Origin of the sequence: Breoghania sp. (assembly GCF_030066895.1) — a bacterium.
Classification (GTDB): Bacteria; Pseudomonadota; Alphaproteobacteria; order Rhizobiales; family Stappiaceae; genus Breoghania.
This window is the reverse complement of the sequence record NZ_JASJAV010000032.1, coordinates 1-54,646: the sequence shown is the minus strand read 5'-3', so window position 1 is coordinate 54,646 and position 54,646 is coordinate 1. Positions and strand designations below refer to the sequence as shown.

Here is a 54,646-nt window from a genome sequence, read left to right as displayed (position 1 = left end):
TGCAGGCTCCACCTATCTCGTGGATCTTTCCTCCTCGGAGTTCCTCGACAGCACGGGGGCTGCGACCATTGACGCGGACACGGCGCTGGAAGTCGTGGCCGGGGATGCGATCGCGCAAGACTTGGATACGCCGTTTGCCGTGCTGACCCACCGCCACCAGTGTCAGCAACGAGTTCGGCACGGTGGAGGAGGATTTCGCCTTCCTCGGCGTGGAGCAAACCTCGGATGCCAACACCATCTACGTGACGCTGACCCAGGACGCCGCTTTCGCCGATGTCGCAGCAACTCCGAACCAGAAGACGGTGGCGGGGACTGTGGAGAGCCTGGAAGCAGGTAACGCGCTCTTCGACGCGGTGCTCACTCTGAACGAGGGCGATGCCTGCACCGCCTTCGAACAGCTCTCCGGCGAAAGCCAGGCCTCCTTCCAGAGCACGCTGGTGGGAACGAGTTCGTTCGCGCGCAACGTGGTCGGAACCCGGATCTCAAACGCCTTTGACGGTATCGCCACCAACAACATGGCGATGATCGCGCTGAACGGTGAGGCCGAGCCCGGCATGCCGACGGGGCTTCTCGCTTGGGCGCAGGCCTACGGCTCGATCGACCGGGTCGACGGTGACGGCAACTCCGCCGATCAGGACAACGCCTCGGGCGGGCTCTTCGTCGGACTTGGAGACCGAGGCCCCCGCGGGCTGGAAGGCGGGTCTTCTGGCCGGCTTCGGCCATACCCACGCCTCGGTCGATGCGCTCAACTCCGATACTGATGCCGACAGCTTCACCATCGGTGCCTATGGCGCGCGGGCTTTCGGCCAGTTCCGCCTGCAGGTGGGCGCGACCTACACCTACCATGCGGTCGATACCGAGCGCCGCGTGGTCTTCCCGGGCTTCACCGAGACCCTCGATGCGAACTATGACGCCTCTCAACCTACCAGGCCTTCACGGAAGTCGGCTTACGCCTTCGACACACGCTCCGTGCTGATCGAGCCGTTTGCCGGCCTTGCCGTGGTGCATCAAGAAAACGGCGGCTTCACCGAGACGGGCGGCACGGCCACGCTGACGGTTGGCGACGGTTCTCAGACGCTGGGCGTCACCACACTGGGCGTGCGCGCGGCGAAGGAAGTCGCCTTCGACAGCGGTTCGATCGTGACCTTCTCCGGCACGCTCGGCTGGCGCCACACCTTCGGCGATGTCACGCCGGAAGTGACCTCACGCTTTGCAGACGGTGGTTCGGCCTTCACGGTTTCCGGCACGCCGATCGATACGGATACCGCGCTGGCGAAAGCGGGCACCGGCTTCCGGCTCGATGACGCCGCCAATCTGGCTCTCACCTATCGCGGCGAATTCGGTGAGGATGCAATCGACCAGAGCCTCAACTCACGGCTAACGACCCGGTTCTAGGCGTGCGGTAGCAATTGCGAAAAGGGCGAGGCGTGCAATCGCGCGCTTCGCTCGTAATCGCAGGGATCGACGTGGAGACGTTGGTGTTGGCGTGAGTCGCCGAATGCGGCATGAGCGCAACGATGTTCCGTCAGGGGGAGGGGGAGCAGCCCAATGGGGTTCCGATGTTTGTCGAACGTGGTGAACGAGAGCTCCCGTTCTATGAGGAGCTGAATGTTCCTCGTCGTTAGCTGATCTTGGCGACCACGCTCTTGACCTTGCAGTAACTTTTCAGGCCTTCCAAACCCTTTTCCCGACCAACGCCGGAGAGCTTGTTGCCGCCGAAGGGAACTTCGACGCCACCTGCGAAATACCCGTTGATGAAGATCTGTCCGACGTCGATATCGCGGGCCATGGAAAGCGCCTTGTCGACGTCCTTGGTGAACACGCCGGCGACGAGGCCGTATTGGCAGTCGTTGGCGAGCGTCAGGGTGTTTTCGGCGTCCTCGGCGATCTGCACGGTAAGGACTGGGACGAAGATCTCTTTCTGTACCAGTTCGTTGTTGCAGGGGGCAGTTGGCGACGATGGTCGGTTCATAGAACCAACCCTTGCCGGTTTCCGGATCGGTGGTGATTGCACCGCCGGTCAGGATCTCCGCACCGCGCGCCCGGGCCCGGTCGATGAAACCGGCGATCTTGCTCAGCTGCTCGGGGGAATTCACAGGCCCGAAATTCGGATCCATGAGACCGTGCTCGAGGCTGAGTTTCCCGGTGCATCTGATCAGTTCCGCCACGAAGCGATCGTGCAGAGCGCGTTCGATGACGAGGCGCGATCCGGCGGAGCAGATCTGTCCGGCATGCTCGAAAATGGCGCCCAGAACGCTGTTCATTGTCTGCTCGAAGTCGCAGTCCGCGAGTACAACTGCCGGGGACTTGCCGCCAAGTTCAAGAACAACCCGGGTCACATTGTCGGCCGCCGATCGCATGACCTTCTGGCCCGTGGCGACAGAGCCGGTGAATGTGATCTGATCCACGTCCTTGTTAATCATGAGGGGTGCTCCGACGGCTGCACCCGTGCCGGTGATGACATTGCAGACCCCGTCCGGCAGGCCCGCTTCCGAGAGAAGTTCTGCCAGAAGGAGCGCGGTGAAGGGCGTCTGTTCCGCTGGTTTGGCGACGACCGTGCATCCGGCGGCCAAAGCGGGCGCGAAACTGCGAGCCGTGGTCGAGATCGGGAAATTCCAGGGAACGATATGGGCCGTGCCCCCGACCGGTTCGTAGATGCTGTAGCCCAGATATCCCCGTGGCAGGGGGAAGGTGTCGCCCTGAAGCTTGTCGCAGGAACCGGCATAATATTCGAAAGCCCGCGCGGCCCCGCCCACATCGCCGCGGGCTTCGCTTAGCGGCTTGCCGCTGTCGAGGCTCTCGACGATTGCCAGGCGTTCTGAATTTTCGCGAATAAGCTGAGCGGTCTTCTGGAGGATACGGCCGCGTTCGGCAGGTGGTGTCTCGCGCCAGACATTCCGGAAGGCCAGTACAGCAGCCTCCGCGGCGGCGTCCACGTCCTCCGCGGTGCCATTGGTGAACTGCGCAAAAACCTCGCCTCGGCCGGGGTCGAAGCTTTCCATCATCGACGCGCCTTTGCCCTCGGTGAACCGTCCGGAAATATAGTGGCCGGTGGTCAATCCGGTGACGGGTTTGCCGGCGAGGATGTCGTGGATCATCATTTCAGGAATTCCGTGTGCTGATTTGATAGGCGGGCTTTGCAAGTCACTCCGGGTTGATCTCGATGCCCCAGCCGGGAGCGTCGGTGACCGTGGCCTTGCCATCCACGATTTCATACGGATCGTTCAGGAAAAGCTGGTCCTGCCACGGGTAGTAGTCGAGCCCCTCGATTGAAAACTCCAGATACTTCCCGGCATTGGGAATGGCGCGCAGGAGATGCATCGTGAAGATTGTGACCATGGAGAGGTTGGCCGCATGCGGAGTTATGGGCATGCCAGCGGCCTCGGCCATTTTCGCCACGCGCAGCGTGCGGGCAATGCCGCCGAGATAGCAGACGTCGGGCTGGAGGGCATCGACAATCCGGCCGTCGATCATGCCCTTCCAGTTGGCCAGCATGCAGTCCTGTTCGCCGCCTGTCACGTCGATATCGAGGGCTTCGGTAACCTGTTTGGTCTGTTTGAATTCCCAGTAGGGGCAGGGCTCCTCATAGCGGGAAACGCCGTTGTCGATCAGAATCTTACCGACCTCGATGGCCTTGTCCGGCGAATAGCAGGAATTCGCATCGACCAGCAGCTCGACATCGTCGCCGAGCGTCTTGCGGATCAGGGGAATGATTTCCTCCGTGCGACCCGGCCATTCGTCTTGGTTGCGGCCGACTTCCGCTCCGATGCGGAACTTGAAGGCATCGAAACCCTTCTCGTCGCGCAGCCGCACGAAGCGTCGGGCTTCATCATCCGGGGTGATGTCGCGCTTCATGGAAGATGCATAGGCGCGGAATGTACCGGGAGTACCCCCGATCAATTCGTAAACCGGCTTTCCCTCGACCTTGCCGATCATTTCCCAGAGCGCGGTATCGACCCCGCCCATGGCGCGGCGAAGATAGGCGCCGGGAAACTTGTGTTCCTTGTCGCGCACGATATCGAGAATTTCGTCGATATCCCGGCAGTCCCAACCCAGAACGTAAGGGGCGACTTGTCCCCAACCGGTCGATCCGTCATCAACGGTAACCCGTACGAAGCAAATGAATTCATTAGTGAAAGTTTCAATCGTCTGGATCTTCATCGGAAGCGCACCGGATTTTCATCTTGCAAAGAACGCTTTCAGACTGTGCTATTAATGGTCTGCACAACATGTCCATTGCGGCAAATTCCATAGACCAATTCAGAGGCGGAGATGAAACAGGCAGCCGGGATCCTCTTTTCCGCCATCGCGCTTGATCGCAATTCGACAAAGAGCGTCAGCGTTCAGCTTTATCAGAAGCTTCGCGAAATCATCCTGTCCGGGCGGTTGTCTGCGGGCCAGAGATTACCGGCGACGCGCACGCTTGCGCAGGATATCGGCGTCTCCCGGATAACCGTGATCGACGCCATAGATCGGCTCGTTGCGGAAGGCATGCTGGTCTCAAAGGTCGGCTCTGACACCTTCGTTAGTGACATTCTGGAACGCCAGCGGCCGCACGCGGTCACGATGCCCGCCGGTGCGGGGAAAAGCGCGAAGGCCCGGTTTTCCTACACCATCAGTCATGCGGAAAAGGATTATGCCGCCCACTCCTGGTTGCCCCATGAGGCGCGGGCTTTCGTTACCGCGTTGCCCGCGCTCGATGCCTTCCCGATGGCGCACTGGTTGCGGATCGCAGAGCACCATTTCCGGGGCGAGCGCAGCATGGTGATGGGCTACGGTCAGCCAAAAGGAAACCAGCCCCTGAGACGGGCGGTTGCATCCCACCTGAGTGCCTTGAAGGGGGGGTCGATGCGATCCCGATCAGATCTTCATAACGTCGGGAGCACAACATGCCTTTTCGCTGATCGGACGCTTGCTCCTGAATCCCCGGGACCGGGTTTGGATGGAAAATCCGGGAGCTTCCGGTGCGCGTAACGCTCTTCTGTCGGAAGGCGCGGAACTGGTTCCGATCTTCGTCGACGGGGAGGGGCTGGTCGTGCGCGACGGTCTTGAAAAAGCCCCACATTTCCGGCTGGCTTTCGTCACCCCGTCGCATCAGCAACCTCTCGGGCATGTCATGTCCCTGAGCCGCCGTTTTTAACTGCTGAAGGCCGCGGAGGAGGCGCAAGCCTTTGTCGTGGAGGATGACTATGACGGCGAGTTCTATTTCGAAAACGCCCCTCAACCGGCCCTCCTGAGCATCGATGCCGGGCAGCGGGTCTTCTACGTCGGCACCTTCTCGAAATCTCTCTTCCCGTCACTCCGCCTGGGCTTCATGGTGGTTCCGGACCATCTGGTCGACGCTTTCGACCGGTATTTCATGTCCTGGGTGAGCGGACCGCCGATGATCACCCAGGCCATCGTGGCTGATTTCATGGATGAAGCACATTTCTCCACCCACATCCGCGTCATGCGCCGCATGTACAAGGCCCGCTATTAGGCCTTGATGGAGCGGTAGACCTTCTGCGAGGGGCCATGGATGTTCAGGAAACATCCGGCGGCTTTCACACGCCGGCCTTTCTGTCCAACGGTATCGATGAAAGCGCAGTCGTGGAGCAGGCGCGGGAGAAGAACGTCCGCCTGGCTTCGCTCAGCCGCTATTGTCTGGAGCCGATCAGGCAGAAGGGCCTCGTCCTCGGTTTCGGCTGCGCCTCTCCCGACGATATTCGAAACGGAATCGAAGTTATCCGGCAGCTTCCGGCACTCTGCCCCCAATTGGTCTGATCGTTTTATTGCATTGGATATAAAGCCCAGTCCAATGCTCCTCTAGCCTTCAATGTGACAAGCGTAATCGGTCTCGGCCTTGGGCGGAGTTCGGCGAGGGATTGAGGCTGGGGGTGGGCTTTTTCTTCGGGCGGAACAGAATGAATTGGCCTGGATGACTTGCCCTAAACCGCAGCGGCCTCGGTCCAAAATCAAGTCGGTCAGCCCATTCGGCCGGGCAACAAGAAATCCGTTGAGGGGATAAGCAATGCAAGTGATTGATCGTGTTGAGTTGTACCACGTGAATGCGCCTCTCCCGGCCCCATTCTCCCCCTCGTGGATACCCGGCCTGACGCGGACGATCGTCTCATTCTATCTGGTTCGCTTCATCACTAATGACGGTATCGAAGGCTGGAGTGGCTTTACGAGATCGGGCAGGGAGCGTGTCGGCATCGGTCATACGGTGGCGGATCTGTTTTCCTGGGGGCAGGATCCCGAGGACATCGAAAAGCTCTCCGAACGCATTCACATCATGGCGGTTGGCGGCAACTTCAACTGGTGGCTGGAACCGGCGTTCTGGGACATCAATGCCAAGAATGCCGGATTGCCGCTCTACAAGCTTCTGGGCGGAAGCGACAATCGCCTGCGCCTCTATGCGTCGTCCGGTGAGTTGAGGGATACAGGCGCACGCCTGGAAGAGGCGGAAGCGCGCTTCGCGGACGGCTTCGACACGATGAAGATCCGCGTTCACGATTGGAACGAGAAGGTCGACATCGAGCACATCTCCGATGTGGCGACCCACATGCAGGGCCGGATGAAAATCGCGGTCGACTGCAATCAGGCGTTTCGTCTGACGGCGCTCAGCGATGCGCCCCTCTGGTCCCTCGATCGTGCCAAGCGGTTTGCGGATGCAGCGGCCGATGTGGGGCTGGCTTGGGTGGAAGAACCCCTGTTCGGCGACTGGCATGAGGAAATGGCGAAATTGACCGCCTATTCGCGTGTTCCCATCGCCGGCGGCGGGTTGCACGTCCTCGGGTATCCGGAACTCAAGCGCTTGACCAAGATGCGTTGCTACAACATATATCAGCTGGACGCGATGTTCGCCGGTGGGGTCAAGCAGTGCCTGGATGTCGCCAGGCTGTGCAAGAAAGAAGGCGTCGACTTCTCATCCCACACATGGATCAACGGCTTCGGCTTCATCATCAATGCGCATGTCTTTGCGGCCAGCGGTTTGCGAAGGACATGGTGTTCGAATATCCGCTGAATGAACCCGGAGGGGCGCGACGCGATCATCAAGGAGCCCTTCATGCACGATAAGGGCTGGTTCCACATGCCGCAAGCCTCGGGGCTCGGTTTTGAAATCGACCACCGGCAGCTTGAGAAATACGGAAAATGCTTCTTCAAGGCGAGCTAGCGTGAGGTCCATTGGATGCCCAAGGCTCTTGCCAGTCTATCTTGATGGCGGTGCGGAAGTTCTTCTGGTGTCGCAAAGTATTTTTTCTATATGAAATAATAAAATGCGACGATCCCGCCGGGAGCAAATTGATCTAGAACATTTGTCAAATTGGATATGACCTCTAGTCCAATGCTCCTTTAGCTTGATACTCGCGGTGCTCGGTGCGTCCGTTTTTGTTGGCGCATTTTGTGGGGAGCTGAATGGCGGTCATGAACTTCAACGAAATTAGTCGTGTTCCCCTGTGGCACGACCACCTGGCGGACGCACCCGAGTTGCCGGAAGATCTGCCGCGCCAGGCCGATGTCGTCATCATCGGCGCCAGATACACCGGCCTAAGTGCCGGAATTACTCTGGCACGCGGTGGGCGATCCACCGTGATCATCGATGCCGAAGATCCGGGCTACAGTTGCAGCAGCCGTAACGGTGGCCAGGTCAGTACCAGCGTCAAGCCCACCCTTGAAAAACTTGCCAAGAAATTCGGTCTGGAAAAGGCGCGTGCGATCCGGGGCGAAGGCGTGTCCGCGCTGAATTGGCTTGCCGATTTCGTCGCGCGTGAGGAAATCGACTGCGACTTCCATCAATGCGGTCGCTTCCATGCCGCACATACGCCCGAGCACTATGAGACCCTGGTGCGGGACGCGGAGCTCATGAAGCTCCGGGAAGGGATCGAGAGCTTTGCCGTTCCCCGCGAAGACCAACGGACAGAGCTCGGGTCGGGCTCCTATTTCGGCGGTGTGATCTTCACCAGGCATTCATCCGTTCATCCGGCAAAGATGCTGCGTGAATTTCTCCACATAGCGCTGTCTGCAGGTGCGACGGTGATCGGGAAATGCCCGGCAACGCGCATTGAAAAGCTTGGAAAGGGTTTCCGCGTTCACACCCACAAGGGGATCGTGGAGGCCGAAAACGTCATCGTCGCGACCAACGGCTACACGACCAATGTCAATCCGCGGCTTCGCAAACGCGTCATCCCGATCGGCAGCTATGTCATCGCGACTGAAGAGCTTCCCGCGGAGGTCGTTGACGAGTTGTTCCCGACCGACCGTATCGCGAGCGATACCTGCAAGGTGCTCTACTACTACCGGGCGACGCCGGATCGGAAGCGCATTGTCTTTGGCGGCCGGGTGCTGGCGGCCGAATGCGACCCGGTCGAGGCCGCGCCGCATCTCTATAAGCACATGTGCCGGATCTTTCCGCAGCTTGAAGGCTACGGTCTCTCCCATGCCTGGAGCGGCACGGTGGCCTACAGCTTCGATGAATTGGCGCATACCGGCGTGCATGACGGCATCCATTATTCCCTCGGTTATTGCGGATCCGGGGCGTCCATGGCGTCCTATCTCGGCGTGCGGACGGGGCAGAAGGTGCTCGGACTGCCCGAGGGCGCGACGGCCTTCGACGGCATCCCTCATCCAACACAGCTCTTTTACACCGGCAAGCCGTGGTTCCTGCCGGCCGCGGTTTCCTACTACCGCTGGGCTGACACGCGCTAATGGAAGAGCGCGGCAGCCCGGGCGAGATACTGAATAACCGCCGGGCGTGGTCGATCCAGTGAGAACAGCACCTTGACCGTATGTCGCATTCCAGGCGGCGAACACCTGACAGGAGGACTATTACATGAAATTCGAGAAGACATTCACGATAGTGGCGGCATTCTTTGCCACGACTGCGATTGCCCAGACGGATAAGGTAACCGTCGCGTCCTGGGGCGGTCCCTTTCAGGAAGCGCAGAGCAAGGCCCTGTTCGAGCTCGCCGAAAAGGCGATGGGCATCACGGTCAAGCAGGAAACCTACGGCGGCATGTCCGACGTCAAGCTGCAGGTCTCCACGGGCCAGGTCACGCTCGATATCGTGGCCAGCGGTTCCGGTTCGGTGGCGCACGCAGGTGCGGAAGGTCTGCTGGAGGAACTCGACTACGACGTGATCGATGTCTCGACCTTCTACCCCAATCTCTATTCGAAATATTGTGTCGGCGGGGATGTCTTCTCGACGGTCTATGCCTGGAACACCGATACATACGGCGAGAATGGACCGAAGAGCTGGGCCGATTTCTGGGATGTGGAGAAGTTTCCCGGCAAGCACGCCTACCGCAACAAGATCGCCGGTGCTCTTGAACCAGCCCTCATGGCGGACGGCGTGGCTCCGGAAGACGTTTACAAGGTCCTGAGCTCGGAAAAAGGCATCGAGCGCGCCTTGAACAAGATCCGCGAATTGCGTCCGCACATCGATGTGTTCTGGACCTCCGGCGCGCAGCAGGCTTAGCTCATGAAAAACGGCGAAGTCGACATGACCACCGGTTGGAACGGCCGTTTCGACAACGCCAAGAAGGATGGCGCGAAAGTGGCCTATTCCTTCAATCAAGCGCTGCTCGACTATGACTGCTTCGCCATTCCGAAAGGGGCTCCGAACAAGGACCTCGCGATGAAGTTCCTGGGCGAGATTTCAAAGCCCGAGTATCAGGACGATCTGCCGAAGTACATTACCTACGGCCCGACCAACAAGACGGCCTATGAGACCGGTGAGATCTCGCAAGACGTCGCCACCGGACTTCCGTCTTCTCCTGACAACGCCGCCGTGCAGCTGCCCATTTCTCTGGAGTGGTACGCCAAGTGGGAGATCATCACCTCTGAAATGTATCAGGAAATGCTGACCGAATAATCCGTCTCCTGATGCCAACCTGGCGGGCGCGGACGGGTGCCCGCCAGTTCTTTGTACGTTTTCTCAGGAGTAGCACTGTGCGGTCGCACGAAAGAGATGCATTACCGATTTCGATCAAGGGTGTCGCGAAGACTTATGGCGCAGTTCATGCGCTTGATGACGTTTCGCTGGAAGTCAAAAGCGGCGAATTTATAACCCTTCTGGAGCCGTCCGGATCCGGCAAGACCACGTTGCTGATGGTGATCGCGGGCTTCACCCGACCCGACTGCGGCAGTCTGAAATTCGGTGATCGCGAAGTCATCCGCACGCCTCCCCATTTGCGCGATCTTGGAATGACCTTCCAGAGCTACGCACTCTTTCCCCATATGACTTGTTGCTGAAAACGTCGCTTATCCGCTGAAGCTTAGAAAACTCGCCAAGCGCGAAATCGCCGAACGTGTCGAACAGGCGCTGGGAACCGTGCAGCTGGGCGGGTACGGCGACCGGCGCATCAGCCGGTTGTCCGGCGGTCAAAAGCAGCGCATGGCGCTCGCCCGTTCCATCGTTTTCGAGCCGCGCATTCTGTTGATGGACGAACCACTTTCGGCCCTCGACAAGAAACTGCGCGACCAGATGCAGATCGAATTGCGTCACCTGCATGAAAAGCTCGGCATGACAACGGTCTACGTGACCCATAATCAGCGCGAGGCGCTGACCATGTCCGACCGGATCGCCGTCGTGAACAAGGGCCGCATCATGCAGCTCGCCACGCCGCGCGAGCTTTATGAGCGCCCGGCAAATCGCTTCGTTGCGGACTTCATCGGGGAATCGACCTTCCTGACCGTTTCCCGGAACAGAAATGACGTTTCCTATGACGGGATGGCTCTGAAATTCACGGAGACCCTGCCGGATACGCCGCAGCTGAGTCTCATGGTGCGGCCGGAGCGGATCGTTCTGTCTCCCGATGGTCCGAGATAGGGCGCCAACAACTTCACGGCCATGGCGGTCGAGGTCGTCTATCAGGGCGACAGCTACCTGCTGCACGCGCGCCTCAAGGACGGAACATTGATCGCGCTTCGCGGTGGGGTTCGCGGCGCGAGCCTCTCCGCCCTGCCGAATGTGGGCGATACGGTCACCCTGACCCTGGCTCCGGAGGACACCGTCCTCATCGACGGAAGCGAGGCCTGAGATGGCGGCAGTTCACGATTATTCGGACAGGACGAACGTGTCCGACCTGCGGCTCGACGAGAAACTGGAACGCATAAAGCTCTTCGGCCTGAGTTCGCCGGCAGTTCTCACGGTTCTCGTCATTCTGGTCGTTCCTGTCGGCTGGCTTTTCTACGTTTTGTTCCTCGGCAGTGACGGCCAGTTCTCTCTTGAGAACTACCAACGCATGATAAAGCGCAGCTCCTACATTCGGATCTTCCGCACGACGTTCGAGGTGAGCGTCCTGACCACGGGGCTCTGCATCCTGATCGGCTATCCGCTGGCCTATTTCCTGTCGCAACTGCCCTCTCGGCTCGCCAATCTGTGCATGATCACGGTGCTACTACCGTTCTGGACATCGCTTCTGGTGCGAACCTATGCGTGGCTCGTGCTGCTGCAAAAGCAGGGGCTCATCAACAACTGGGCGATCTCGCTGGGTCTGTGGGATGAACCGATCAAGATGGTTCATAACATGACCGGCACGCTGATCGGCATGGTGCACATCATGCCGCCCTTCCTGATCCTGCCGTTATACGGATCCATGAAGGCCATCGAAAAGGACTACGTAAAGGCTGCGGCCAACCTCGGCGCCAATCCGCGGCGCGCCTTCTGGGATGTCTTCTTCCCGCTGACGCTGCCGGGCCTCTTTGCCAGGACGCTGATGGTCTTCATTCTGTGCCTGGGATTCTTCGTCACCCCGGCTGTTCTCGGCGGCGGCAAGGTCATCATGGTCTCGATGAAGATCGTGTCCAACATCGAGCTCTTCGTCAGTTGGGGCGCGGCAAGCGCCATGGGCGTGGTGCTTCTGGCCATGACCTTCCTGATCCTGTGGGTGGCATCCCGCTTACTGAAGCTTGATCAGATCGTGGGAGGAGGCACTGATGCTCGATTGGCTCAAGAAACCTACCACCGAAACCCAGATCACACACGGTCAGCGCCTCTGGCTCTATGTCGTCGCCGTGATCATCATGACGCTTCTGGTGATCCCGACGTTGGTCGTCGTGCCCATGTCCTTTTCCGACAACCAGTACCTGGAAGTTTCCGCCCGAAACCTGGTCTCTGCGCTGGTATGAGAACTATTTCACCTCAACCGAATGGATGAACGCACCCGGACGTCGCTGAAGACGGCTTTTCTGACGATGATCGTGGCAACGCCGCTCGGGGTACTTGCGGCTTACGGGCTGCATGCGTCGAAGATCCGTCTCGTTCGAATTACTTTCCTGCTGCTCATCACGCCGATGATGGTGCCCTTGGTTCCCGTGGCGATCGGCGTGTTCTATGTCTATGCGCAGATCGGTATCCTCTACACGGTCGGCGGGCTGGTCATGGCCCATACGATCCTGGCGCTGCCTCTGGTGGTGATCGTGATCGGCTCCGCGCTGAAGAGCTAGGACATGAGCCAGGAGAATGCGGCCCGCAGCCTGGGCGCGCCGCGCTGGAAGACCTTCCTGACGATCACCCTGCCGCAGATCCGCTTTGCAGTGGTTACCGCCTCACTCCTGTCGTTCCTGACCTCGTTCGATGAGGTGGTCGTGGCCATGTTCGTCTCGAGCGGGGACAACCCGATCCTCACGCGCAACATGTTCAATGCGTTGCGCGATCAGATCGATCCGACGATCGCCTCCATCTCGACCATCATGATCTGCGTCACCACCACCATGATGGTCCTGGCTCAGGTCTTCGGTCAGCAGAAGGCGCCAAAGGGTTGAGCCGTTTAGCCCCCAATTCCCCGGAGCCTCCATGATCAGTCTGTTGACCTTTGTCGACCTCGCCACCCAGAAGTTTGGCGAGTTTGGTGACGAACCCACCACTTTGACCGAAGGCCAGAAGGAGGCATCAAGCCTTCTCTGGTCGTCGGAGGACGGACATACGACAATAGGTGTGTGGGAATGCACGCCGGGGCGCTTCACGGCCGATCGCACCAAGGCGGGCGAGTACTGCCATATTCTCTCCGGGCGGGCCTCCGTCACCAATGCCGACGGCAACGGGAGCCGGGATGTCGAACCGGGGGATCTGCTCGTCCTGCCCCAGGGCTGGACCGGCGAATGGGTGATTCACGAGCACATCCACAAGCTTTTCACCATCAACGCTTCGCCGACCGGATAGAGCCGGTGCTCACCTAAAACCGGTCGGGTGAGTAGGGGACCAGATTGGCGTTCGGCGTCCTGCCTCCAGCCAACTCTGCGACGAGGCGGCCGAGTTTCAGGCCGATGGTCAGGCCAATATGCTGGCCGCCATAGGCGTGCAACACATTGGGCGCGCCCCGGGCCTCACCGAGGACGGGCATGCTGTCCGGTGTCGTCGGACGTAGTCCCATCCAGCTTTCCATCTCATCGATGTTCAGCGACGGATAGAGCCGCCGGAAGGCCTTCCGGATCAAGGCGACGAGTTCTTCTCGAGCCGGATCGTCTATCCCGGCGAATTCAACGATACCGGCCCCACGCAACTGGTTTTGCATCGGCGTCACGACGACCTTCGCATCCGTGACCATATAGGGCTGGGGAGCAGTAAAGGCCGGATTGTTTAGGGCCAGATGATAGCCCCGTTCCGCCGTCACCTTGACCTTTACCCCGAGTTTTTTCGCCAGCGGACCGGACCAGACACTGGCGGTTAGGGTGATCTTGTCGGCCTTGAACGTTTCGCCGCCGTCAAGCGTGACCGAGGGCATGGGTCCCTGTGTCAGGTCGACCACTTTGCCCCGGATAAAGGTTCCTCCCTGAGCGCAGTAATGCGCAAACAGGTTCGCGACATAGTCGCCCGGAGAGGTCAGCCAGGTGTAGTCGTCAAAGACCGTCGCGAACGTATAGGCGGGGCCGAGGTTCGGCTCTCTTTCCCGCAGCTCGTTCCGACCTATGCAACGAGGTTCGAACCCGAACTTTCGCCGTATCTCGATGGTCAGCCGGTCGGAGCGGTAATCGTCTTCCTGGCCATAGAGCGTCACGAGTTCGCCGCGGGTGAGATGGCGCTCTGCTGCGGTGCCTTTGGCGAGCGCCATGTGCTGGTCGTTGCAGTCAAAGGTGACTTGCGACAGCACTTCGGTGATCGGGCCGAGCCTGCTTGGCGAGAGATTGAGGAAAAACGGGATCAGCCAGGGGAGCAGCCGCGGCAGATAAAACCATCGCATGTAAAGCGGTGAACCGGGATCGAGGATCATCGCCGGTGCCTTGCGGACAAGGGAAGGGGAGGCAACCGGCATCATGGAGACCCGCACCAGAAGCCCCGCATTGCCATAGGAGGTCTGCTTAGGAGAATCGGGGTTCTACCGGATCGATCAGCGTTGTTTTCCAGCCGTCTCTGCGCAGCCACTCGGCGGTCGCCACTCCGGTGATCCCGGCGTCGATGATAATGATTTCCTTTGCCACGTGCCTTCGATCTCCCGCCAGATCGTTCCGATACACTGTCTGCTCACGCACGCTGGCTGTGCAGATCCATTCTCTTCTTTCATCGGGATCATTTATGCCCGAGTGTCCAGGAGCTTGGTCGTTCGCCCTCGGTGGGTGACGCAGGAGAATGCGTATGACGAAGAACTTGAAATGGATATACCTGTCAGACCAATCCGGACCTAGGCTTTCGTTCAACTCAAGAACCCCAGCGACACGGCATGTCGGAATGGGCGGATGGAACCTGGGTAGTCATGTCCGAGTTTGACTTCATCATCGTCGGGGCCGGTTCCGCCGGCTGCGTCCTTGCCAACAGATTGTCGGAAAACGGGCGCTATTCGGTTCTGCTACTGGAAGCCGGTGGCAGCGACCGGAAGTTCTGGCTGACGGTTCCCATCGGATACGGCAAGGCGTTCTACGATCGCAATGTCAACTGGATGTACATGACGGAGACCGATCCGGGGCTGAACGGACGGCAATCCTACTGGCCGCGTGGCAAGGCGCTCGGCGGATCGAGCTCCATAAATGCGATGATCTTCGTGCGCGGCCATCCGTCCGATTTTGACGGTTGGGAGGCCATGGGCAATCCGGGCTGGTGGTGGTCCGACGTTATGCCTTATTTCCGCAAGATGGAAAGCAGCGACCGCGGCGCAACCGAGTTGCGCGGCGGGGAGGGCCGCTTCGCATCGAAAGCAAGGAGCGGGACGTTCATCCTCTTTGCGAACCCTTCATCGAAGTCGGACAGTCGCTCGGCCTTTCGCGAAACGAAGAACGGGCCGTCCCTGGAAGGAGTCGGCATTTATCAGATCACCACCAAGGACTGTCGCCGCATGTCGGACTCCCGGGCCTATCTGCGTCCGGCGAAAGGCCGCGCAAACCTGCGGGTCGAAACCGGTGCATTCGCCCAACGGATACTGTTTGAGGGAAGTCATGCAACCGGGGTGCGGTACCGACGCGCCGGAAAAGACTATGAAGTACGCGCCCGGCGGAAAGTGATCCTTTCGGCAGGCGCGATCAATTCCCCGCAGCTACTTCAACTGCCTGGCGTTTTGGCCCCGGATCGCTCCTGCAGGATCTGGAAATTCCCGTCGTCGCGGCGCTCGAAGGCGTGAGGCAACACCTTCAGGACCATCTCTGCATCAACTATCTCTTCCGCTCCAAGGTGCCAACGCTCAACGACAAGCTGTCGCCACTCTTCGGCCGCCTGCGTTACGGCTTGCAGTATCTGCTGACGCGCAGCGACCCGTTGTCTTTGGGTATCAATCACGCAGGTGGATTCGTGCGGTCCTCTCCGGCTCTCACCGTTCCCGATATGCAGTTGTTCTTTTCGCCCATAAGCTACAGCAAAGCGCCTCCGGGCGAACGGCCCTTGATGAAACCGGACCCCTTCTCAGGCTTCATTCTGGCAGCACAGCCGACCCGTCCGACAAGCCGGGACCATTTGGCGATCAAGAGCACGGACCCGACCGTCGCGCCGTCCATCCATCCGAATTATCTGGCCACGGATCAAGATCGCCAGGATATCGTAGCCGCGTCCAAACTCGTGCGTGCTTTGGTCGAGGCGCCAGCTCTATCCTCTATCATTATCAGGAAGAGATCGAACCGGGCCCTTCGGTCTCATCCGATGAGGAAATGCTGGAAGATTGCCGCAAGCGCCCTGGAACCGTGTTTCACCCGGTCAGCACCTGCCGCATGGGGCCAGATCCGGAGCTGGACGTTGTGGATTCCCGCTTGCGAGTGCATGGCCTGACGGGGCTACGCGTGGCGAATGCCTCGATTTTCCCGACGCTCACTACCGGCAACACCAATGCGCCCGCGATCATGGTAGGCGAAAAGGCGGCAGATCTGATTCTTCAGGATCAATAGACAGGATCGGCAAGTCCTTGTTTCAGAGGCTCGAGAAGCGGAGCTGCGTGGCAGCCCCGTTCAGGCTTTGCGTTACAGGTGCCGCCTGTCCGCCGAGGACTAATGCGCGATCATCACGTGGCGGACGACGGTGTAGTCCTCCAGCGCATATTGCGACATGTCCTTGCCGTAGCCCGATTGCTTCAACCCGCCATGCGGCATCTCGTTGACCAGCATGAAATGGGTATTTACCCATGTGCAGCCGTAGCGCAGGCGGGCGGAGGTCGACATGGCGCGCGAGACATCCCTGGTCCAGATCAAAGACGCCAGGCCATAGTCGCTGTCATTAGCCCAGGTCACCGCGTCATCCACCTCTGAGAACCGGGTGACGGATACGACCGGGCCGAACACTTCCTTGCGTACGATCTCGTCGGATTGCAGCGCCCCGGTAATAACGGTCGACTGGTAGAAGAAGCCGTTGTCCTCGTGCACCTTGCCGCGGGTGACTGCTTCTATGTGCGGCATTTCCAGCGCGCGGTCAACGAAGCCGGCCACACGGTCTCGCTGGCGGGTGGAGATGAGCGGCTCGATCTCGTTCGTTTCTTCATCGGCTTGCGCATAGGCGATCTTCGAGACTTCGGAGGCGAGGTCGGCGACGAATTTGTCGTAGATCCGGACATCGGCATAGATCTGGCAAGCCGCAGTGCAGTCCTGATCGGCATTGTAGTAGCCAAAGACCCGAAGTCCTTTGACAACAGCTTCCAGATCAGCGTCGTCATAGACGATGACCGGGGCCTTTCCGCCGAGTTCCAGATGGGTGCGCTTCACGCTCTGGGATGCCGCCTGAATGACCTTCTTTCCCGTGCCGACATCGCCGGTGATCGAGATCATGTTCACCTTAGGATGGTTGATCAGGGCATTGCCGACGGCCGCACCGCGTCCGAGCACGACGTTGACCACGCCTTCCGGCAGAATGTCGGCAAGAAGCTTCGCCATTTTAAGCGCGGTGAACGGGGTCTGTTCCGATGGCTTGAAGATGACCGTGTTGCCCCCGGCAATCGCGGGCGCGAGTTTCCAGGCCATCATCATCAGCGGATAGTTCCACGGCGCGATGGAGGCGACGATGCCGACCGGATCGCGCCGGATCATCGAGGTGTGCCCGGCCATATATTCGCTCGCCGCACTCGCAGGAACGCACCGCGCTGCGCCTGCGAAGAAACGGTAGCAGTTGACGATGGCCGGGATTTCGTCATTCCGCACAGCGTTGATCGGCTTGCCGCAATTGAGGGCTTCGAGGGCGGCGAAGCCGTCGGCTTCCGCCTCGATGCGATCCGCGATCTGAAGAAGATACCCGGCCCGCTCGGCCGGGGGCGTCTTCGACCAGATCGCAAAGGCCTTTTCAGCCGCATCAACCGCGCTTTCCACCTGCGAGACGGAGGCTTCGGGCAATGTCATGACCGTTTCGCCCGTGCGGGGGCTGTAGATCGTCTCCTCGGTCTCCGTGCCGGACACGAATTGCGAACCGATCAACATCTGCTTGTCCATGGTCGAACTCCATCATTACGCATCTGCCGCAGCCGGCCGCGACGCCATGAAAACGTGTTTTCGTCTGTCCGGCGCGCTCGAGAACCAATCGTGCGCGCCGGGAATGTGTCCCGGTGGAGGGCGGCCTGAAATATGGGGCAGGCCGCCCGAATGTGCCTACCAGCCGCCTTCGGCGCGTCGGTTGTAGGTCTCGCCGTCCAGATCGAAGACCAGCAGCTTCTTCTCGGTGAATGTCTCCAGGAACCACTGACTGAGTTCGCGGCCAACACCGGAGAGCTCGGCACCGCCGAAGGGGGCAAGCTGATCCCAGTAGTTGGACGTCTCGTTGATGTTGACCGAGCCGTGCGGCAACGCTTCGCCGACCTTCCAGGCGGTCGCCAGATCCCGCGTCCAGAGCGACGCGATCAGGCCGAGCCCCGAGATATGGGCAATGTCGATGGCTTCCTGCACGTCGGAGAACTTGTAGATCGGGGCAAACGGGCCGAAGGTTTCCTCGCGCATGATGTCCATGTCAGTGGTGACATCGGTGAGGATGGTCGCCGGGAAATAGAGGCCTTCCTCCAACCCGAACGGCTCGACCTTCGCGTCCTTGGCGATGGCATCCTCGACATGCGCCTTGACCCGATTGAGCGTGTCCGCGTTACAGAGCGGCCCCATTTCGGTCATTTCGAGTGCGGGATGGCCGATCTTGAGTTCGGACGCCTTGGCGCGGAACTTCTCCAGGAATTCGTCATAGACCTTTTCATGCACCAGCACGCGTTCCGCGAAAGTGCAGACCTGGCCCGAATAGTAGAAGCAGCCGTTCATCGCGCCGTCGACGGCCGTATCGACATCGGCATCGTCCATGATGATGAAGGGCGTCGCCGCCCAGTTCCAGAAGGTGCGGGTGCAGCGCGCATTTCTCGGCGATCTTGCGGCCCGTCGCGGTCGATCCGGTGAAGAACACGCCGTCGACGCCCTTTGCATCGACGAGGGCCGCACCGACATCGCCCTTGCCCTGCACGATGTTGATCACGCCGTCGGTAACGCCCGCCTCCTTGAAGACCACTCCGAGCATGGCGCAGGAAACAGCCGCATATTCCGACGGCTTCCAGATGACCGTGTTGCCCGCCGCCACGATATGCACCAGCGCGATGGAGGAGATGTCAGTGGGGAAATTGTAGGGCTTGATGGCGGCCACGACGCCGAGCGGGCGGTGCGTCATGACGAGGCGCTTGTTGCGGGTCCGCTCCTGGGTCGAGGGGAAACTCAAGCCCCGATGGCGCAGGATTTCCTCGGCCGACTTCGCATAGGAGGGAGCGGAATATTCGAAGACCTCCTCGCGGGCATCGGTGATCGTCTTGCCGATTTCCGCTGTAATCATCTGGGCGATGGGTTCGGCCTTTTCCAGAAAGATCTGGTGGATCCGGCGCATGATCTGGGCGCGTTCGATGTTGGAGAGGGCGGCCCATGCGGGCTGGGCTGCATGAGCGGAGGCAACGGCGGCGGCGACATCGTCCGCCCCGGCATATCCCACATTGTGCAGCAGGGCCCCGTCATGCGGGTTGCGGACTTCGAATGTACCCTTGGAACCGTCCTGCCACTTGCCGTCGATGAACGACGCCTTGAGCACGTCAGGATCGACGCTGATATGCTTATTCACTGTGAAACCTCCGGATTATTATGCCCATTGGTGGGCGTTTACATCATCCCGCAGCAGCAGCACGGATACGAGGATCAGGATTGCCGAGGCGGCAACGATGAGGGCACCGACGGCATTGATTTCCGGCGTCAGACCGCGCCGCAGCGTCGACCAGATGTACATGGGCAAGGTGTTGCCCCGGCCGGTCAGGAAGAACGTGACCGGGATCTCGTCGAAGCTGAGGGTGAAGCTGAGCAGCCCCGCACCGATCACGGCGGAGCGGATATTGGGGAGCGTCACGAGGAAGAAGGTCTGCAGCCCGCTCGCGCCCAGGCCGTTCGAAGCTTCCGAGTAGCTCTTGGGGAGCCGTTGCAGGCGCGCGAAGACCTGCGTCACGACCACCGCTAGCAGGGCCTTGGCGTGACCCACGATGACCGTCTCCAGGCTGAGATTGACTCCGAACAGGCGGAACATGGTCAGCATGGAAATGTCGGTGATGATGCCAGACAGCGCAATGGGCAGCAGGATGAACTTGCGTAAGATGCCCTTGCCGGGAAAGTGGATCTGGTCGAGCGCCATGGCGGCGGGAACGCCGATGATCAGGGTCAGCGCCGTTGCACAGGCCGCGACATAGAGGGAATTCCAGGCCGCGGTGATGAGTTGCTCGTTCTGCGAAAGCTTCACGTACCAGTCGAGCGTGAAGCCGCTCATCGGCCAGCTCAGCGAGCACGAGGCGTTGAAGCTGTAGGCCGACAAGCACCGCGATCGGCACATAGAGGAAGGCCAGGATCGGGGCTATGCCGAGTTTCCAGACGGCTCTTTCGAGCCGGGCGCGGGTCTCATCGAAAGTCTTGTTGTAACCGATCAGGACAGCCGCCCCGCACCAAGACGCTCGAAACGGTCGGAGGCGGAAATGATGCTGAGGACGATCACCAGCATGACCAGCGCAAGGGCGGAGCCCAGCGGCCAATTGAGAGCCACGCCGAATTGCGATGCGATCACATTGGCGATCATGATGCCGTCCGGTCCGCCAACGAGGAACGGGGCGATGAAGTCGCCGAATGCGAGGCAGAAGATCATGGTGAAACCCGCGACCACGCCGGTTATCGACAGGGGCAGTGTGATCTTCACGAAGGTGGCAAGGCGGCTTTCGCCAAGATCTGCGGAGGCTTTCTTCAACAAGGGCGGTATCTTCTCCAGCGCCGCGTAGATCGGCATCACCATGAAGGGGATGAAGACATAGGTGAGGGTCAGCACCATCGCCGCCTGATTGTAGAGAAAGATCGAGGAGGGCTCGCTGATCACGCCGGTCGACATCAGGAAGGAATTCAGGTGCCGAGGATCGTTTTCCACGTGTAGGCGCGCAGCAGATAGCTGACCCACAGCGGCGCGACGACGGACATGTAAAGTGCAGTGCGCGTCGCCGTCGTCCTGACCTTGAAGACAAGGAAATAGGCGAAGGAATAGGCGAGCAGGAACACGAAGAAGTTGACGAGACACGCGATCTTGAGAGTGCGCAGCAATACGCGCCCATATTGCGGGTCGGTCGTCAGCTCTATGTAGTTGCCGAACTGGAAGGCGGGAATGAAGAGCGGAAACTGGGCCTTCCAGAAGGAATAGACGAGCAGGATCGTATAGGGAACGAACATGAACAGGATTGTCCAGATGATCGGCGGCGACAGAACCATCGCCAAACGAAGGCGCGGGTTCAGCGTCATGCCGCGGCCTCCGCGTCGAATGCCATGATCACCTCAGGGGCGACGCTCACGGCCAGCTCCGTTCCAAGCCGAGGCAGGCCGCCACGCCTGGAAATGTACTTGTTCTGAAGCTCCAGAAGGATTGTTCCGTGTGCGAGCTTCAGAACGATCCGTGCGATGCTGCCGTGATAGAAAACCTCCTCCACGGTGCCGCGTAGGATGTTGCCAGCCTTCGTTTCGGCAGAGTTCTCGTCCGGGGACAGGAAGTGCGCCTTTTCCGGGCGGAAACCGAATAGACCGTTGGCTCGTGAGGCGAGATTGGTGGGAAGCGTCAGTTCCTGTCCGAAACAGTCGACCCGACCGGCCGCGACACTGGAGGAAAAGAGGTTCGTGGAGCCGACAAAACCGGCCACATAGGGGGTGGCAGGGCGGTCGTAGAGGTCTTCGGTCGAGCCGTCCTGCACGACCTTGCCGTCGCGCATGACCAGAACCCGATCCGCCATGGCGAGGGCTTCGTCCTGATCGTGGGTGACCATCACGAAGGTGAGGCCGACCTTCTGGTGCAGGTGACGCAATTCCACCTGCATGACCTCGCGCAGGTTCGCATCGAGAGCGGAGAGCGGCTCATCGAGCAGCTTGGGCCGGCGCACGAGGTCCTTGCAAGTGAAACGCGCTGGCGTTGGTCGCCCGACATCTGGTGCGGCCGGACGTCGAACTTGTCGGCGTGCCCGACAAGCGCCAGCGTTTCACGGGCACGCTTCTCGATCTCCGCCTTCGCCATGCCGCTGACGCACAATCCATAGCCGACATTCCGGCCGACGCTCATATGCGGAAAGAGCGCATAGTCCTGAAAGACCATGTTCACTTCGCGCTTGTTCGGCGGCAGGTGCGTGACTTCCTTGCCGTCCAGCCAGATACGGCCGGAGGTCGACTCCTCGAAGCCGCCGATCATGCGCAGCAAGACCGACTTTCCGCAGCCGGAAGGGCCCAGCAGGGTCACGAATTCACCGACCCTGATGCCCATATCCCAGGTCTATCTCGTCGACCCCGATTACGCTGCCGAAGTGCTTCGACAGGCTTTCAATCCGAACAATCTCGCTCATTTACGCTCTCCGGGCGGCAGGTCCCGGGCCGATTGTTCGATCCGGGGCAGAGATCACTGGGCTTTCACGGCGTTCCAGGTATTGGTGTAGGCCTGAAGCCGGGGGCCGAGGTTCTCCCAGAGTAAGGAGACTGTCGAGATAATCGGGGTCGTCCTGGTGGAGTGCGGTGAACTGCTCTTCGCTCATGCAGTTCTTGGCGGCAACCGGATTGGTGACGGAATAGCCGTTCACATTGGCCACGCCGCATTGTCCGGCCTCGCCGGTCATCATGTTCAGGAACTTGTAGGCACATTTCTCGTTGGTCGTGCCCTTCACGGTCATGAAGCTGTCCATCCAGCCTTCGGCATTTTCCTTCGGAATGAACTCCACGACCTTGATGCCTTCGGCGGCCAGCAACGAGGACTGGTAGCCGGCCCAGGTGTTGGAGATCCAGACTTCGCCGAACTTGAAGAGATCGACGAGTTCACCGGCCGTCGACCAGTACTTGCGGATCAGCGGGCGCTGTTCGATCAGCTTCTTCTGAGCCACCGCAATCTGTTCGTCGCTCAGGTGGTAGGCCGTTGAGACGGGCGGCGACATAGATGGCGCTCTTGTCGTTCCACAGCGAAACCTTGCCCTCAAAGGCCGGGTCCCAGAGATCGGAGATCGAGGTCGAAGCCTCTTCGAACTTGTCGGGCCGGTACATGAAGGCGATGGCACCCCAGGAATAGGGAACACCATAAGCCTTGCCATCGGCGTTGATGCCGTCCGACTTGCGGAACTTCTCGTAGAGATCGCCCCAATGGTCGAGCTTGGAAGTGTCGACCTCTTCCACGAAACCGGCGGCAATCAGCGGGGCGGTACTATCGATGGAGGGCGAGACCAGATCGAACACGCCGCCACCCGCTGCAAGCTTGGGCGCGAAGTCGTCGTTGGAACCGACATAGGTCGCATTCACCTTGCAGCCGGTCGCCTACTCGAACGACTTGATGAAGCTCGGGTCGGCGTAGCCTTCCCATGTCAGGATGTTCAGCTCGCCGGCGGCAAAGGTAGGCGTGGTCGTGGAAAGCGTCAGCGCGTCTAGACTTAGTGATGCAAGAATGCGTTTAGTCGTCATGTACTCTTCCCCTTTTGCTGGAAGGTTGCGCCGCACCTTCGTTCGGCACTTCGGCGGTCTTGCTGACCACCGTCCCGATATCCACGCCCAGAGCCTTTACGGCTTTTCTCTTCGAGCCGTGAATTCGAATGGCCTTGTCGATCAACGCGCGTTCGAAGCGTTTCACCTCGCTGCGCAGATCGAGCGTTGCTGTCGTGATGTCAGCTTCGGTGTCCTGTTTTGCAGGGACGTCGATGGGCACGAGCAGATCGGTCAGGATTTCCTCAAGGTCGGCAGCGTCGTCGATGAAGATCGCGATGCGTTGCACGATATTGAGCAGTCCCCGGATGTTGCCGGAGAAGCTGTCGTCGCAGAGAATTTCGCGGGCACGTTGGGGGATGATCATCGGCGTCTGGCGCCGCTGGTTGATGGTCTAGGAAAAGCGGTCGATCAGGTGATCGGTCAGGGGTGGGAGGTCTCTGAGCGGGGAGACGTGCAGCCCGATCACCGCGAGGCGGAAATAGAGATCCGCGCAGAACCTGCCTTCGCCGACCATCTCGCAAAGGTCCCGGTTGGTGGCGGAAATGATCCGGACCCGGGGCGGACGGTTCGCCTGCGCCTGCATATGGGGAAGGCGTCCGTCGTCCAGAAAACCGAGCAGCTTGGCCTGCGTGGAAAGCGGGATTTCGCAGACCTCGTCCAGAAACAGGGTACCGCCTTCCGCCTGCTCGATCATGCCGGGGAGATGCCGCCCGTCGGGGGCATCGTGACCGAACAGGAGTGCGTCGAACTGCACTTCGGACGAGGAGGCGCAATTGACGATGATGAAGGGATCGCGGGCATCGGCGACGGTGGAGCGCAGAAACCGCGCGATCTCCGACTTGTCGACGCCGGATTTCCCGGTGATGAGGATCCGCGCCCTCTGACGGATGGCCCGCTCGCCGCGTGACAGCAGGACGTTGATCTCCGAGCAGATCTGGCGCTGGACCAGGAAGTCCGGGCGGGTCTTCTCGTTCGACAGAAACCGGATATTGCCGGAGCTCTTCAGCCTGAACGTTCTGTCACGGCGGAATTCGATGGCCTCGATATCGCGCAGCAGGATCCACTGGATAGTGGGGGCTGCACTATCACGTGTCAGTGTGACGAGGATGGACCTGTTGCCATCTGCCTTCAGGGCGAAATCCCCGCGCTGGTTGCGCGAGACAGCCTCGATGATCTCCTGCCAACCATCCGCGGGGGAGTGAAAATCACTCAGGTTGGCAAATTCGATATCCTCGGAAATATCCAGTAGAGCCGGCGTGCTTCGGCGTTGACGGACAGGACCGCGCACGTGTTGTCGAGCGCGATCATGCCGTCATTGAAGAGATCAAGACGCGCGGCCGCCTCATCCCGGGTGGTGGCGGAAAAAAGCGGGTGCGAGGGCCAGAGGGGCATCATGAATCCCCTTCCGTGTGTTGAACGGGGCTCAGGGTCGACACGACACCGCCGCCGGACCTCGGCGTCAGGCTCCATTCGATCCCGGCGATTATGATGGAGACCGGAAAGCCGCCCGCATCCACCCGGCTTACGAGTTGCAGAACCGGCGCGAAAATCGGGTTGTTTGCGAGAAAGCCGGACAGCAGTTCATCGGCGCCGATCCCGAGCAGGCGCGATGCAGCGGGGTTGACCATGATCAGGTCGTGATTGGCGTTGAAGGCGAGAACGCCGAGGGGGTAGGGCGGTCAGGATATCGACGAGCGCCTCGTCGAGCTCGGCCATCATCCGCTCCTCGCGGATCCGGTGTTTGCCGACATTGCGCACGATTCCGAAGATCCGCAGCAGCCGACCGTCCTGAATATGGGCGCGGACGTCGTTCTCGGCGTAGATCCGGCTGCCGTCATAGCGGGAATCCAGAGCCGGGGCGGCATCGACCTCGAAGCCGTTGGCGATCAGGTTGTGAACGAAGGCTTCGTTCTGGGCATTGCGTGGGAAGATTTCCGATGTCGGACGGGCATTGAAGTCGAGATCCGGCGACAACAGGTAGAGCCGCGCCATGGGGAGGTGTTGGTGAAGTGCCAGAAGGGATCGTTCTCGAAGACCTGGCGGACGATCTCCTGATCCGGCGCCGTCAGATCCACGGCGGGACGGAATTCCATACACCACGCCGCGTCGTTGGACGCATTGAGGATGCCTTCGAGGATCTCTGCGTCGAGAACCTCGTCTGCGGGAAGAACTGTTTGTCTGGTGCTTCAATCATGCATCATACGCTGCGTAACTGCAGCAAATAACGCAAGGTCAAATTATGCGAAAAATTTAATCTGTAAATTATGCGCAAAAATCAGTGGATTAAGATTTGGGCAGAGTCAGAAAGGAAGCTTGAAAAATCAATGGCTAAGTGATGACAATATGCATCCCTGTCTGATTTATTGATATGGAATTGGACACTCCCTACGGAAGAGAAGCTCGCGGAATACCCAAAATCTGGAGCCCATATGATGCGCCAAGCGGCTGCTGTCCGGCTCGGGGCCTGATGTGAAGGCGGCTGAACGGACCTGCGGTGAGCGCTTATGCCGAACTCAAGACACAAAACGGCTTAACGGCTTGAGGCCAACGAGTGCTTGCTGGTCGTGGGAGGGGGAGGGCTGGCGAGAGAACGCCAAAGTTCAACCGGTGCTAGCGGGACGCGCGCTTCATATCAAAGGTTTGGAAGAGAGTTGGTTGGAGAACCTGGAATCCCAGCCAACGCTCACAAGAAATTGATATTATGTTTGAATCGATCGTCGAGGCTCGGCGGAGGACCATATTGGTGTCCTGGTTTTGGACATCAGTCAACAGCTCGATACCAATCGCTAGCGGCGTTTACAAGCAGGTTCAAATCCTGCCCCCGCAACCACTCTACAGTGCGCCGCGTTACGATCCCCTTCTCTTCGGTTCCATGGGATTTTTTGTCGCTCCGAGGGGAATGCTGAAGCAGAACTCCCATATAGCTGGCCGCTCAGCGCCTCATATTGGTCGTTCTGGCTCGATCTACCGTTCGCCGAAACCGGCAGCAGACCGGTCACCCGAGTCTATCAAGCGTGCGGCCGATCCAGCGCGCGCTAAAGGCGCCCATGGCAAGCAAGCTGATCGCCGAGCACGATGAAGACCAAACCGAACACAACCAGTCCGAGGTGGACGTAACAACAGAGCGAATCGGCTTAGGCCATCCGGACCATGCGAATCCCAAGGCTTAGGACGAACAGTACAAATTGGATGGCGACGATATTGACCGCATAGCTGTGCCAACTTGACAGTTGCCGATAGTCGGGGTTTTGGCCATGGGGTTCATTGAATCGCTTCGTCGTAGGCCGCAGCAAGTGCCGCCACGCCCTGCTCTTTGTTGAGGTCAGTTGTGTCGATGATCGTCGCCCCGAACTGTTTGACTGTCTCGCCGATCAGGATCTCCTCCATCCGAAGGAATAAGTCGGGGGCGGCAATCACAGCTAGGTCATCAGGCGCGACCTCATTGGGAGCTTCGCGGCGGCGCATATCAAGCCTTTCGCGGCGGATCACCAGCGAGGCGGCAGTCATAGCCACCGCCCCGCACACCTGCGGGAAGTCCGGTTGAGCCATGAGGTGGGCAAAGCCGTCCGCCAGATCGTGCTCACCCCGCGCGCTGTAATGCGCCAAAGACCTAAGCGCGATCGTGATTTCCTGAAGACGGACGCTTTCAGGGGGGCTGGAACAACGCCAAATCCAGGGTCGCTGCCGCGCGAGATAGGCGTGTGGCCAAGGAAATGGCTGTCAAAACCGCTAGACCGGCGCAGATCGTCCGCAGCCAGATACAATCTGTTCTTTTCAGCAGGAGCATTGCGCCGGTATTCGGGGCGCGGTTGAAGCCGCGCCACCAGGTTCTTGCAGGCCGAGGTCTTCCCGGCGAGATCGAGACCGTCCACTAGGAAGAGTTTGCCAGTCTGAGTCATCGTTTTACCCTCACTCATTCCGACCAGTCGACGCGGACGACGCCGTTACCCATGCGGTCGGCACCGCGGCGCACATGGGATTCATAGGCGGCAGCCATCAGCGAAGACGTCCAAACGGTGGATTGAGAGGTTCGAGGTCAGCTGCGCGACAACAGGCAGGCGACCGGCCGCGCAGGCCAGGAACTCGGCCAGCGCGGCCCGTTTTGCGCGTTCCAAAAGAAGATGCCCGCCCGTTTCGCCTGCAAGCTCGGCCCCGTTAAAGCGCGAAAACTGCGCAACCCCGGGTACCGTCGTCGCGTTCGCCACGCGCACGAGGTCCATGTGGTTGGGATCGCCGACCTTATCCCCTTTGTGTCGGGCCGGTCGTGCTTGTCCTCCGCCTGCAAGATCTCGAGCCGCAGGGACTGCATCGGACCCTGATCCACGTGCCAGAGTTCGCATTTCATGCGCCCGGATTTTTTGTACCAGTTGGGCGGCGTCGCCAAGTTCGACCGGGCTAAAACCGTGTCGTGTTGCAGGTGCAGGTTGACAGTGGTCATCACCGCCCCGTCGCGAATGGCCTCGATCGACACGTGCGCGTCGACCTCTTCCATGCGACGCCCAAGATGACCAGTTCGTCGTTGCTGTAGCCCTCCAGGCTGGCCTACCCCTTGCCGAAGAGCTTCTGCCAGTTCGCCTGCGGCATGGCAGTCACGAGGCCGTTCGGTTGGCGCAAACTCGAATGGACCAAAAGACAGTCGGGACGGCTGTCAACGTTTGTGCCGATCTTGAGGAGACGAACGATGACGTCAATCAGGTGATAGCCGCTGTGAGACAGTTTGCCGTTACCGCAATTGTACCCGTGGTAGCCGACCTCGACCAGTTCACCCCCCATCCGCATCTGACCGTCGGCGTGGTAGGCGGTGATGTTGGTCACCACTTGGCCAGTCGCCTGGCGGACCTCCCTCACCCAGTCAAAGATCTTGGTGTAGACTGGCATGAACGGCCGTTGGGCGTTCAACATGGCACAGATCGGACCGTGGCGCCGGGCTTCGGTGTAGGCCGCGTTCAACTCGTCGAAATCCGACAGGATGGCCTGCGCGGCCGAAAGTTAAGCGATCGCCTCGGGTCGCGTCGTCACCGGCTTGTCGAGGAACAGGTTCAGGCCCATATTCAGTGCCCAGAGGGCGTACATCAAATGGGCTTCGGACGGCACGGAGACGACCGGCTGCATTGATGCCGTATTTTCACACCAGCCGATTTAGCTGGGCTTCGGTCTTGGCGTCCATATGGTAGGGCGAAATCGGTTCGACGAAGATGATATCGTCAGGCCGGCCATCCAGCATTTCGTCGGTGCGCGCCTCAGTCTCGTCGCGCGCGCCGGCAAGTTCCACCCCGATCGGGCAAGCCACATCATTTTCTTCGGCGCGAAGCTCCTGCTGGTGCTTGGCAATGGTCCGTTCCCAGTGCAGGCCGAGGCCGATCTGCATGACAATAACCGGCTTCGTCAGGTGGCTAGGCGAGGGCTTTTTGCCGCTGGTGTGCGTGATGTTACTATCAAACAACATGATGAAGAGACTCCTTTGTTTGAGGTCTCTCCGGTTTGGGCGAATCTGCGCCAGTGGTCGTCGCGAGTACTCTGCTTAGAAAAAGCGAACGCGTAGACGAGAGCGGCATGGTTGCTTTTGCATAAGCGACCATGCCGTAACGTAATACAGTGCTGGCCTGACGGGTGTCAGTATTCGATGGTTGTCAGAACATGCGCGGGATTGGAAAAGAAGCGAGCCCCGGTCCCGCTGCCGGAGGCAATCAGAATGCCTTCGGCAAGGAGCCACTCTACAATGCTTTTTCCAGTTTCGTCCCGTGCACCGCAGGTGTCGTCGTCCAGCACTGTCTGCGCTGCCAACAACTCGATGGCCTCGCGGTCGTATCCTTCCGAATTGTGAAGCCACAACCTACAGAGCAGAGTCTGCATGGCACGCTTGTGCAGGTTTGGCGGCTCCAGCCGGTGCATCCGGTGCCAGCGACGCACCATCGACAGCGCCTGATCGACGATACGGTCATTCATGCCGCTGTCTTCGAGGAAGTCATCTACATGAACCGTTCCGCGCAGTTCATAGAGTTTGTTTCTAGCATGCAGGATCGCTGCAAAAGCTTCGGCGACATGGCCGGCGCCGCAATAGCTCAAGCACAGATTTGCGGTCAACGCGGCGTCGGCGGGGTTTTTGAAGAGGTGCCGCTGCTTCCAGCGCGGGACAACACACAGGCGGCCCAGCATCCGCGCGGTTGCCTCGAACCCCGGCGGGTGAACCAACTCCTGCGGATCAAAGTTCAGGAAGCGTGCCAGTTCAGCGTCGCGCTCAGTTTCGCCCTGCTTGTCCCATGGCAGCACCAGATCCCAACTAGCCTTGGCCACGACAGGTGCCTTGATCGCGTCGGCCGGATCGGGTAGCGCCATCGCCACCACCACATCGGCGAAATCGATCAAGACATGCGGCTCGGACAGGAGTGGTGGCAGCAGGAAAGGATTGATGATCACCGGCAGCCGGTCGTCCGGGATGCCGAGGTCTTCGAGCTTCACGTCCCCGGCGTTTTCGGCCAGAAGGACAACGACGTGATGCTTCGGAAACTGCCAGTCGAGCCAAGCGCGCAGCCAGTCCATCGTAAGATGCACCTCTGACCAGAGCGACGCGTCGGTCTCCGATCCAACGTAACGGGACCGGACGTATCCGCTTCGGGCAGGAACAACGCATTGAGTGCGCCGACATAGTTCGCGATTGCTTCGACAGTGGCGAATCTTCGTTCCTCGAACAGGCCGGCGCCGCGCACAGGACGGCTTTGCTCCGGATGCCGTCGGCAGGAATCTGCAGGATGCTCGCAGTCTTCTCTAAGGTTGCGTTGGGGTCTTCGGACAGGTTGCGCAACCGGTTGCGCGTGACATGCGCCTGACCTGGTCCGGCAAGGTTCGGTAGCGTAAACCCCGGATCGCGCGTGCCCGCCTGAATCAGCGAGCGGCGCCGTGACATAGGCAAGCCATCGACCGCTGCAGCGAATTTGCGCCACTTATCGCCCTGCTTCGAAAGCGCGGCAACGGTACCTTTCCACTCCACATCCATGCCTTTCTCCAGCCCGATCCGAATCTTCCGCAGTTCTTCCGCGCCGTCCTCGACTTCCCGTTGCGTCAGAGATAGCCCGTTGTACAACTCCCGCAGGTTGCCCGCAGCCACATAGGAATGCCTGTCACCGGCACGCGCCGCTTCCAGTTCCAGACCGCGCACTGCGAGCAGAAGTTCCTGTGTCGCCTGTTCCGTGCGCTGTTGCAGTCTGTCTTCAAGCGACAGCAATTTCCCGAATTCCTCGCTACTTTCGCCGACGGGCAGTTTCGCCTGCCATGCCTTGAGGATGGTATCGGCCGCGATGAAGCGTCCAGCCGCCAACATCTTTTCGAACACCATGGACTCGTCGGTGTCGGACGACCATTCCTCTTCCAGCAGACTTGCGCCAAGCGCTTCCCGCGTGACGCCTCGCACATTCATTTCGAGATAACGCGGAAACCGCCAGAGATCGAAATCGACATGGCCTTCAGGTGCCAACCTTCCTTCGCTTCGGAAGATCCGGCCGAGGGCGGTGCGCGGCGACTCGTAAGGGCCATCTGCGCCTGCATCGAGCCAAACGCGGGCGAATTTCTGTACGGCCCTTCGTTCCTCTGTGTCGGTTGTATCGCTGGCAGACTTGGCCGCCAAAAGCAGCGAGATCATTACTTCCAGCGTTCCGGCGACATAGTTGACGAGGCCCTACTTCTTCGGCCCAACCAGGGCGCGATGATTAGGGTTTTCCACCCTGTTCACCCAGTCGTATTTGGTAATGGCTTCTAAGGCGATCTTCTCGCGGTTGCCACGCGACGAAAGCCGCTTTTCAAACTCCAGGCTGAATTACTTCGTCAAAGTTTTCCGTACAGCGACAACTGCTTCAGCCGCATCATCGTGCGACTGGAAAGTTCTTTCCCGCTGACCATGCCACCAGTTTAAGAGTTCCGCGATCAAGCCGTAGTTTTGTCGCAGCAGAACCTGCACGCTGTTGCTTTCCTTGTTGCCCCGCTCCTGTTCCAATTGTTTCAGTTTTTCGCAGAGTTGGGCGAAATAGACCTGCGGCGGATGCGGCGGACGATCTCACCCGCCGGGTGAAAGAAGTATGGGCTCGGCCGGTGCGGCGATTGCGTGCGACCAGATCGCCTTGGCAAGCCGCCCGAGGGCGATCTGTGGAAAGGACTGCCCATCATCCAGGGCCGGACATGCCATTCGCCGCCCCGGGTCGAGCAGATCAAGTGCAACCAACGCAAGTATTTCTTCGTCATGCAGCCAGGACGTCCGGATCGAGATGGCGCCGTCAGGACGTTCGTTCCGGTAAACCCCGGCGATGTAGTCTCGCAGGTCTGGATCCGCCAGCGAATGCCCGAGTTTGGGGTTCTCACAGAGCAGCACCGCCTCAAACAGACGTCCCGCTTCCCAAAGCGCTTCTTCAAAGCTATCGCGATCCACGATTCCCGCTAGATGACCTGCCTTGCGCACCGCGTGAAGGTAATCTTCTTTGTGCAGGTCGATGGCGCTCTTGAGACAGCGCTCGTACATGACCGGATTTCCGCCGAAGGCAGGCAAGAGCGCAGACGTTCCGACATTGTTGGTGCACTCCGGCACCTGATCGACCGTCTCGCAAGTGGCGATGTCCACCAACCAACGGTGGAACATGTGCGAGGCGAGAAAGCTGTCGACTTGGCTCGGATCGGCTTTCGACGAATAGACCTCTGCCGAGGGCACCAGCGCCATGTCTGTGGTGGGGAGCAGCGAGCGCAGCATGTCAGTCGCGGCGACCTGTGCGTCGACCCCCCGAAATACCAGACCCAGCTGTTTCTTATCCGGCCGCCTGGGGTCAAGCAGGATCCGCCTTGTGAAGCCACCGAACACGACAAGACAACTCAGCCCGCAGATAAGGAAATTCGAGAAATCCTGACGGTGCTGCAGGACCTGGTTTGTCAGCATTCCTGGGTCGTCGATTTCGATGGCGCCGGGATGGCTCGACAACAGATTCTTGCGATATTGAAGCCAGGCGTCATTTGGTTGCGACAAGAAGATTAGCTGCAGGGATATGGTCCGCTCTTTTTCGAGCGCTTCCGCAAGGGATTCCCTGAAAAGCGAGTCGATATGTTCGGTGGGATGCAAACCGATGATGATCGGTTTGTCTGCGGGTGCGCGCGATCATGCTTGCTGTTTCGGCAATGATTTCTTCATCCTGCAGAACTTCGGCGGTCAGCGGAGTTTCACGTTCGTAGATTTCCAGGAGTCTTTCGATTTCTTCCAGTTCTGCGGCAATCATCCTTGCGAGGTTTCGCGCGTCGCTGGTCTCTCGGTGCCATCCGATACCGTCCCGTTCGAGCGCGCTGACTTCATCTCCAAGCTGCTTCAAGAGCATTTCGAGATGCGTCTCCAGCTGCAACGCAGGGTGGTCCGGTGCTCGCCTAGTGGCCCGAACATCCAGCGTTGGACTCGGCAACACGCAAGTCGGCGCGACGTGTGATAGCATTTCCTTGGCGGCGTTTCCGGTCGTATAACGACTGCGCATGCTTCGTGAGCGCGGGGCCAACAATTCGACATGGAAAGCTGTCTGCGGCGAATTGCCGGCCATAAGTAGACTCGAGGCAGCAAACAGGATCTCCGTGCCGTCGCGTATCAGCAAGGAAGCGTCGACGAACACGTCGAATCGATTCACGTATTGCATGTGAACGCCCGTGCGCGCGAATTTCCTAGGGTCCTTGAGCGCGTTGAGACCACGCACCCTGTCAACGCCTGCTCTTAGGGACCTTGTCTTTGCAGCGCTATTCACCCCACTGGTCTGAATCATGAGCCGTTTGCTGGAGGACGAGCCCCTTTCCGCCGCATCGATTACCTCCGCGATCTTGCTGGCGGTCGCTTCTTGGGAAATCAACACCACCTGGTCGGTACAGCGTTTGAGCATCTTGTTGCACATGTCCTCAACGTGGCTTCGCCCACTGATGAATCGGATCTCGGCTTGCCGTACCTTCGAGCGGACCACTGCCTCGCGAATTTCCTGCACCGTACGTTCCGTCCATTCGCGAGCCTCGGAGAACATGCCGTTCACTTCACGATCCGCAGCGCTCTTGACATCCTGGAACCTCTGCCGAGCCACCCCGACGCGCGACCGCGCGCGGCGGTTCTGCGTTCTTCTCTGGAGGCGGGAGGAAGGCACCTCTTCGATGAACTTCTCGCGAAGAGGCGTATCCTGCGACAAGACCTTGTCGATGATCGAAACACTGAGGCTGTTTGCAAGACGCTTCAATGTCTCGTTCGACCTGTGTTCCGCTCCTCGCATTATGAAATCGCGTTACGATCCGTCCTCATCGTCAATCCGGGAATCCCGTCCGATATCGAAGAAGAGACGCACATACTGAATGTCTTTTTGGCTCAAATTTTGCGCTGGCGGGACGACCTTGAACTCCATTGCTTCCAGAGGCGTGCGCCATTTGCGGAAGCGACCGTCATATTGAAGAGTGGCAAGCAACTCCGGCTTGGTAAGGTCGATGAAGCTCGACATTCACAGTCCGTACGGCGAATCATTGGATTCGGGACAGAAGGGCTCGATCATGTAGGGTCGATCGCCGAAGTACGATATCTTTGAGCCTGGCGCCAAGAAGGTTTGGCCAAGGGTCATGTCGTAGAACAACAAGAATTTCTCCGATCGTTCCCCAGTCCCCATATTTGCGAAATCGGCGATAGCACCCTTCTCTCTCAAATGCGCCTGAATAGCGGCCGAGGGAAATAGCGTTGCATCCGCTCCGCCAATGACAATCCGGCCCTTGCGCCACAATCCGTTGATCAGTTCCCGTCCACCGGGCTCTCCCAACAACATGATGTCGATGAAAACGTCGATCGCGAGTTTCTCATGCACCTCCCAGAAGCTGCCGATCAGTAGCATCGCCGCTCGTTCGATCGGGGTTGACGCACTGTCTCCGGTTGGATAGACGGACAGCTCGAATTGCACGCAGGGTAGGAAGAGGTGGCGCGTTCTGGTGAACTCAGACAAGACCTGTCTCCCCGCCACGTTTCAGCTCCACGATCACGCCGTCCTGATCCTTTAAATACCGGTTAGCCGGGCCCAGAACCCTTGTCGCTGTTCAATCGCCGTGGCCTGCGGCGAACTGGCCCCATGCGTCTTCGCCCAGTCTTCGACCACGCCAGAGATGCTGCCGAAGTGATCAAAATTGCCGATGCAGATCAGTTGAAGCCTCGCGCGCAAGAACATCACGTTGATCCGCTCCGGTTCTGTCATGAAGCCGAAATTGCGCCGCATCACTAGGTTCCATTCCGCAGCGTCGACATGGCTATCCCGGCTGGGATAGTCGCGGTCATCGGCCGATACCGAGCGTACGCAGGAAACGATGACCGTATCAGCTTCCATGCTTTGCGCGGCGTCGATGCTGGTGCAGCAACTGGCGATCTGGATCAACGCCTCTTCGCGGTTCTGCGAAAAGCCGTATCGTGTCGGGTCGTCCGTCAGGATCCGGGAGATCTTCTGGATCTGACTGCGGCAGGGCGATAGGATCAGAAGCCTTCCGTTGATGGGGATATCAGGCTCTTCGGGATCTGCGATGCCGTCACGCCGGCGGAACCGCGAGAGCAAACGCTGCAATATGCGCGCCTCGCCCGCGTTCTCGATCCGTCCGTCGCCGCGCGGCACGTGATGATGCGATGAGTCGAGGTTCTGCGTGTTCAGCCAGAGCAGCCCCCCCCCCGACAGCGCCGAAGCCCTCGGTACCAATCAGGCGCCTTTCCATATCACGGGCGACGTCTCCATAGACGACTTTGCGATCATAAAAGGCATGGCTGACTAGTTCGCCGATTTCGCGGGTCGACCGGAACCGGGTGTCTAGCGTATCGGCCATGCGGACGCCACTCTGCTTCCGTTCCAGTGCACCGGATTCGTACCGCACGAAGATGCGCCGGAAGGTTTCCAACCAGTTCGCCATGGCCATGGGTTCGTCGCGGTATTGAGGGAAGATCGGATCGGCTTCTTTCGTCAGGTGACCCGGCAAGCCATCGTTGGGATCTCCACCGCAGGCCATGATGGCCAGCCGATTGTAGCGTGCGGAATCGAACGGACCGATCTGCTTGTGATCGCCGATAAGGATGCCCTTACGCGCCATGATCAGCGGTTGGATGAGGCTCGCGCCCCAGACCTTGGCTGCCTCCTCGATCACGGCGGTGTGGAATTTGCCCTCCATACCGAACATGCTGATCGTGTCGTCGTGTACAGCGGAACTGGTGGTGAAGTGCAGACTGGCATTCCTCTGCACGCGCCGCTCGATCTCGTCAAAGAACTCGTTGGAGGCATTCCGCAGCAGCTGCAAAGCCGTGCGCCGCATGGATTGCCAGCTCGGCTCGTCCCCGGATCGTAGGAGCAGGCGGTCAAGTTCTTCGTCAGCCTTACTGCGCATCCGCCGCGCCACCCTCGCAACCACTGAGTCCAGCGCGAAACCGTCGCGCACCGAAGAAGCGATGCGTTCCTTATCGACTGCCGACATGTAGCGAATCATGTGAAAGCGCTCGCCGATATCTTCGGAGAGCTTGTCGCGGAACGTCTTAGCTATGCGTTGCAGCGTCGTGTCGACCGAGGCGTGGCTTTGCGCCGAGACGAAGATCTTTGCGCTTGACTCTCCCTTTGCAAGAACGTGAAAAATCGCTTCGGACAGGGCGCGGGTCTTCCCGGTTCCAGGTGGACTCTGCAGCAGGAACAACGGATGGGCGTCTATCATGCCCAAAATGATGTCGCGGGTACGCCCCTTGAGCCCCTAGCCAAATTTTTCCGGACGCGTCCGCGACAGGGCCATCGTAGGATGCGGGCTGTCGAGTTGGGCGAGCACATCGCTGTTGTACCGCAAGCGGACCAGCGCTGCTTGTCTTGCCGCATAAAGCGACTGTATGCCCTGATCGTCGGCAAATCTGAGTTCGCCTTCGCCTTCAAGATCCCGCAGGGTGGGGCATATCAGAATGAAGCCCGGCCGCACATCGTTCGGCTGGATCGGGAGCGACACATTGATATCCGTTCCTTTCTTGCGGAACGAAATCCGCGCCTCCTGTGCATTGTTCTGCTTTTCAAGCCATTCCAGTATCTTTACCTGAAAAAATGTCTCGGCCTTCATCCGGGCATCCAGGAAAAGCAGGCTCTTGTAGGGATCGCGGTCCGATTTCCAGTTGAAGCGCTCAGTGTCTAGGACAATGCGGCAGAAATGCCCGGAGTCGACGGATTTCTGCACTTTCACCGGAAAATGCATCAGCAACCGTTCCTGCAACTCGATTTCGGTCACGAACTGCAGCGCGTCATACACAGCCTGAAGCGGAATAGGTACCCTGGGATCGACCAGAACCCGCAGTAATTCCCGCCAGTTCCCGCATCCGGTTCCATCCCGTGCGAGGTCCGTAGGGTCTCCACTCACGGTGTGCGCATTGTCGGACGGCACGAGCCTGAAGGCCGTGCTTGGAAACTCGACGCTGGCGCGTTTGTCGACCAGTCCGGACAGGGTGTGGTTTAGCCGGTCGAGCGTATAGCGCAGCACCAGCACCCGTCCATTGAAGGATGGCAACCCGTATTCCTCGCCTGCTAAGTCGCAGTAGAAATTCAAACCCTGCTGGCATGAAATGACCAACTTGGCCTTCTCATGCCTAGGGGTCGAGCGGTCTTTGACGAAACGCCCGAAACCGGCCGGATCGCAAAACATATGCGTGGCGGAACGCAACTGTGCCTCTAGGAAATTCTGGAGCTTGGTCTTCGCGTCGTTGCCCTCAGGGTTGAACCCTAGAAGGTAACGGAGGTTGCGGCCCAATTCGTTCAACGTGTTATCCGCGTCGTAGGTCAGGATGTAAGTGGTGTTGACCTGCGGTTCATATTCGACTTAGAGTTCATGGGCTTTGAGGACAATCTCTGCCGAGAGGTCGATCGCCGTGGGACGGCTGGCGGTATCGGGTTCGAGGTCGGACAAAAGGATGTCGCGCAACGTCGGGGTTACGATGTCTGAAGTGGCTGCGACGATATCAGCCTTGTAGTTCTGCAACAGAATTCTCAACACCTCCGCCACTTCGTGGCCGTTATCGGCAGCTTCGAAGGCCTTGATGTCCGCTTCCCGCGGCGGGCCCAGAAACAGGTCGCACAGAATCATGCAAAGGGCGAAGACAGCTGTCTGCGGCATGTAGGAGGTCTTTTCCACTTCTCCGGATGCCATCCCGCCATCATCATCGGCACAGAAGAAATATTGTGTGGCCGACTCGCAGAATATTCGGTTTCGTTTCATGCCGACTAGATCAGCCAGCCGCTGGGCCGTGATCTTTTTGATTTGCGACGCTTCGTCTTCATCTTCGCGAAGACAGTCATGCGTGTACGCACTCGTCACCAGTTCGAATCCGCCTAGGCGCAATCGCACTTGGCGGCCGCTCTCGCCCCAGCGCAGGGTGCTGCGGTTGATCAGTCGGTGGACGATGCCTTGCTTCTGTAGGTCGACGAGCGCCTGAACCATCCGCCCAACCTCGTGAACAACCCAGCTCCGGTTCTCAGGGGCGCGAAAGTAGGTTCGTACCGAGTCGTTGATTTCATGGCCTTCGTTCTGCAGCAGGATGAAGCCGAACGGCTCTTCTTCGGTTACAATGTCGGCAAGCATGCCCTGTTCGCGGATGTCGGGCAGAGCGTCGTTTCCGGCATCCGAGATCTGGCGCAGGATCGCGAAGTCCCTCTGCCAGAGTTCGCGAATCTTCTCGGGCACACCCAGAAAGATGCGCAGGGTGTCGCGCACAACCTTCTCAGCGTTGACCGTCGTCTCGCCACGGGCTTCGGCCGCGGCGACGGAATGTTCCTGGTGACTCGCCAGCGTAAGCGAATAGTAGCGGCCTTCGATGATCGCTTTGCAATCGCCCTCGATGACGGTCTGTCTGGCCCGCCCGCGCTCGGTATTGCAGAAATATTCCTCAGCAAGCTCGCGGACCAGCTTGACATGCTTGTCATCGGCCTGTTTTCGGCGGCTTTCCTGCTGGCGTAAGTCGGGCGCGCGTTCGCCACGGATATAGTCCAGCTTGGAGTACAGCCATTCTACCTCGCCAAAGGACACCCAGTTCAGGTAAGGTACCTTCAAGCTCAGGCCCTTCGCCGGCTTGTCCATCGCATGTCCGGCAAGTTCGACTGCTTCCCGCATCACCAGCCCGAGCGACCGGCGAAACGAGACCGCACAGGCTGGTGCTGCCCCAGCGCTGCCGGGGTCCAGAAGGAAGTACTGCAATGCCGCGCTGACTACCTCCGTATGACGCACGGCCCGGACCCTGCTACTGTCTCTCCAAGGGAACAGGTCGTCCAGCAACTTCTGTTCGTAACCGCGGATAAGTTCGATTCCGGTGCGCACGGCAGTGTCGACAAACGTGCGCTACGAGGCTGGTCATTCGCCGGCAGCGATCGCATCCAGCAGGTCGATGACCAGCCCAGGATGTCCGTCGGTTTCCCGAAGTACGGTCTCGAGGTGGTCTTCAAATTTGATCGGATCGAGACGCGCGGCGAGACGCCCGAGTTCTTCGTATACGTAGTCTTCGCCGGGAAATGGAAGGCCCGACGCCGTCATCTCGAGGAAATCATTCGGCATGCCGCCGCCTATAGTGCCGGTGAAGGCGGTAGTGGTAACGAGATGCAGCCTCGCGTCGAGCCCGGCCCATTCAGCGCGAACCCCCTTTACCAAGCTATCCCAGTCATTGTTCGACATAAGCCAGGGGGCGATATCGTCGACTAGAACATAGAGGTGGCCAGTCTCTCTTCCGGCAACGTCGCTAAGGGCGTACCAGAGGTTGGTCGCCTCGTTGCACCTCGCGGGAACATTTGCCGCATGCAGAAGCGCAGAGATCCCGTCTTCCGCGTTCACAGTTACAATCCGCGCGCTAGTCTGCCTACCGAGATAATCCTGCAGCGTCTTGAGAAACGTGCTTTTGCCACCATGCGGCGGCCCGTATACATGCAACCATCTATGGCGGCTAACACTGTCGTATGCTTCTGCCCACCATTCGCGCTCAATGCGACCCAATCGACTTACTCCTCGAAAACGCGGATGAATCGGAAGCAGGCCTCGGTCTGTACTACAGCAGGGTTGTACCCCCGGTGGATGTCGTCACGGCCGCGGATGTCGAGCCTCCCATCGCGGTTCGTCGCAAATTCGCACCGAGCATGACCGTTGGGAAACAGGCTAATGCCCGCGCGCCGTGCCGCGGCATGCGCGGCATCGAGAAGGGGGAACGGCACCAAGCGGTGATCCGAATGGAATTGGGCGTCAAGAAAATCGCGGTAGTTCTCCAGCTGCGCCAGCGTCGCGGCGCATGGTTCAAGCAGGGCGCGATTGTCACCGGTGGCATATCTGCTGAGGGCTCGTTCCCAGTGCCGCTCGAGCGTATCGAGGGCCGACATGCAGTTGAGTTCGATTTGCAACACTGGGTATCGGCCTATGGCTAGCCGCCCGGCGCGCAGTTCCGTCCGCAACTCGGGCAACAGGTTCACGACCTTCAGGTCAGGGAGCAGTATCATGGATTCCGGAAGATGATGGGCCTCCGAGAACGTCGCCCAGCTTTCAAATAAAGGTGCCGGCATCGGAGACGGCCTGCGTTCAGTGTCGTGGTTGTCCATCGCAGCGCGGTATGAGCGCGCGGCTACCTTCGGTCAGCCGCTCGCCTTGAAGAGGACGGCACGATCCACCAGCGCGCCGCGAAACACTGCCTCTTCGATTAGGGCGAAATCGAAGGCGCATCCCCGGAATGCCGCGCCTGAGAAATCAATGTCGCGCAGATCCTGCGCGTGGAAGTAGACGCCCGAGAAATTTTCGTTGCTGAGAGACCTATGAACCCCACACGCTGGTATGGAAAAGACAGCGGAGAAGTTGCTCTGGCTGTCACACCAGCAGGTGGCGCTCTCTGTCTTCACCGATAGCATCCACTTCCGTAGCGGAGCGCACACCAACTGGCCGCTTGTGCAGAATGACGCCCCGGGCGGATCGACGCTCACCGATCTCAGGGCGAATTTCCCGATCGCGAGCACGACGAACGTCCTGCCCCCCCCCCCACGCTCCTCGTGGCACCGAACATCAGCGAGATAGGCGTCCGGGTTGTCGAGGAGGTGAGCGGGGCGGCGGTCGCCTACGATTGTTCGGGGGCTATGTGGAGACAGAATACTGAGTTTGGGGGGCGCTGAGCCAACACAGAACATTAAAAAATTTGTATAATTAATTTAACTTTGTCATATTCTGGTGAGATATTTTCTGTCTATGGTAGACGATAATATCAAAATTCCCGCATTTTAGATCAGAAGTATTATTTTTATTCGCAAGAAATACTGCATCTGATCGTCGAAAGACTGGCCCTGGATTAAATTTCCTCAGCAAGAGGGAGCTCTCGATCGAAGGTGACAAACTCTAGTAAGGTGAGTGTCGCGTAAACATGGAGCAGCTTCCCAGCCGCAGATTAGTGCTTGTTTGGATTGGCGGTGTCTTGGCGACCCCAAACATCGTCCGTGCGCAAGGCGGTGGTCTGCCGCGTCTGGTGACGATAACGTCGGTAAGTTGGATCGATTATGAGGGGCTTCCGAAGATCTAGGAGTTTTTTTCAAAGAAATCCTGGTTGGCGGCGCGCGGGATCTACTGACCCTTCCGGGTTATGGTATGCCTAGTTTCAACCAGCAATCGGCGACCAGGCCCCCTTCTTCCGGACGATTTCCGTTCAACTAAGCAGTTCCGAACCTTGCTTCAATACCGGATCGTACCAAACGGGATTCTTGCGGAACAGATTCTGGACCCGGGCCACACGCCACCGGCAGATCCTGCGAAAGTTCCTTGGCTCGTAGGGATGAAGCTGCCTGACGACCCAACGTTTTACCCCGGTGAATCGAGCGCCTTGTCCCGGATTGTGAAGGGGGAACCGCATCCCGCAACCATGTTGTCCGTGCCGCCCGGGTATCGATTCGTCGCAGGCGATCTGATCAAGTTCCGGGCCGGACAACATACTAACGACATTGGGATCAAAGATGGATGGTCCCCGCGCCACGTACCCTGGGTATGGTGCGAACATGCGCTCGTCGAGCGCCAAGGCGACTTCAAGCTGATCGCCAACGGGTCACGCTTTCCCTCTCATTCCTGGTACGTCGATGGAAAGAGGGTCAGGACCATTATTCAGGCGTCGGTAAAAATGTCCAAATTCGAGCCCACCTTGGCCACTGGACGGCCCGCCACCGAGCTTAGATTGAAGGCCGAAGATGACAGTGCTGCAGGTCCCATCAAGTCTCATCCGTTCACGGTGGCACCGAAGAGCGACAGGCAGCAGATCTTCGACGTCACGATCTAGCCAGCTGCAGGAGGCACTCCATGCGACACGCTCCACCGGCTCGCATTTTGGATTGTCAGGATCATGCATTTTGGAAGGCTCTGGCTGCTTGCCGCGCTGGCGTTGTTAGCTGTGTCGGCCCCGCGCGCAGTTGGGGAACTTCGACACGACGTTACTCCAGCAGCCGTTGTAGCGCCGCAGCACGCGATGGTGATCTTAGAGAAGCGTCGTCGCTTCATTGGGACGTATAAGTTTTGTACGAGGATGCTGTCGAGCAGCAAACCGTTCATGCTTTCTATGCAGCCGGACTCGCCACAGGCGTCGGCGACAATGCCCCTTTCCACCTGCAATTTGACATATATAACAAGTCGACGTCGTCATACCTCTCTGATAGGATACAATCTCTGGACCGTATCGCCAACGGCATACGGCTGCGTGAGTTTAGACTGACCGATGACGCTCTTGCCGAGTTTTCGGCGCCGACGATCCAGTACACCCTGCGCCTGCAACCCCGCGACGCCAGGGCGCTGCGGCTGCAACGGCAGTACGAAACGTGGGGCGAGAAGCTTAGTGCCGCGGGGTTCAATATCACGGGTCGGGTCGCCTTTGACGATGCCCTGCGGTATGCGCGCCTACGTCAGGTCTCATCGGATCAGGTCCTTCCCTGGGAGGCAGAGGGTGTCTTTGGCGTTGCGGGAGTGCGCGAGGACCGCAGCCGCTCCGCCCCATGGAGCAGCAATGACAGCCCCAAGACGTCGCTTGCCGAACGGTAGGGAATACCGGGCCTCTCGGATGCGGCAATCGTTCCGTCTCTGGAGATCGACGCAGCCGCGCATGCAACACCGCTATCGTTTCTCTACGCGGCGCTTCTTGTCGGCAAACGCAGCTACCAGAATGCACGTGTCAGCGGACGCGGTGGTGGGTACTGGAGCGCTGGAAGGCTGTCGGCTTCCGGATGAATTCAGCGTCTCCGAATCCGACCTTGCCGACGATGAGACAACGATTGTCAGGGACATACTTTCGGGGGAGCGGCGGGGGAAGGCGACCGCAACCTATCTGATATTGGTCAAGCGTTCGCAACCATTCGACAACGACGTCGCGACTATCTTGGCAGCGGCCCGAGACCGGCTGCTGCCGGCGCCCAATCCGGTGATCGATGCTTCCTTCGCATTGCTAGTGGGCGACGTTCTCTTCGATGGCAAGGCGTTCTTCGACCAAGCCCTATGGGAGAAACCGCTGGTGGTCGAGGCCTTCGCACTGGGCCACATCGACCCGGTGGTCATACTGATCTGGCGTTGTATGTTCTTGCGCTCGGCTCGCGGCGTAGTCGAGCCGAGCGGCAGCATAGCGGCCCGGAATGTGGCTTACGACGAACTCGACGCGTTGTTGAAGACGCGGACCTGGACTGCTCTGGTACAGGGTGCCCCTGTGCAGCTTCGTCCAGCGAAGGTCGCCGTCGTGCCCGATGAACCGAAAGTAGAGGACTCCAATTCTCCGCGTTTCTTCGCCGCAGCGCACAACGTCACGCGGCTTCTGGGCGTGGGCTTGGTGGATGCAGTCGACCTGTACGACGGTGTCGAAGGGTACGCCAACGCCTTGGATGATCTGCCGTTTGATCCCGAGTGTACAGGGTGGGGCGACAAGGTACCCGATTTCCTTCCGCGCGCGAAGGAGAGGGAGTTCCTACGCCATGTAAATTTCCAGCTGTACCGCAACATCAATATTTCGGTGGTGCAGGAATTGCTGCGGACAGACCAGCTGTTCGATCCGGTCGATTGGGGACTGCTCGATACCCAGACGAAAGAGCGAGCTGACATGGAGTTCGACCAAGAATGGTGCTCGTCGAACAGGGGTGGATCGAGAAATTCCTTGCCGCCGAGGGGAGCGAGGCCAGATACGGCCTCGACGAAGGTGCCTACGCCCGCCTGACCGACTCGCAAACCGCGCTTTACTGCGCGCGGATCGAGCCTGTCGCCCGTGGCCTCAACCCCGACTCGGATGCACAATTCCAGGTGATCGGCAAGTTGCACGCTATGCTGGCCCAAAGGGGGTATCGCGCCCGAGAACGCGAGCTTCCGTAACTATCTGTGGCGTGTCGCGACCGGCTCGGCCTATGTCCACATCCTGCACGGCGCGTCTGTCGACGAATTCGTGTCCTACATGCAGGATCTGATCCAGAGCGCGGCCCGGGCGCATCCCGTCACGCCGGGGCTGGCGCCAGGGCGGAGCGAGGAGCTTGTCGCGCTTGCAACGCGTAAGATCGCCGAGCCGGATAAGACCGCAGTAGCACGCTAGACGGAGGGCCTAGCCACCGACCTGGAGACGAAGGAGCCACTCGAGATCTTCGACTGCGAGATTAACGGCCTGCAGCGTAGGCTCGTCGTCACGGAGCTTTCGAACCTTGCCGACCGCCGTACCCGCATTGGAGCCTCGTTGGAGGAAAGGGAACTGCCGAGTGGCGCCGCACTCAACGGGCTTGCACCAATTACTTATGCCTTCGAACTCAGCAGCAGCGGCAGGGGCGCGCTGCAACCGGATGCACGGCTTGAAGGGACTCCGGACAACCAGATCCAGGCACGGCGGGTTGCCCTCGCGGAGCTGATCTCGAAAGAGATCTCATTCGGCTATCTCTACATGGCGCAGGACACGAAATGGATTGTGCTCGAACGCAGCATCCGCCTGGCTGAAACTCAGTCTAGGATCGAGCCGTTCCTGATGTCGGTGCTCAAGGACTTGTACGACAAAATTCCACTCGATCCGGCCAAGCTGACGCGAGCAGCGCTGGAGGACAAGGTCGTTGCTGCATTCCGAAACGCTGGCGAATATGAGCGCGACACCGCCCTGGCCCGCCGCCGGCTGGGGAAGCTGAAGAAATCGGAACTGGCTGCTCTAGGGCTCGATGGCAGGACCGCCGAGATCATGCGCTTGTCGAGCGAGGCGCCGTTCAGCACCCCGGTCGACGAGAACACCGAGGCGGGAGCTGCGGCCGACACGCTCAAGAAGGTGGACGCGCTGGCCGCGCGTATGGCGCGCATCAGCGCAAGTGCAAACGCTCTGTCGGACTTGCGCAGCCGCGTCTGTACCGTGCTCTCCGCCTGTAACGACGTTGCGGCGGCTGCAGACGATATGCTGCCCGGGCGGGTGAACCCGATCGAGATCGAACACATCTATCCGACCCTGAGCCCGGACGACGTCCGCCGCGGCCGCGTTAGTGGCGCCGACCTGCCGCCGGGCGCCGCGCTGCAGCCGGATTCGAAAGGCGCGTACGCCGCGCTGGGCAACAACGGATTGAGCTACCGGAGCACACCGACCGGAGATGTCACGCCCGACAACAAGCCGATCTACCGGTCCGAGCTGATTATCGCCTTCCCCTGCCTGAAAGCAGCCTGATCGCCGACGTGTCGTCCAAGGTGCCGGACGGGATAGACATCCCCGCGCCCGACCGTATCGACGGACTGGAGGCTCTAGGCCAGTTCCGGGAAATTCCGCTGGGCATCACCTTCAATTCGACATGGCGCGACCCGGTTAGCGGGACGCTCGACATTGTCCGCAGTGCCCAAGATGAACTGGTGCTCAGCGGTTCGGCCTTCAACGCCGCTGCCAAGGGGCTGGGCCTGCCCGGCTTCCTTGAAGTCGTCGTCATGTCGCTGCGCTGCGACGACGACAATTTCGTCAGGGATCTGCGGAACATCTCGGTCAATCTGAACCTGCGACTGATGGACAAGCGCATAGACGCCCCGGTTTGTCTGCACCTAGTCAAGGACGGCACTTTCACTGATCCGGCGCAGTCGTTGCGAAGCGCTGTGCTGGGGGGATCGATAGCAAGATTCAGGCTATATTGGCCAGGTTGGCGGACGAACTGGGAGTTGCCCGGTTCCCCGGCGACCCGAACAGCTACGCCAATACAGAGCTCCGCTTCGGTTCTGTCTCGGGTTCCACCACCGACATCCGCATTGACTGGGATGCGCGGACCCTCACCGCAGCACTCGGGTATGAACTGGAGATCAAGGGAACGGAGATCGAGAAAACCCGATTTCCCACTCGGGCGGAGATCCTAGTCAATGACAAAGGCAGGATGGCCGTCCAGTCGCTTCGTTTCGAGGCCGAGGTGCCTGACTTGGTACCACTGCTGAGCCAGAACGAGAGCTTCCGGACCGCCCTGTCAGAATTGGAGAAGGTCGCCAAGGATTTGCTGAGCGGACAGCGCGAATTAACCTCAATCCTCCAAGACGTCCGGATCCTGCCGGTCATCAGGGGCACGGAGATCCGGCTGGAGATCCAGCACGCCTTCGATCTCGAATTCGGTGACAATCGCTGCGCGATTCCCATCGACAACGAGGTCGAGCTCGATACTGGGAAAGCGATCGAGGCGATCGAAAAGGCAATCATGGAGGGGCTTCTGCCCAGCTAACTACCTGCGCAGCCCAGGCGGTACTGACACCTCTGGCCACAACGCTGGAAGACCTCGCGGCGACGCCAGAAATCTCGTTCTTCGGCCTAACGGTACGGTTGTCTCTGCTGAACAGCGAGACCTTCGATGCCAAGCTGGCGCAGGTCACGGCAGAGGGGCGCTTCCGGTCGTCCTGAACCTCTCGGTGTCGACCTGCGAGGCCCCGGTGACCGCCAGGGTCGAGGGTGCCGCTCTTCAGTTCAACAAGGACCGGACGTCGGCGCAACTGGAATTTGCCGGCATCACGGCCGAGGAGGGCGCGAAGCTCGGGAAGGCGGTGACGTGCGTGATCGAGGGGTTGCTGCCGGATGCGATCCGCGCCTACGTCGACATTGACGGCGTGCAGTTCCTGGGCGGTGCGGCGTTCGTCGACGCAACCATCCGGAACCTCCTGCTGCTTTCGGAAGTCCGGCTCAAGCGCCTGTCCCTAACCGATCCCCGTATCGCCCTGGTGGATAGAGCTCCACGGCGACCTAGATGTCGAGGGTTTTGTGTTTCCGGGAACGGTCGTGCGAATTCCGATCGGCAGGTCGCTGTCGGACGTTGACGTCCGGGTGCCAAACGCCGAGGAGGCGCTTCTTGGCAACCTTGCAAAAACGCTGGTCGCCCTGCTTCCTGCCGCACCGGATGGGAACGCTGCCGCAGATAAGAAACCTCTTCTTCGGCCGCCTGAACCCCGAAGGGACGCTCTACGGGTTCCGGTTCGGGGTGAAGATCTCGTTTCCGCTCGGTCAGAACAGAATCAACATCGAAATCAAGCAGGCAGAGCTGTCGCCGAACGGCCTTTTGCTGGGCGGAGAGATCACAGCGGTGCTTCCACTGCCACTTTATTTCCCTCCAGTGGCCCTCAGCAAAGTACTGCTGACCATCGTCACCAGCGAGGAGGAGGGCACCCGCAAGGGCCTGAAGCTCGGAGCCAACTTGACCGCGGTGGAACCACAGTTCGCCCGGGTGCTGAAGCTGCGCAGCATGTTGGATTTGACCGAAATCGACCGGTTGGCGTTCACTCTGCGGTCGGACTTGATCGCACTGGATTCGCTCTCGCTTATGTGGACCGAAGGCAAGTTAGATCTGTCTCGCCTTTATGCGAAGTTCGACGCCGAGGTCGCCGACGTGATCAAGGACGTCATCGACCCGCAGATCCACGGCGAGTTGAATGGCAGCACAGGGCTGGTCTATGCGGAAAGTATGCTCGGGGTCCTGGGCGTCGAGATCAATCGCAACTCCCTGCACCTTTGTTCCAAAGAATGCCGCACCGGCGGAACGCCTGGGGAAGCGCGGATCTCGGTGGCGCAGGACATGCTTCTGGGCAAGTCGAGCGGCGGGGCGCCCCTGGGGCTTAAGTTCCTGGGCATGAAGGTGATTATCCTCACGCCGAGCTACGAGACTATGGATCCAGGATTCGTCGCCCGGGTACTTCGCGATCTACTGAAGATCGACCTTTCAGAGCTGTTCAAAACGATGCCCAAGGAGATCACTATTTCGCTCGTGTCGCCGTCCGGCAGCATCTCGACCGCGAAGTCCGGTGGTTCCGGCGGCAACGGAGGCAGCCCGGACAAGATGGCCAGGACGGGAACGGTAAGCCGCCGAACCCGGAAGAGGTCGTGCCGGATCAGCAGATGTGGGGCACACTCGTGAAAGAGCGGGTGTGCAACCGCTTTGTCGGTCCCAACTCGAAAGACCGCATCGATCCGGACCGGAACCACCTTTATTTCATCTACGGCGCCACCGAGATCGATCGAGATCCGGCGTGGCTGTGGAGGCCGTGGAACCGGGCGCTTCCCGACTGATATTTCTGGCCCTCTCTGTCCGGGCCGGCCGCCGCTTCGATCTGCACGGAACGCGTGGAAGTGCCTGGTGGCCACCGCTTCCAGGTTCCGGCGTCATAGTCTCTCTGGGCGCGGCGCGGGTCCTGCGGCGCTGGGAGACCGACTGCAATCCCGACTTCACGGCCTACGTTCACGTCGAGTTGTTCGACAAGAAGTCGGAGGACGCCAACATCACCGCCCACTTCCAGAACGCCGGCCTGCCGATCTTGTATTTCGAACACGACGGCAATACGATCAGGGTCGACGGCCGACTGTTCGTCGAGGGCAACCACATTCTGGTCGTCCCGGTTTGTCCGCCGCCGACCGTCGACGGCATCCCGGACATCGCCCGGAACGCTTCGTACAGCACGCTCTGCCAGTCCGAGAAGCCGGTGATTTCCATCCCGCTCTCGGAGGCGAAGTTCAACTTCGGCGACAAGATCGAAGTTGTCAGTGCCGAAGATGAGATCAGGTTTTATGAGCACGTTCTCTTTCCGCGCCTCCTCGGATCCGACACTCCGGGCGAACGGGGCGAAGTCTGGCAGGCCGCCAATGTCGGATTCACCCTGACGCCTGACGAGGTCGTGGTCGGCGGGCAGGTCGGGCGGGTGAACCTGCTTGTCGCGGACACCGCGGCGCGTACCCTGGAGACGCGACGGCTGTACCGAAAACGTACCGACGGGACGGACAGCACGATCTTCCAGCTGTATCAACGTGCAAAAGCGAACGCGAACCGGCGCCCCGTGTTTCTGGAGATCTATCGGCTGTATCTGGGCAACGACGAGAAAGAACCGGAGTTTGTCACCGAGGACTTTCTGAATGCCCCGGTGCTGGTGCTGCACGACCGGTAATACGACACGGCAGAGTACCTGACCTTGTTTTGGCTTTGGTTCGACGGCAGCTCCCTCCAGCGTCGATGGTCCTTCGTCCCCACGACGCTACCGACGCTCGACGGGCCGATCCGCACGACCGAGGCGGCCCTGCGTCAGATCACGTCGGGTTTTCTGGAACGCCTTGTCCTGAATGCTCCGGCAGACAACGCGCTACTTCGGCTGGCCCTCGGCATCAGCGCCAGCGAGGAACTGCAGTTCCGGGTCAGCGTCCAAGATCCGGCATGTCCGGCCGAAACCTCCGGCGCCGCGTCGTCATGTCCCATCGGCCTTGCGCACCTGCCCGACGACGCAGTTTTGCGAGTTTCGATCGCGTTCCGGACGGATGCGCGGGATGAGCTGGCAGACTGGAGCGCACCCGCGCCGCACGAAGTGACCCGCTACATTGGCAAGCGTGCTCTCGTCGATGAGGTCGGTAAAGCGCTGGCACGTCCCGGCCGATCCACCGACATCAACCACCTGTTCTTCGATCTGGACGATTTCATCGCTGCGACTCGAAACTTCAATCAGGAGCCGCAGACGGCGCTCCTGGCTATGGGAGAATGCCAGTGACCAAGAGGACACCGCGCAAACCCGCAGCCGAACTGCCCGCTGCAGCCCCCGCGCTGCCCAATCCACCTGCCGCCGCCTCTGCGCCGGTGGAAGAGCATCCACAGTGGTCGAACAGGCTCGCCAGGTCCTGGAGCTGGCTGCGCGGCAAGATGCAGTTCCGGCAGCGCAACTGGCTGGATTTTCTGGCCACGCCCTTCGCCGGATTGACGCTCTTCTCGTTGTTGCTGATTGTGGTTCTGTCGTACTTCATCGACGACAGTGTGTATCGGAACCTGCAAGTCTACTATCAGACCAACATGTTGAGAGCGGTTGCCCGCACCGACGTCATCGCTGACATTTGCCGGTCGCAGTCCGACACGTTGTGGAAGGATTGTTACGCGCCGGACAAGCGCGAAAGGCCCAGCCAGCGCTTCGCTTGGGCGGATGCTGAGTTCGGCCAAGATAATCGACCCGCTGAAGGTATCCACACCCAAACAACTGGACGATCTGAAGAGCAGCGATCCGGCCGCCTACGTGGTTCTCGAATGGCTTCAAGGGCGGCGGCGGCGAGGGGCTTCCGTACCGCAAGCGCGGGGTGGAGCTTCTGTTGGCGTCCACCTCGATCTGCACCTCGGGGCAGTCGGATAAGGCGCACGAGGTAAAGCGGGCGATCGTCGCGGCCTACCTGGCCGACATCTACCAGCCCGTGGCAGGCAGTACCATCTGGCTCAAGCCGGAATTGCTCAAGGCGTTCGGCATGGAGAGCCAGCTTGTTTCGCCGGGGGCCAACGAAGAGAGCGCGGACGCTGACGCGGGCCGTTGGATTGCGCCCGCTAACCCAAGGGTGGTGTTTGGGTATAACAACGACGGAACATTGCTGGACGATGACCGCGCGCAGCTTTGGGCGATCTTGTCATCGGGCACCAGCACCGTATCCGGCGATGACGAAAACAAGCTGAACGCATTCCTCAAGGTGAGTTCAAACCGTCTGACGGTGCCCGACACGATCGAGGACGACGACATCGTCGCCTACCTGATGGGCAGCGGGCGGCTAATCAACGCGGACACAAACAGCTTCAAGTCGGACTTCTCAGACTGCAATGCGCTTGCAGCTACTTTCCAAGAAAGCATGGACCCCGCGCAGCAGTAGGCCGCACTGACCAATTTCGAACGCTTCGCCCTGTATGTCGCCGGTCAGGTCCGGACGTCGCCCGAAGTCAAGAGCGCTGCGTTCTGGCTGTCGATCTATACCGGCAACGAACAGCAGCGGATCTTCATGGTAACCTGCCTCGGCATCCTGGCGGCCGCCCTCCGGATGCTGGTCTTCTTAGTACCCGATCACGTCAACTCCGGTCGGCGCGATGCGGCGGCCGAAGCCGAGCCGATGGAGCGGTCCGCAGACCCAACCCAGCGCGACAACGACTTCGACAGCCTCAGTTCCTCACACTGGCCGGTCCGTATCGCCACCGCGGTCCCTCCCGCCATCGGGTTCGTCGGAACCGTCAGGGGCATAATGTTGTCGCTGAGTGGTGCGGACGAGATCGTTTGGGCCGAAACCGTGAATGAACGATCCACCGCGATCAGTGCCCTGTCCGCCGACCTCGGCCTTGCCTTCGCCACCATGCTGATTGCGCTGTTGGCGGGGATTGTCCTAACCATCCTGACCGCGGTCGAGATGGCCCTTGGCGAACGCCTGTTGCTGCGCCGCTATGCGAGCCCGACGCCGACCCCGAAGCCACAAACAGGGGGTACGCATTGATTGAAGGACAGGTTTCGCTCCCGGACTTTGCCCGGGCCGCGGCGGACCACGTTCTGGAGACAGGTGCGATCCTGTCGAGAGACCTCCGCGCGGCGTTTCGGGTCTGTCTCGGGATCGAACTCTCGGCGATTGAGGCTGAGGGGCTTCTCGCCTTGCAGGTTGAGGATCTGTAACTCGCGGCCCGGCCGATCCTCCCGGCACGTGTTAGAGATCGCGCACAGGACCCTGACAAGAAGTGGCGGCGGGACGACGATCGACGCGCAGCCGACACTGGATGATCTACCTGGGCTCGGAGAGGCGACCGCGTGGGGAAAGGATCTCGCCGCCGATCTGGCAGACTGGAAGCCTGGCAGGATCTCCTGGGCCGATGTCGATCGGGGCGTGCTACTCATCGAGGATCCGGGAACCGGAAAAACCACTTTTGCCCGGGCTCTCGCAAACAGCTGCTGTGCGCCGCTCGTTGTCGGATCGCTCGACGCCTGGCAGGCGGCCAGACATCTAGGCGATCTTCTCGAATCCATGCGCAAATGTTTCGCCAAAGCTCGAAAGCAAACCCCATGCATTCTCTTCATCGATGAAATCGACGGATTTGGGTCTCGCACCACGGTGCGCGGCGACAACGCAGGGTACCAAACGCAGGTCATCAATTGCCTCCTTGAATACCTTGATAGCGATGAAGGACGGGAAGGCGTCATTGTGGTGGGCGCCTACAATCACCCGGAGATGCTGGACCCGGCGATCGTGCGCGCCGGGCGCCTCGATCGGATCATATGGATCCCGATGCCCGATACGAGAACACGAGAGCAGATCCTAAAGGTGCATCTGTGCGGGGACCTGATCGACGAGGACCTCGGTCCCATCGCTCGGCTGATGGACGGAATGTCGAGCGCCGATCTGGAAAAGCTGATCCGCGACGATCGGCGCAAGGCCAAGCGGGAGCATCACGCGCTGCGCCTTGTCGATCTCTCATCGAGCCTGACCCGGATCGAGCGGCTGGCGGATGACGTCCTCATGCGTACGGCCGTGCATGAGGCGGGCCACGCACTCGTCCGGCACATTCTGTGCGGTGACGAGATCCTGTTGATCGAGGTGAGACATGAGATCGTCGATCTGCCTTCATCTGGCGGGCATCTGGGCCGCGTAGTGATGGGGGGAGCGAGTGTCCCAGCAACGGGGCAGGGAGGATGTCCTCAACGACATCGCATAGACTCTGGCGGGGATCGCGGCCGAAAAGCTCACCTTCGGCACCATCACGATCGGCAGCGGCGGCGAGCTCGGGAGTGATCTGCATCTGGCGAAAGTGCAGGCCACTGCACTTGAGGCGAACCATAAGCTGGGAGATAGGCTGATCTGTCGCTCCTCAGCCCGGGACACAGACCTCATCAGCCTCATGGCCATTGACAGGCAGCTCCGGGAGGTGGTCGAAGGGCAAATGCAATCCAGCCTCTGAAGGACGGAAGAAATTATTTCCGCGAACATGGATCTGCACGGGCGTCTGGTGGCGCGGCTGCTTGAGGTGGGTACTCTGGAAGGCGGGGAACTGACGCGGATCCTGAATGACGCCGGGCCTGAAGGGGATTTGCGTCACGAGCCGGCCCGCATTCCGCGTGCAAACCACTGACACGCACCTTGCCAAAGCGATCGGAACGCCCAAGCCGGGCAAGACAGCAAGCCGCGGAGGTTGGTGCCCCCCCCCCCCCGGCAGCCGTCTCTGTGATCAGGCAAAGATGCCGCAAGACAGGAGGCGACTATGCCGGATCGAGCATCCGGAAATCCTGGGCCACGGCACTGACAAGGACTTGCGCCATCTGCGAAGCGTTGGCCTCCGCGAGTGCGTTCGTCAGCAGATCGAGCTTCAACAGCAATTCCGCTGCCGTAGCTTCTGGCGTAAGCGCGACCTTTGTCAGCGCCTGCTCTTCCTCCGCCATCAACCCACTTATTGCGGCATCCGAAGCATGCACTCGCGGATCGATTAGACCCACCCGGATGCGTAAAAGACGCGCCATCGCGGATGTCACCGAAACAGGCCTCGCAACTTCAGCAATCGCTGCATAGCCCACCAGGCGCGGTTCCGTCGCGCCGATATTGCCGATATGAGTGTTCATGGTCATGTGATCCTGTTTCTGAGGATTGCATGGCAAGGCCACCGCAGGTGTTCCAGCACCCATGGCGGCCGCCTTGGTTCGTGCCGATGACAAGCACCGATGCGCCGCGAACCTGGCAGAGAGACGGATAAGAGCCCAGCTCCAAACGATCGCAGGGTGAAAAATTTGCGATCGATAGAGGGAAGAAGCGAGTCGGATGCAAGAGATCTGGGCGACCGATCAACGCGGCGCATTGTATGGCGTGAACAGCTGCATTGGAGCCGCAAACAGATAGTTTTGCTGCTCCGTCTTCAGTGGATACTCAGTCTACGCCTCAGTGCTCCCAACATGTTGCTCCTTTGCATCGACAAAGCCGTATCTAACAACGCCCAATCTTGGTCTTCGCTATCGCCTTCGCCTTTGCCAAAACTGGTGCGAGTTTTTCGTCGCGCTGAACGAGTACGTCAAAAACCAACAACAGCTTCGAGAGAGCCTCGGTTTCATCGATGAAAAAGCACATTTTTGTCGCCGCGTCGCAAAGAATCTGACGGTATTGGATGGCGTCTCGTTTCACAGCGCAAGTTTCGGCTATGACCGAGAATAAGTCGGTCACTAAGTCCAATCCTTTTGCATCGTACAAGAGGACAAACGCCCGGCCTTTGATCGCATCAGCGATCTCTTCTGACCGCGAAACCAAGGCAAAATGACTAGCGATCTGGAGATGGCTCAATTCTTCCGCAACGTCCTTGACCGGCTGTTCGAACGTCGATATCAGGATGCGCAACATGTTTTTCGTCGCCTTTTCGGATGGCTGCATCGCGAAGGCAAAGGCCGCCTCCAGCTGATTTTCGATATCCTCAAACTGCTCACTGCGGAGACCCTCAACCGGGCCTCCGTGAAAGTTGTCGAACTGGCCTGGAAACACCGCAGCGAGAATCCTTCCTGATTCGATCAGAGGGGCACTCACCTTTTCGAACAACGCCACCCAAGGTGTAGGGCGCAAGTTTTCCGGCAGAGAATGAAGCACATTTTGCGTGCGCCCGAAGAGTTCCGTCATAAGATGATCGGGGCTGATCCATTCCGGCTTCCAACGTGGTGCCTCTCGCCGGTCAACGATACATGTCCAGACGTAGTGGGGCAAAAAGCGATCTGCTGCCCAGTTCAGAAATCCCTTTGGATCAGGTAGTCCGATGAGGCCTTGCGTAAGAACTCCGGCATGGGCGAGGGCAGCAAGATGTATCCAAAAGATGGGCTTGTTGGTGGCTTTGGCCGACTTTCGAACCTCATTTGTGGTGATGATTGCGCAGGCGGCGTAGATTCCCAGCCTAGCGTTGCAGGTCTCGGGCTCACCGAAAAGCTTCTCGAGAAACTGGGTGCCGAGCTCAATGAAAGCTGCGTTCCCTTCAATCCTTACACGGCAAATCTCAAATCCTAAAAGCAGGCTGAAGGGGTCTTCTGCATTGAGCAGAGGTGAAAGATCGGAAAGCTCAAGAGAAGCAAACAG

73 protein-coding genes and 4 pseudogenes (1 of these 77 cut by a window edge) are annotated in these 54,646 nt (G+C 59.6%); 39 read left to right on the top strand and 38 right to left on the bottom strand.

All coding sequences use genetic code 11. The features are described from left to right. The 3 genes in view from QNJ43_RS24420 to QNJ43_RS24410 are tightly spaced (each overlapping or abutting the next) and all read left to right on the top strand, a layout consistent with a single transcriptional unit that may run on beyond the window. Window positions 1-337, top strand: partial view of a hypothetical protein gene (locus QNJ43_RS24420; RefSeq protein WP_300474176.1) — the final stretch only. 755 nt of this gene lie to the left of the window's left edge; only the last 337 of its 1,092 coding nucleotides appear in the window; its start codon lies off the left edge, out of view; the stop codon is at window positions 335-337. Then, window positions 303-761 carry a hypothetical protein gene (locus QNJ43_RS24415; RefSeq protein WP_300474174.1) on the top strand — a complete coding sequence of 153 codons (459 nt, stop codon included), beginning with the start codon at window positions 303-305 and terminating at the stop codon, window positions 759-761. Before QNJ43_RS24420 ends, QNJ43_RS24415 begins: the two co-directional genes overlap by 35 nt. After that, a complete protein-coding gene (locus QNJ43_RS24410) occupies window positions 667-1,395 on the top strand; it encodes an autotransporter outer membrane beta-barrel domain-containing protein (RefSeq protein ID WP_300474172.1) in 729 nt (242 codons plus the stop codon). The genes QNJ43_RS24415 and QNJ43_RS24410 overlap by 95 nt, the downstream gene beginning before the upstream one ends. A 226-nt stretch (window positions 1,396-1,621) precedes the next feature. Here the strand turns inward: QNJ43_RS24410 and QNJ43_RS24405 are convergent, their stop codons facing one another. From QNJ43_RS24405 to QNJ43_RS24395, 3 genes and pseudogenes are all read right to left on the bottom strand, one after another. Continuing rightward, entirely contained in the window at window positions 1,622-1,894 is a 273-nt protein-coding gene (locus QNJ43_RS24405; RefSeq protein WP_300474170.1) for an aldehyde dehydrogenase family protein, read from the bottom strand. A gap of 106 nt (window positions 1,895-2,000) precedes the next feature. Next, window positions 2,001-3,002 (bottom strand): annotated as a pseudogene (locus QNJ43_RS24400) (aldehyde dehydrogenase family protein); the annotation flags it as partial. Window positions 3,003-3,144: 142 nt separating this feature from the next. Continuing rightward, window positions 3,145-4,161, bottom strand: a complete 1,017-nt coding sequence (locus QNJ43_RS24395) for a mandelate racemase/muconate lactonizing enzyme family protein (protein WP_300474167.1) — start codon at window positions 4,159-4,161, stop codon at window positions 3,145-3,147. Window positions 4,162-4,272: 111 nt separating this feature from the next. Here QNJ43_RS24395 and QNJ43_RS24390 point away from each other — a divergent pair, with 111 nt between their 5' ends. The 15 genes and pseudogenes from QNJ43_RS24390 to QNJ43_RS24335 all read left to right on the top strand — a co-directional run bounded on the left by QNJ43_RS24390 (window position 4,273) and on the right by QNJ43_RS24335 (window position 13,144). Next, window positions 4,273-4,974, top strand: a complete 702-nt coding sequence (locus tag QNJ43_RS24390) for a GntR family transcriptional regulator (protein WP_300474165.1) — start codon at window positions 4,273-4,275, stop codon at window positions 4,972-4,974. Next, window positions 4,943-5,140 carry a hypothetical protein gene (locus QNJ43_RS24385; RefSeq protein WP_300474162.1) on the top strand — a complete coding sequence of 66 codons (198 nt, stop codon included), beginning with the start codon at window positions 4,943-4,945 and terminating at the stop codon, window positions 5,138-5,140. Before QNJ43_RS24390 ends, QNJ43_RS24385 begins: the two co-directional genes overlap by 32 nt. 36 nt (window positions 5,141-5,176) lie before the next feature. Then, a complete protein-coding gene (locus QNJ43_RS24380; protein WP_300474159.1) occupies window positions 5,177-5,479 on the top strand; it encodes an aminotransferase class I/II-fold pyridoxal phosphate-dependent enzyme in 303 nt (100 codons plus the stop codon). Between the two features lie 35 nt (window positions 5,480-5,514). After that, the gene (locus tag QNJ43_RS24375) at window positions 5,515-5,763 is read left to right on the top strand and encodes a hypothetical protein (protein ID WP_300474157.1); all 249 of its coding nucleotides are present in this window, start codon (window positions 5,515-5,517) and stop codon (window positions 5,761-5,763) included. 280 nt (window positions 5,764-6,043) lie between these two features. After that, complete coding sequence (locus tag QNJ43_RS24370; RefSeq protein WP_300474154.1) at window positions 6,044-7,006, top strand: enolase C-terminal domain-like protein; 963 nt, start codon at window positions 6,044-6,046, stop codon at window positions 7,004-7,006. Continuing rightward, window positions 7,007-7,156 (top strand): hypothetical protein, encoded by a 150-nt coding sequence (locus QNJ43_RS24365; RefSeq protein WP_300474151.1) that lies wholly within the window; start codon window positions 7,007-7,009, stop codon window positions 7,154-7,156. It abuts the gene before it with no gap. 242 nt (window positions 7,157-7,398) lie between these two features. Continuing rightward, complete coding sequence (locus tag QNJ43_RS24360; RefSeq protein WP_300474149.1) at window positions 7,399-8,688, top strand: FAD-dependent oxidoreductase; 1,290 nt, start codon at window positions 7,399-7,401, stop codon at window positions 8,686-8,688. Between the two features lie 124 nt (window positions 8,689-8,812). After that, window positions 8,813-9,853: pseudogene (locus QNJ43_RS24355) on the top strand (ABC transporter substrate-binding protein). A gap of 77 nt (window positions 9,854-9,930) precedes the next feature. Beyond that, complete coding sequence (locus QNJ43_RS27705; RefSeq protein ID WP_346433116.1) at window positions 9,931-10,233, top strand: ATP-binding cassette domain-containing protein; 303 nt, start codon at window positions 9,931-9,933, stop codon at window positions 10,231-10,233. Window positions 10,234-10,312: 79 nt separating this feature from the next. Beyond that, complete coding sequence (locus QNJ43_RS27700) at window positions 10,313-10,810, top strand: ABC transporter ATP-binding protein (protein ID WP_346433115.1); 498 nt, start codon at window positions 10,313-10,315, stop codon at window positions 10,808-10,810. Between the two features lie 21 nt (window positions 10,811-10,831). Further along, window positions 10,832-11,020, top strand: coding sequence for a TOBE domain-containing protein (locus QNJ43_RS27695; protein WP_346433114.1), 189 nt, complete (start codon window positions 10,832-10,834; stop codon window positions 11,018-11,020). A gap of 1 nt (window position 11,021) precedes the next feature. After that, complete coding sequence (locus QNJ43_RS27690; protein ID WP_346433113.1) at window positions 11,022-12,140, top strand: ABC transporter permease; 1,119 nt, start codon at window positions 11,022-11,024, stop codon at window positions 12,138-12,140. Further along, entirely contained in the window at window positions 12,133-12,429 is a 297-nt protein-coding gene (locus tag QNJ43_RS27685; protein ID WP_346433112.1) for a hypothetical protein, read from the top strand. The genes QNJ43_RS27690 and QNJ43_RS27685 overlap by 8 nt, the downstream gene beginning before the upstream one ends. 3 nt (window positions 12,430-12,432) lie before the next feature. Continuing rightward, a complete protein-coding gene (locus QNJ43_RS27680) occupies window positions 12,433-12,747 on the top strand; it encodes an ABC transporter permease subunit (RefSeq protein WP_346433111.1) in 315 nt (104 codons plus the stop codon). A 31-nt stretch (window positions 12,748-12,778) separates the two neighbouring features. Next, window positions 12,779-13,144 (top strand): cupin domain-containing protein, encoded by a 366-nt coding sequence (locus QNJ43_RS24335; protein ID WP_300474146.1) that lies wholly within the window; start codon window positions 12,779-12,781, stop codon window positions 13,142-13,144. Between the two features lie 13 nt (window positions 13,145-13,157). On the opposite strand, the gene QNJ43_RS24330 is transcribed toward QNJ43_RS24335, so the two are convergent. Then, a complete protein-coding gene (locus QNJ43_RS24330; protein ID WP_300474144.1) occupies window positions 13,158-14,249 on the bottom strand; it encodes an FAD-binding oxidoreductase in 1,092 nt (363 codons plus the stop codon). 423 nt (window positions 14,250-14,672) lie between these two features. Here QNJ43_RS24330 and QNJ43_RS24325 point away from each other — a divergent pair, with 423 nt between their 5' ends. After that, window positions 14,673-15,530 carry a GMC family oxidoreductase N-terminal domain-containing protein gene (locus tag QNJ43_RS24325; protein ID WP_300474140.1) on the top strand — a complete coding sequence of 286 codons (858 nt, stop codon included), beginning with the start codon at window positions 14,673-14,675 and terminating at the stop codon, window positions 15,528-15,530. 200 nt (window positions 15,531-15,730) lie between these two features. Next, window positions 15,731-16,284 (top strand): annotated as a pseudogene (locus tag QNJ43_RS24320) (GMC oxidoreductase). Between the two features lie 99 nt (window positions 16,285-16,383). Here QNJ43_RS24320 and QNJ43_RS24315 read toward each other — a convergent pair. From QNJ43_RS24315 to QNJ43_RS24250, 14 genes and pseudogenes are all read right to left on the bottom strand, one after another. Next, window positions 16,384-17,808 carry a gamma-aminobutyraldehyde dehydrogenase gene (locus tag QNJ43_RS24315; protein ID WP_300474137.1) on the bottom strand — a complete coding sequence of 475 codons (1,425 nt, stop codon included), beginning with the start codon at window positions 17,806-17,808 and terminating at the stop codon, window positions 16,384-16,386. Between the two features lie 156 nt (window positions 17,809-17,964). Further along, window positions 17,965-19,420: pseudogene (locus QNJ43_RS24310) on the bottom strand (aldehyde dehydrogenase family protein). Window positions 19,421-19,468: 48 nt separating this feature from the next. After that, on the bottom strand, window positions 19,469-20,185 hold the full coding sequence (locus tag QNJ43_RS24305; protein WP_300474135.1) for an ABC transporter permease: 717 nt from the start codon (window positions 20,183-20,185) through the stop codon (window positions 19,469-19,471). 108 nt (window positions 20,186-20,293) lie between these two features. Continuing rightward, complete coding sequence (locus QNJ43_RS24300) at window positions 20,294-20,782, bottom strand: ABC transporter permease (protein WP_300474133.1); 489 nt, start codon at window positions 20,780-20,782, stop codon at window positions 20,294-20,296. Continuing rightward, window positions 20,758-21,147, bottom strand: coding sequence for a hypothetical protein (locus QNJ43_RS24295; protein WP_300474130.1), 390 nt, complete (start codon window positions 21,145-21,147; stop codon window positions 20,758-20,760). Before QNJ43_RS24295 ends, QNJ43_RS24300 begins: the two co-directional genes overlap by 25 nt. Further along, window positions 21,144-21,776 carry an ABC transporter ATP-binding protein gene (locus tag QNJ43_RS24290; RefSeq protein WP_300474127.1) on the bottom strand — a complete coding sequence of 211 codons (633 nt, stop codon included), beginning with the start codon at window positions 21,774-21,776 and terminating at the stop codon, window positions 21,144-21,146. The genes QNJ43_RS24295 and QNJ43_RS24290 overlap by 4 nt, the downstream gene beginning before the upstream one ends. Further along, window positions 21,662-22,150: an ABC transporter ATP-binding protein gene (locus QNJ43_RS24285; RefSeq protein ID WP_300474125.1), complete on the bottom strand. Its 489-nt coding sequence runs from the start codon at window positions 22,148-22,150 to the stop codon at window positions 21,662-21,664. The genes QNJ43_RS24290 and QNJ43_RS24285 overlap by 115 nt, the downstream gene beginning before the upstream one ends. A 79-nt stretch (window positions 22,151-22,229) precedes the next feature. After that, entirely contained in the window at window positions 22,230-22,757 is a 528-nt protein-coding gene (locus QNJ43_RS24280; RefSeq protein ID WP_300474122.1) for an extracellular solute-binding protein, read from the bottom strand. Further along, entirely contained in the window at window positions 22,693-23,166 is a 474-nt protein-coding gene (locus tag QNJ43_RS24275) for an extracellular solute-binding protein (protein ID WP_300474119.1), read from the bottom strand. The genes QNJ43_RS24280 and QNJ43_RS24275 overlap by 65 nt, the downstream gene beginning before the upstream one ends. Before the next feature lie 15 nt (window positions 23,167-23,181). After that, window positions 23,182-23,325, bottom strand: coding sequence for a hypothetical protein (locus QNJ43_RS24270; protein WP_300474117.1), 144 nt, complete (start codon window positions 23,323-23,325; stop codon window positions 23,182-23,184). Beyond that, window positions 23,315-23,710, bottom strand: a complete 396-nt coding sequence (locus QNJ43_RS24265) for a hypothetical protein (RefSeq protein ID WP_300474115.1) — start codon at window positions 23,708-23,710, stop codon at window positions 23,315-23,317. The genes QNJ43_RS24270 and QNJ43_RS24265 overlap by 11 nt, the downstream gene beginning before the upstream one ends. 27 nt (window positions 23,711-23,737) lie before the next feature. After that, window positions 23,738-24,634 carry a sigma 54-interacting transcriptional regulator gene (locus tag QNJ43_RS24260; RefSeq protein ID WP_300474111.1) on the bottom strand — a complete coding sequence of 299 codons (897 nt, stop codon included), beginning with the start codon at window positions 24,632-24,634 and terminating at the stop codon, window positions 23,738-23,740. A 103-nt stretch (window positions 24,635-24,737) separates the two neighbouring features. Beyond that, on the bottom strand, window positions 24,738-24,974 hold the full coding sequence (locus QNJ43_RS24255) for a hypothetical protein (RefSeq protein WP_300474108.1): 237 nt from the start codon (window positions 24,972-24,974) through the stop codon (window positions 24,738-24,740). Next, complete coding sequence (locus tag QNJ43_RS24250; protein ID WP_300474105.1) at window positions 24,928-25,338, bottom strand: hypothetical protein; 411 nt, start codon at window positions 25,336-25,338, stop codon at window positions 24,928-24,930. The genes QNJ43_RS24255 and QNJ43_RS24250 overlap by 47 nt, the downstream gene beginning before the upstream one ends. Window positions 25,339-25,355: 17 nt before the next feature. Between QNJ43_RS24250 and QNJ43_RS24245 the strand changes: the two genes are divergently transcribed. Both QNJ43_RS24245 and QNJ43_RS24240 read left to right on the top strand, forming a co-directional pair. After that, window positions 25,356-25,571: a hypothetical protein gene (locus QNJ43_RS24245; protein ID WP_300474103.1), complete on the top strand. Its 216-nt coding sequence runs from the start codon at window positions 25,356-25,358 to the stop codon at window positions 25,569-25,571. An 822-nt stretch (window positions 25,572-26,393) separates the two neighbouring features. Beyond that, on the top strand, window positions 26,394-26,516 hold the full coding sequence (locus QNJ43_RS24240; RefSeq protein ID WP_300474100.1) for a hypothetical protein: 123 nt from the start codon (window positions 26,394-26,396) through the stop codon (window positions 26,514-26,516). A gap of 91 nt (window positions 26,517-26,607) precedes the next feature. Here the strand turns inward: QNJ43_RS24240 and QNJ43_RS24235 are convergent, their stop codons facing one another. The 6 genes from QNJ43_RS24235 to QNJ43_RS24210 all read right to left on the bottom strand — a co-directional run bounded on the left by QNJ43_RS24235 (window position 26,608) and on the right by QNJ43_RS24210 (window position 29,886). After that, window positions 26,608-26,952 carry a hypothetical protein gene (locus QNJ43_RS24235; RefSeq protein WP_300474098.1) on the bottom strand — a complete coding sequence of 115 codons (345 nt, stop codon included), beginning with the start codon at window positions 26,950-26,952 and terminating at the stop codon, window positions 26,608-26,610. A 430-nt stretch (window positions 26,953-27,382) separates the two neighbouring features. Further along, entirely contained in the window at window positions 27,383-27,838 is a 456-nt protein-coding gene (locus tag QNJ43_RS24230; protein ID WP_300474095.1) for a hypothetical protein, read from the bottom strand. 50 nt (window positions 27,839-27,888) lie between these two features. Next, window positions 27,889-28,296: a hypothetical protein gene (locus QNJ43_RS24225; RefSeq protein ID WP_300474093.1), complete on the bottom strand. Its 408-nt coding sequence runs from the start codon at window positions 28,294-28,296 to the stop codon at window positions 27,889-27,891. 39 nt (window positions 28,297-28,335) lie between these two features. Next, on the bottom strand, window positions 28,336-28,458 hold the full coding sequence (locus QNJ43_RS24220; protein ID WP_300474090.1) for a hypothetical protein: 123 nt from the start codon (window positions 28,456-28,458) through the stop codon (window positions 28,336-28,338). Window positions 28,459-28,471: 13 nt separating this feature from the next. Then, the gene (locus QNJ43_RS24215; RefSeq protein ID WP_300474087.1) at window positions 28,472-28,714 is read right to left on the bottom strand and encodes a hypothetical protein; all 243 of its coding nucleotides are present in this window, start codon (window positions 28,712-28,714) and stop codon (window positions 28,472-28,474) included. 245 nt (window positions 28,715-28,959) lie between these two features. After that, a complete protein-coding gene (locus QNJ43_RS24210; protein ID WP_300474084.1) occupies window positions 28,960-29,886 on the bottom strand; it encodes a hypothetical protein in 927 nt (308 codons plus the stop codon). Between the two features lie 571 nt (window positions 29,887-30,457). Here QNJ43_RS24210 and QNJ43_RS24205 point away from each other — a divergent pair. Then, window positions 30,458-31,099 (top strand): hypothetical protein, encoded by a 642-nt coding sequence (locus tag QNJ43_RS24205; RefSeq protein WP_300474081.1) that lies wholly within the window; start codon window positions 30,458-30,460, stop codon window positions 31,097-31,099. A gap of 294 nt (window positions 31,100-31,393) precedes the next feature. Here QNJ43_RS24205 and QNJ43_RS24200 read toward each other — a convergent pair whose 3' ends face one another. The 11 genes from QNJ43_RS24200 to QNJ43_RS24150 form a co-directional block, all read right to left on the bottom strand. Further along, window positions 31,394-32,302: a hypothetical protein gene (locus tag QNJ43_RS24200; protein ID WP_300474078.1), complete on the bottom strand. Its 909-nt coding sequence runs from the start codon at window positions 32,300-32,302 to the stop codon at window positions 31,394-31,396. A gap of 28 nt (window positions 32,303-32,330) precedes the next feature. Further along, window positions 32,331-33,575 (bottom strand): hypothetical protein, encoded by a 1,245-nt coding sequence (locus QNJ43_RS24195; RefSeq protein WP_300474075.1) that lies wholly within the window; start codon window positions 33,573-33,575, stop codon window positions 32,331-32,333. A 45-nt stretch (window positions 33,576-33,620) separates the two neighbouring features. Further along, window positions 33,621-33,830, bottom strand: a complete 210-nt coding sequence (locus QNJ43_RS24190; protein WP_300474073.1) for a hypothetical protein — start codon at window positions 33,828-33,830, stop codon at window positions 33,621-33,623. Further along, complete coding sequence (locus QNJ43_RS24185; protein ID WP_300474070.1) at window positions 33,831-34,319, bottom strand: hypothetical protein; 489 nt, start codon at window positions 34,317-34,319, stop codon at window positions 33,831-33,833. Window positions 34,320-34,370: 51 nt separating this feature from the next. Continuing rightward, window positions 34,371-34,973: an AAA domain-containing protein gene (locus QNJ43_RS24180; RefSeq protein ID WP_300474066.1), complete on the bottom strand. Its 603-nt coding sequence runs from the start codon at window positions 34,971-34,973 to the stop codon at window positions 34,371-34,373. After that, window positions 34,891-36,054, bottom strand: a complete 1,164-nt coding sequence (locus tag QNJ43_RS24175; RefSeq protein ID WP_346433110.1) for an AAA domain-containing protein — start codon at window positions 36,052-36,054, stop codon at window positions 34,891-34,893. Before QNJ43_RS24175 ends, QNJ43_RS24180 begins: the two co-directional genes overlap by 83 nt. 30 nt (window positions 36,055-36,084) lie before the next feature. Next, window positions 36,085-37,125, bottom strand: a complete 1,041-nt coding sequence (locus QNJ43_RS24170; RefSeq protein ID WP_300474063.1) for a hypothetical protein — start codon at window positions 37,123-37,125, stop codon at window positions 36,085-36,087. 60 nt (window positions 37,126-37,185) lie between these two features. Then, the gene (locus QNJ43_RS24165) at window positions 37,186-38,676 is read right to left on the bottom strand and encodes a hypothetical protein (RefSeq protein WP_300474061.1); all 1,491 of its coding nucleotides are present in this window, start codon (window positions 38,674-38,676) and stop codon (window positions 37,186-37,188) included. A 33-nt stretch (window positions 38,677-38,709) separates the two neighbouring features. After that, window positions 38,710-39,183 (bottom strand): hypothetical protein, encoded by a 474-nt coding sequence (locus QNJ43_RS24160; RefSeq protein WP_300474058.1) that lies wholly within the window; start codon window positions 39,181-39,183, stop codon window positions 38,710-38,712. A gap of 164 nt (window positions 39,184-39,347) precedes the next feature. Next, window positions 39,348-39,935, bottom strand: coding sequence for a hypothetical protein (locus QNJ43_RS24155; RefSeq protein WP_300474055.1), 588 nt, complete (start codon window positions 39,933-39,935; stop codon window positions 39,348-39,350). Window positions 39,936-39,968: 33 nt separating this feature from the next. Continuing rightward, window positions 39,969-40,229 carry a pentapeptide repeat-containing protein gene (locus QNJ43_RS24150; RefSeq protein WP_300474052.1) on the bottom strand — a complete coding sequence of 87 codons (261 nt, stop codon included), beginning with the start codon at window positions 40,227-40,229 and terminating at the stop codon, window positions 39,969-39,971. 917 nt (window positions 40,230-41,146) lie between these two features. Here QNJ43_RS24150 and QNJ43_RS24145 point away from each other — a divergent pair. The 5 genes from QNJ43_RS24145 to QNJ43_RS24125 all read left to right on the top strand — a co-directional run bounded on the left by QNJ43_RS24145 (window position 41,147) and on the right by QNJ43_RS24125 (window position 45,010). Beyond that, window positions 41,147-41,641, top strand: coding sequence for a hypothetical protein (locus QNJ43_RS24145; protein ID WP_300474049.1), 495 nt, complete (start codon window positions 41,147-41,149; stop codon window positions 41,639-41,641). Window positions 41,642-41,874: 233 nt separating this feature from the next. Continuing rightward, window positions 41,875-42,393, top strand: a complete 519-nt coding sequence (locus tag QNJ43_RS24140) for a hypothetical protein (RefSeq protein ID WP_300474046.1) — start codon at window positions 41,875-41,877, stop codon at window positions 42,391-42,393. Between the two features lie 127 nt (window positions 42,394-42,520). Continuing rightward, entirely contained in the window at window positions 42,521-43,549 is a 1,029-nt protein-coding gene (locus QNJ43_RS24135; protein ID WP_300474044.1) for a hypothetical protein, read from the top strand. Window positions 43,550-43,771: 222 nt separating this feature from the next. Continuing rightward, complete coding sequence (locus QNJ43_RS24130) at window positions 43,772-43,915, top strand: hypothetical protein (protein ID WP_300474041.1); 144 nt, start codon at window positions 43,772-43,774, stop codon at window positions 43,913-43,915. A 138-nt stretch (window positions 43,916-44,053) separates the two neighbouring features. Further along, window positions 44,054-45,010: a hypothetical protein gene (locus QNJ43_RS24125; RefSeq protein WP_300474039.1), complete on the top strand. Its 957-nt coding sequence runs from the start codon at window positions 44,054-44,056 to the stop codon at window positions 45,008-45,010. A 74-nt stretch (window positions 45,011-45,084) separates the two neighbouring features. On the opposite strand, the gene QNJ43_RS24120 is transcribed toward QNJ43_RS24125, so the two are convergent. Continuing rightward, window positions 45,085-45,372, bottom strand: a complete 288-nt coding sequence (locus tag QNJ43_RS24120; protein ID WP_300474036.1) for a hypothetical protein — start codon at window positions 45,370-45,372, stop codon at window positions 45,085-45,087. A gap of 95 nt (window positions 45,373-45,467) precedes the next feature. Here QNJ43_RS24120 and QNJ43_RS24115 point away from each other — a divergent pair, with 95 nt between their 5' ends. The 11 genes from QNJ43_RS24115 to QNJ43_RS24065 all read left to right on the top strand — a co-directional run bounded on the left by QNJ43_RS24115 (window position 45,468) and on the right by QNJ43_RS24065 (window position 52,679). Further along, window positions 45,468-46,031, top strand: coding sequence for a hypothetical protein (locus tag QNJ43_RS24115; protein WP_300474033.1), 564 nt, complete (start codon window positions 45,468-45,470; stop codon window positions 46,029-46,031). A gap of 205 nt (window positions 46,032-46,236) precedes the next feature. After that, window positions 46,237-46,617 carry a hypothetical protein gene (locus QNJ43_RS24110; protein ID WP_300474030.1) on the top strand — a complete coding sequence of 127 codons (381 nt, stop codon included), beginning with the start codon at window positions 46,237-46,239 and terminating at the stop codon, window positions 46,615-46,617. Between the two features lie 32 nt (window positions 46,618-46,649). After that, entirely contained in the window at window positions 46,650-47,708 is a 1,059-nt protein-coding gene (locus QNJ43_RS24105; protein WP_300474027.1) for a hypothetical protein, read from the top strand. Further along, the gene (locus QNJ43_RS24100; RefSeq protein WP_300474024.1) at window positions 47,690-47,860 is read left to right on the top strand and encodes a hypothetical protein; all 171 of its coding nucleotides are present in this window, start codon (window positions 47,690-47,692) and stop codon (window positions 47,858-47,860) included. Before QNJ43_RS24105 ends, QNJ43_RS24100 begins: the two co-directional genes overlap by 19 nt. Continuing rightward, window positions 47,836-48,729, top strand: a complete 894-nt coding sequence (locus tag QNJ43_RS24095) for a hypothetical protein (RefSeq protein WP_300474022.1) — start codon at window positions 47,836-47,838, stop codon at window positions 48,727-48,729. The genes QNJ43_RS24100 and QNJ43_RS24095 overlap by 25 nt, the downstream gene beginning before the upstream one ends. 24 nt (window positions 48,730-48,753) lie before the next feature. Next, a complete protein-coding gene (locus tag QNJ43_RS24090) occupies window positions 48,754-49,320 on the top strand; it encodes a hypothetical protein (protein ID WP_300474020.1) in 567 nt (188 codons plus the stop codon). Continuing rightward, window positions 49,317-49,961: a hypothetical protein gene (locus QNJ43_RS24085; RefSeq protein WP_300474018.1), complete on the top strand. Its 645-nt coding sequence runs from the start codon at window positions 49,317-49,319 to the stop codon at window positions 49,959-49,961. Before QNJ43_RS24090 ends, QNJ43_RS24085 begins: the two co-directional genes overlap by 4 nt. After that, complete coding sequence (locus QNJ43_RS24080) at window positions 49,907-50,449, top strand: hypothetical protein (protein WP_300474016.1); 543 nt, start codon at window positions 49,907-49,909, stop codon at window positions 50,447-50,449. Before QNJ43_RS24085 ends, QNJ43_RS24080 begins: the two co-directional genes overlap by 55 nt. A gap of 126 nt (window positions 50,450-50,575) precedes the next feature. Further along, complete coding sequence (locus QNJ43_RS24075) at window positions 50,576-51,058, top strand: hypothetical protein (protein ID WP_300474013.1); 483 nt, start codon at window positions 50,576-50,578, stop codon at window positions 51,056-51,058. A 201-nt stretch (window positions 51,059-51,259) separates the two neighbouring features. Next, complete coding sequence (locus QNJ43_RS24070) at window positions 51,260-52,342, top strand: ATP-binding protein (protein ID WP_300474010.1); 1,083 nt, start codon at window positions 51,260-51,262, stop codon at window positions 52,340-52,342. Between the two features lie 193 nt (window positions 52,343-52,535). Beyond that, window positions 52,536-52,679, top strand: coding sequence for a hypothetical protein (locus QNJ43_RS24065; RefSeq protein ID WP_300474007.1), 144 nt, complete (start codon window positions 52,536-52,538; stop codon window positions 52,677-52,679). A 127-nt stretch (window positions 52,680-52,806) separates the two neighbouring features. Here the strand turns inward: QNJ43_RS24065 and QNJ43_RS24060 are convergent, their stop codons facing one another. Continuing rightward, window positions 52,807-53,169 (bottom strand): hypothetical protein, encoded by a 363-nt coding sequence (locus tag QNJ43_RS24060; RefSeq protein ID WP_300474005.1) that lies wholly within the window; start codon window positions 53,167-53,169, stop codon window positions 52,807-52,809. Between the two features lie 352 nt (window positions 53,170-53,521). Continuing rightward, on the bottom strand, window positions 53,522-54,646 hold a 1,125-nt coding region (locus QNJ43_RS24055), incomplete at its 5' end, for a hypothetical protein (RefSeq protein WP_300474002.1).

Bases quoted from the DNA above. Each gene is read 5' to 3' on its own strand.
- QNJ43_RS24395 (WP_300474167.1), bottom strand. From the start codon at position 4,161: ATGAAGATCCAGACGATTGAAACTTTCACTAATGAATTCATTTGCTTC.
- QNJ43_RS24390 (WP_300474165.1), top strand. From the start codon at position 4,273: ATGAAACAGGCAGCCGGGATCCTCTTTTCCGCCATCGCGCTTGATCGC.
- QNJ43_RS24385 (WP_300474162.1), top strand. From the start codon at position 4,943: ATGGAAAATCCGGGAGCTTCCGGTGCGCGTAACGCTCTTCTGTCGGAA.
- QNJ43_RS24375 (WP_300474157.1), top strand. From the start codon at position 5,515: ATGGATGTTCAGGAAACATCCGGCGGCTTTCACACGCCGGCCTTTCTG.
- QNJ43_RS24365 (WP_300474151.1), top strand. From the start codon at position 7,007: ATGAACCCGGAGGGGCGCGACGCGATCATCAAGGAGCCCTTCATGCAC.
- QNJ43_RS24360 (WP_300474149.1), top strand. From the start codon at position 7,399: ATGGCGGTCATGAACTTCAACGAAATTAGTCGTGTTCCCCTGTGGCAC.
- QNJ43_RS27695 (WP_346433114.1), top strand. From the start codon at position 10,832: ATGGCGGTCGAGGTCGTCTATCAGGGCGACAGCTACCTGCTGCACGCG.
- QNJ43_RS27690 (WP_346433113.1), top strand. From the start codon at position 11,022: ATGGCGGCAGTTCACGATTATTCGGACAGGACGAACGTGTCCGACCTG.
- QNJ43_RS27685 (WP_346433112.1), top strand. From the start codon at position 12,133: ATGGATGAACGCACCCGGACGTCGCTGAAGACGGCTTTTCTGACGATG.
- QNJ43_RS27680 (WP_346433111.1), top strand. From the start codon at position 12,433: ATGAGCCAGGAGAATGCGGCCCGCAGCCTGGGCGCGCCGCGCTGGAAG.
- QNJ43_RS24335 (WP_300474146.1), top strand. From the start codon at position 12,779: ATGATCAGTCTGTTGACCTTTGTCGACCTCGCCACCCAGAAGTTTGGC.
- QNJ43_RS24325 (WP_300474140.1), top strand. From the start codon at position 14,673: ATGTCCGAGTTTGACTTCATCATCGTCGGGGCCGGTTCCGCCGGCTGC.
- QNJ43_RS24315 (WP_300474137.1), bottom strand. From the start codon at position 17,808: ATGGACAAGCAGATGTTGATCGGTTCGCAATTCGTGTCCGGCACGGAG.
- QNJ43_RS24295 (WP_300474130.1), bottom strand. From the start codon at position 21,147: ATGACGCTGAACCCGCGCCTTCGTTTGGCGATGGTTCTGTCGCCGCCG.
- QNJ43_RS24285 (WP_300474125.1), bottom strand. From the start codon at position 22,150: ATGGGCATCAGGGTCGGTGAATTCGTGACCCTGCTGGGCCCTTCCGGC.
- QNJ43_RS24270 (WP_300474117.1), bottom strand. From the start codon at position 23,325: ATGACGACTAAACGCATTCTTGCATCACTAAGTCTAGACGCGCTGACG.
- QNJ43_RS24265 (WP_300474115.1), bottom strand. From the start codon at position 23,710: ATGATCATCCCCCAACGTGCCCGCGAAATTCTCTGCGACGACAGCTTC.
- QNJ43_RS24255 (WP_300474108.1), bottom strand. From the start codon at position 24,974: ATGGTCAACCCCGCTGCATCGCGCCTGCTCGGGATCGGCGCCGATGAA.
- QNJ43_RS24250 (WP_300474105.1), bottom strand. From the start codon at position 25,338: ATGGCGCGGCTCTACCTGTTGTCGCCGGATCTCGACTTCAATGCCCGT.
- QNJ43_RS24240 (WP_300474100.1), top strand. From the start codon at position 26,394: ATGGCAAGCAAGCTGATCGCCGAGCACGATGAAGACCAAACCGAACAC.
- QNJ43_RS24230 (WP_300474095.1), bottom strand. From the start codon at position 27,838: ATGGAAGAGGTCGACGCGCACGTGTCGATCGAGGCCATTCGCGACGGG.
- QNJ43_RS24220 (WP_300474090.1), bottom strand. From the start codon at position 28,458: ATGCAGCCGGTCGTCTCCGTGCCGTCCGAAGCCCATTTGATGTACGCC.
- QNJ43_RS24215 (WP_300474087.1), bottom strand. From the start codon at position 28,714: ATGCAGATCGGCCTCGGCCTGCACTGGGAACGGACCATTGCCAAGCAC.
- QNJ43_RS24210 (WP_300474084.1), bottom strand. From the start codon at position 29,886: ATGGACTGGCTGCGCGCTTGGCTCGACTGGCAGTTTCCGAAGCATCAC.
- QNJ43_RS24205 (WP_300474081.1), top strand. From the start codon at position 30,458: ATGCCTGTCACCGGCACGCGCCGCTTCCAGTTCCAGACCGCGCACTGC.
- QNJ43_RS24190 (WP_300474073.1), bottom strand. From the start codon at position 33,830: ATGTCGAGCTTCATCGACCTTACCAAGCCGGAGTTGCTTGCCACTCTT.
- QNJ43_RS24155 (WP_300474055.1), bottom strand. From the start codon at position 39,935: ATGGACAACCACGACACTGAACGCAGGCCGTCTCCGATGCCGGCACCT.
- QNJ43_RS24145 (WP_300474049.1), top strand. From the start codon at position 41,147: ATGAAGCTGCCTGACGACCCAACGTTTTACCCCGGTGAATCGAGCGCC.
- QNJ43_RS24100 (WP_300474024.1), top strand. From the start codon at position 47,690: ATGTGGGGCACACTCGTGAAAGAGCGGGTGTGCAACCGCTTTGTCGGT.
- QNJ43_RS24075 (WP_300474013.1), top strand. From the start codon at position 50,576: ATGGTAACCTGCCTCGGCATCCTGGCGGCCGCCCTCCGGATGCTGGTC.
- QNJ43_RS24065 (WP_300474007.1), top strand. From the start codon at position 52,536: ATGGATCTGCACGGGCGTCTGGTGGCGCGGCTGCTTGAGGTGGGTACT.
- QNJ43_RS24060 (WP_300474005.1), bottom strand. From the start codon at position 53,169: ATGACCATGAACACTCATATCGGCAATATCGGCGCGACGGAACCGCGC.